Annotated in this window: 48 protein-coding genes (2 of these 48 running past the window's edge); 26 read left to right on the plus strand and 22 right to left on the minus strand. The window is 40.1% G+C overall.

From position 1 onward, the window contains the following. The 14 genes from ACQ96U_RS16315 to ACQ96U_RS16380 all read left to right on the plus strand — a co-directional run. On the plus strand, positions 1–380 hold the 3' portion of the coding sequence (locus ACQ96U_RS16315) for a SapC family protein (protein ID WP_431722319.1). It extends 325 nt beyond the left edge of the window; only the last 380 of its 705 coding nucleotides appear in the window; its start codon lies beyond the left edge, outside the window; the stop codon is at positions 378–380. Then, positions 373–2043, plus strand: coding sequence for a type VI secretion system protein TssA (gene tssA / locus ACQ96U_RS16320; RefSeq protein ID WP_431722320.1), 1671 nt, complete (start codon positions 373–375; stop codon positions 2041–2043). The genes ACQ96U_RS16315 and tssA overlap by 8 nt, the downstream gene beginning before the upstream one ends. A gap of 25 nt (positions 2044–2068) precedes the next feature. Further along, entirely contained in the window at positions 2069–2569 is a 501-nt protein-coding gene (gene tssB, locus ACQ96U_RS16325) for a type VI secretion system contractile sheath small subunit (protein ID WP_431722321.1), read from the plus strand. A 29-nt stretch (positions 2570–2598) separates the two neighbouring features. Further along, complete coding sequence (gene tssC / locus ACQ96U_RS16330; protein ID WP_431722322.1) at positions 2599–4083, plus strand: type VI secretion system contractile sheath large subunit; 1485 nt, start codon at positions 2599–2601, stop codon at positions 4081–4083. Positions 4084–4290: 207 nt separating this feature from the next. Beyond that, a complete protein-coding gene (tssE, locus tag ACQ96U_RS16335) occupies positions 4291–4707 on the plus strand; it encodes a type VI secretion system baseplate subunit TssE (RefSeq protein ID WP_431722323.1) in 417 nt (138 codons plus the stop codon). A 16-nt stretch (positions 4708–4723) separates the two neighbouring features. Next, entirely contained in the window at positions 4724–6508 is a 1785-nt protein-coding gene (gene tssF / locus ACQ96U_RS16340; RefSeq protein WP_431722324.1) for a type VI secretion system baseplate subunit TssF, read from the plus strand. Continuing rightward, positions 6472–7530 (plus strand): type VI secretion system baseplate subunit TssG, encoded by a 1059-nt coding sequence (gene tssG, locus ACQ96U_RS16345; RefSeq protein ID WP_431722325.1) that lies wholly within the window; start codon positions 6472–6474, stop codon positions 7528–7530. The genes tssF and tssG overlap by 37 nt, the downstream gene beginning before the upstream one ends. Further along, positions 7520–10231 carry a type VI secretion system ATPase TssH gene (tssH, locus tag ACQ96U_RS16350; RefSeq protein ID WP_431722326.1) on the plus strand — a complete coding sequence of 904 codons (2712 nt, stop codon included), beginning with the start codon at positions 7520–7522 and terminating at the stop codon, positions 10229–10231. The genes tssG and tssH overlap by 11 nt, the downstream gene beginning before the upstream one ends. A 10-nt stretch (positions 10232–10241) precedes the next feature. Next, complete coding sequence (locus ACQ96U_RS16355; RefSeq protein ID WP_431722327.1) at positions 10242–11852, plus strand: sigma-54-dependent Fis family transcriptional regulator; 1611 nt, start codon at positions 10242–10244, stop codon at positions 11850–11852. A gap of 322 nt (positions 11853–12174) precedes the next feature. After that, positions 12175–13863: an Hsp70 family protein gene (locus tag ACQ96U_RS16360; protein ID WP_431722328.1), complete on the plus strand. Its 1689-nt coding sequence runs from the start codon at positions 12175–12177 to the stop codon at positions 13861–13863. Between the two features lie 26 nt (positions 13864–13889). Next, positions 13890–16262 (plus strand): CDC27 family protein, encoded by a 2373-nt coding sequence (locus ACQ96U_RS16365; protein ID WP_431722329.1) that lies wholly within the window; start codon positions 13890–13892, stop codon positions 16260–16262. Between the two features lie 13 nt (positions 16263–16275). Continuing rightward, positions 16276–16956 carry a DUF1266 domain-containing protein gene (locus tag ACQ96U_RS16370; protein ID WP_431722330.1) on the plus strand — a complete coding sequence of 227 codons (681 nt, stop codon included), beginning with the start codon at positions 16276–16278 and terminating at the stop codon, positions 16954–16956. 436 nt (positions 16957–17392) lie between these two features. Continuing rightward, positions 17393–17875 carry a hypothetical protein gene (locus tag ACQ96U_RS16375; RefSeq protein ID WP_431722331.1) on the plus strand — a complete coding sequence of 161 codons (483 nt, stop codon included), beginning with the start codon at positions 17393–17395 and terminating at the stop codon, positions 17873–17875. A 273-nt stretch (positions 17876–18148) separates the two neighbouring features. Further along, positions 18149–19303, plus strand: coding sequence for a Card1-like endonuclease domain-containing protein (locus ACQ96U_RS16380; RefSeq protein WP_431722332.1), 1155 nt, complete (start codon positions 18149–18151; stop codon positions 19301–19303). A 38-nt stretch (positions 19304–19341) separates the two neighbouring features. Here the strand turns inward: ACQ96U_RS16380 and ACQ96U_RS16385 are convergent, their stop codons facing one another. From ACQ96U_RS16385 to rpsU, 13 genes are all read right to left on the minus strand, one after another. Next, a complete protein-coding gene (locus ACQ96U_RS16385) occupies positions 19342–20016 on the minus strand; it encodes a class I SAM-dependent methyltransferase (protein ID WP_431722333.1) in 675 nt (224 codons plus the stop codon). Between the two features lie 167 nt (positions 20017–20183). Beyond that, positions 20184–20426, minus strand: coding sequence for a hypothetical protein (locus ACQ96U_RS16390; protein WP_431722334.1), 243 nt, complete (start codon positions 20424–20426; stop codon positions 20184–20186). Positions 20427–20431: 5 nt separating this feature from the next. Next, positions 20432–21013 (minus strand): rhomboid family intramembrane serine protease, encoded by a 582-nt coding sequence (locus tag ACQ96U_RS16395; protein ID WP_431722335.1) that lies wholly within the window; start codon positions 21011–21013, stop codon positions 20432–20434. Positions 21014–21024: 11 nt separating this feature from the next. Then, positions 21025–26391, minus strand: a complete 5367-nt coding sequence (locus ACQ96U_RS16400) for a DNA repair ATPase (protein ID WP_431722336.1) — start codon at positions 26389–26391, stop codon at positions 21025–21027. A gap of 339 nt (positions 26392–26730) precedes the next feature. Then, entirely contained in the window at positions 26731–28842 is a 2112-nt protein-coding gene (locus ACQ96U_RS16405; RefSeq protein ID WP_431722337.1) for a hypothetical protein, read from the minus strand. 623 nt (positions 28843–29465) lie between these two features. Beyond that, on the minus strand, positions 29466–30095 hold the full coding sequence (locus tag ACQ96U_RS16410; RefSeq protein ID WP_431722338.1) for a hypothetical protein: 630 nt from the start codon (positions 30093–30095) through the stop codon (positions 29466–29468). Then, positions 30095–30445, minus strand: a complete 351-nt coding sequence (locus ACQ96U_RS16415; protein WP_431722339.1) for a hypothetical protein — start codon at positions 30443–30445, stop codon at positions 30095–30097. The genes ACQ96U_RS16410 and ACQ96U_RS16415 overlap by 1 nt, the downstream gene beginning before the upstream one ends. A 45-nt stretch (positions 30446–30490) precedes the next feature. Next, a complete protein-coding gene (locus ACQ96U_RS16420) occupies positions 30491–31183 on the minus strand; it encodes a PspA/IM30 family protein (protein WP_431722340.1) in 693 nt (230 codons plus the stop codon). A gap of 18 nt (positions 31184–31201) precedes the next feature. Further along, positions 31202–31609, minus strand: a complete 408-nt coding sequence (locus ACQ96U_RS16425) for a YjfI family protein (protein WP_431722341.1) — start codon at positions 31607–31609, stop codon at positions 31202–31204. A gap of 172 nt (positions 31610–31781) precedes the next feature. Next, a complete protein-coding gene (rpoD, locus tag ACQ96U_RS16430; protein WP_431722342.1) occupies positions 31782–33629 on the minus strand; it encodes an RNA polymerase sigma factor RpoD in 1848 nt (615 codons plus the stop codon). A 207-nt stretch (positions 33630–33836) separates the two neighbouring features. Then, positions 33837–35666 carry a DNA primase gene (gene dnaG, locus ACQ96U_RS16435; protein WP_431722343.1) on the minus strand — a complete coding sequence of 610 codons (1830 nt, stop codon included), beginning with the start codon at positions 35664–35666 and terminating at the stop codon, positions 33837–33839. A 93-nt stretch (positions 35667–35759) separates the two neighbouring features. Next, the gene (locus ACQ96U_RS16440; RefSeq protein WP_431722344.1) at positions 35760–36206 is read right to left on the minus strand and encodes a GatB/YqeY domain-containing protein; all 447 of its coding nucleotides are present in this window, start codon (positions 36204–36206) and stop codon (positions 35760–35762) included. Positions 36207–36266: 60 nt separating this feature from the next. After that, positions 36267–36482 (minus strand): 30S ribosomal protein S21, encoded by a 216-nt coding sequence (gene rpsU / locus ACQ96U_RS16445; RefSeq protein WP_027708362.1) that lies wholly within the window; start codon positions 36480–36482, stop codon positions 36267–36269. A gap of 286 nt (positions 36483–36768) precedes the next feature. Here rpsU and tsaD point away from each other — a divergent pair, with 286 nt between their 5' ends. From tsaD to ACQ96U_RS16460, 3 genes are all read left to right on the plus strand, one after another. Further along, entirely contained in the window at positions 36769–37794 is a 1026-nt protein-coding gene (tsaD, locus tag ACQ96U_RS16450; protein WP_431722386.1) for a tRNA (adenosine(37)-N6)-threonylcarbamoyltransferase complex transferase subunit TsaD, read from the plus strand. A gap of 126 nt (positions 37795–37920) precedes the next feature. Beyond that, positions 37921–38283 (plus strand): dihydroneopterin aldolase, encoded by a 363-nt coding sequence (gene folB / locus ACQ96U_RS16455; RefSeq protein ID WP_431722345.1) that lies wholly within the window; start codon positions 37921–37923, stop codon positions 38281–38283. 21 nt (positions 38284–38304) lie between these two features. Further along, positions 38305–38931 carry a 2-amino-4-hydroxy-6-hydroxymethyldihydropteridine diphosphokinase gene (locus ACQ96U_RS16460; RefSeq protein WP_431722346.1) on the plus strand — a complete coding sequence of 209 codons (627 nt, stop codon included), beginning with the start codon at positions 38305–38307 and terminating at the stop codon, positions 38929–38931. On the opposite strand, the gene ACQ96U_RS16465 is transcribed toward ACQ96U_RS16460, so the two are convergent. The 8 genes from ACQ96U_RS16465 to ACQ96U_RS16500 form a co-directional block, all read right to left on the minus strand. Further along, positions 38928–40115 carry a hypothetical protein gene (locus ACQ96U_RS16465; RefSeq protein ID WP_431722347.1) on the minus strand — a complete coding sequence of 396 codons (1188 nt, stop codon included), beginning with the start codon at positions 40113–40115 and terminating at the stop codon, positions 38928–38930. The two genes, ACQ96U_RS16460 and ACQ96U_RS16465, sit on opposite strands and share 4 nt — an antisense overlap. Positions 40116–40152: 37 nt before the next feature. Next, positions 40153–40470 (minus strand): thiosulfate sulfurtransferase GlpE, encoded by a 318-nt coding sequence (gene glpE / locus ACQ96U_RS16470; RefSeq protein ID WP_431722348.1) that lies wholly within the window; start codon positions 40468–40470, stop codon positions 40153–40155. Further along, entirely contained in the window at positions 40460–41290 is an 831-nt protein-coding gene (locus ACQ96U_RS16475; RefSeq protein ID WP_431722349.1) for a symmetrical bis(5'-nucleosyl)-tetraphosphatase, read from the minus strand. Before ACQ96U_RS16475 ends, glpE begins: the two co-directional genes overlap by 11 nt. 17 nt (positions 41291–41307) lie before the next feature. After that, positions 41308–41697 carry a Co2+/Mg2+ efflux protein ApaG gene (apaG, locus tag ACQ96U_RS16480; protein WP_431722350.1) on the minus strand — a complete coding sequence of 130 codons (390 nt, stop codon included), beginning with the start codon at positions 41695–41697 and terminating at the stop codon, positions 41308–41310. A 125-nt stretch (positions 41698–41822) separates the two neighbouring features. After that, the gene (gene rsmA / locus ACQ96U_RS16485) at positions 41823–42620 is read right to left on the minus strand and encodes a 16S rRNA (adenine(1518)-N(6)/adenine(1519)-N(6))-dimethyltransferase RsmA (RefSeq protein WP_431722351.1); all 798 of its coding nucleotides are present in this window, start codon (positions 42618–42620) and stop codon (positions 41823–41825) included. 98 nt (positions 42621–42718) lie between these two features. After that, entirely contained in the window at positions 42719–43708 is a 990-nt protein-coding gene (pdxA, locus tag ACQ96U_RS16490; protein WP_431722352.1) for a 4-hydroxythreonine-4-phosphate dehydrogenase PdxA, read from the minus strand. 2 nt (positions 43709–43710) lie between these two features. After that, the gene (locus tag ACQ96U_RS16495) at positions 43711–44994 is read right to left on the minus strand and encodes a peptidylprolyl isomerase (RefSeq protein WP_431722353.1); all 1284 of its coding nucleotides are present in this window, start codon (positions 44992–44994) and stop codon (positions 43711–43713) included. 3 nt (positions 44995–44997) lie between these two features. Beyond that, a complete protein-coding gene (locus ACQ96U_RS16500) occupies positions 44998–47808 on the minus strand; it encodes an LPS-assembly protein LptD (RefSeq protein ID WP_431722354.1) in 2811 nt (936 codons plus the stop codon). A 290-nt stretch (positions 47809–48098) separates the two neighbouring features. On the opposite strand from ACQ96U_RS16500, the gene ACQ96U_RS16505 reads away from it, so the two are divergent. The 3 genes from ACQ96U_RS16505 to djlA are packed head-to-tail and all read left to right on the plus strand — an operon-like array spanning position 48099 to position 50685. Then, positions 48099–49136 (plus strand): aminoglycoside phosphotransferase family protein, encoded by a 1038-nt coding sequence (locus ACQ96U_RS16505; protein WP_431722355.1) that lies wholly within the window; start codon positions 48099–48101, stop codon positions 49134–49136. Next, complete coding sequence (gene murU / locus ACQ96U_RS16510; RefSeq protein ID WP_431722356.1) at positions 49136–49843, plus strand: N-acetylmuramate alpha-1-phosphate uridylyltransferase MurU; 708 nt, start codon at positions 49136–49138, stop codon at positions 49841–49843. Before ACQ96U_RS16505 ends, murU begins: the two co-directional genes overlap by 1 nt. Continuing rightward, positions 49843–50685 (plus strand): co-chaperone DjlA, encoded by an 843-nt coding sequence (djlA, locus tag ACQ96U_RS16515; protein ID WP_431722357.1) that lies wholly within the window; start codon positions 49843–49845, stop codon positions 50683–50685. The genes murU and djlA overlap by 1 nt, the downstream gene beginning before the upstream one ends. Positions 50686–50778: 93 nt before the next feature. Here the strand turns inward: djlA and ACQ96U_RS16520 are convergent, their stop codons facing one another. Next, positions 50779–52017 carry a DUF3530 family protein gene (locus ACQ96U_RS16520; protein WP_431722358.1) on the minus strand — a complete coding sequence of 413 codons (1239 nt, stop codon included), beginning with the start codon at positions 52015–52017 and terminating at the stop codon, positions 50779–50781. Positions 52018–52164: 147 nt separating this feature from the next. On the opposite strand from ACQ96U_RS16520, the gene rpe reads away from it, so the two are divergent. From rpe to trpC, 6 genes are all read left to right on the plus strand, one after another. Beyond that, positions 52165–52836, plus strand: coding sequence for a ribulose-phosphate 3-epimerase (gene rpe, locus ACQ96U_RS16525; protein WP_431722359.1), 672 nt, complete (start codon positions 52165–52167; stop codon positions 52834–52836). Beyond that, positions 52836–53516 (plus strand): phosphoglycolate phosphatase, encoded by a 681-nt coding sequence (locus ACQ96U_RS16530; protein WP_431722360.1) that lies wholly within the window; start codon positions 52836–52838, stop codon positions 53514–53516. Before rpe ends, ACQ96U_RS16530 begins: the two co-directional genes overlap by 1 nt. Positions 53517–53890: 374 nt before the next feature. After that, entirely contained in the window at positions 53891–55372 is a 1482-nt protein-coding gene (gene trpE, locus ACQ96U_RS16535) for an anthranilate synthase component I (RefSeq protein WP_431722361.1), read from the plus strand. Between the two features lie 123 nt (positions 55373–55495). Beyond that, entirely contained in the window at positions 55496–56080 is a 585-nt protein-coding gene (locus ACQ96U_RS16540) for an aminodeoxychorismate/anthranilate synthase component II (protein ID WP_431722362.1), read from the plus strand. 15 nt (positions 56081–56095) lie between these two features. Continuing rightward, positions 56096–57139, plus strand: a complete 1044-nt coding sequence (gene trpD / locus ACQ96U_RS16545) for an anthranilate phosphoribosyltransferase (protein ID WP_431722363.1) — start codon at positions 56096–56098, stop codon at positions 57137–57139. 23 nt (positions 57140–57162) lie between these two features. Next, positions 57163–57671: the 5' portion of an indole-3-glycerol phosphate synthase TrpC gene (gene trpC / locus ACQ96U_RS16550; protein ID WP_431722364.1), read on the plus strand. Its footprint extends 295 nt past the window's final position; the window shows 509 of its 804 coding nt (coding positions 1–509); the start codon lies at positions 57163–57165; its stop codon lies off the right edge, out of view.

Below are 57671 nucleotides of genomic sequence, written 5' to 3' on the forward strand. Positions count from 1 at the left end.
ATAAAGCACAAGGCATTGATCTGTTTCATTTAGGCAGTGTGAGCGAGTATACAAAAAATAAAATTAATTTTTTAAAGACTTTTCAACAAGCAAGTGAGGACACAAATACCTTTTGTAAGCATATAAAAGCGCTTAATTTATTGGAGCCTATGAATGCTCAAATAAAAATGAATAAAGGAGATGATTTATCCGTCACAGGTTTTATGGTGATTAGTAAGGCACAATTGCAAAAACTAACAGAAAAACAGTTGAAGGAACTTATTACAAACGATTATATGATGCACCTTTATGAACACCTATCGTCATTAACTAATTTTTCGGTACTTGTGGATAAAATCGCAGCACAAAGGATTATCGAGGGGCAAAGCAATCATGAGTGAATTGGATGTCAGTTATTTTCAGCAAGTTGCGACAGCTCAATTACCTGAAGATGCTCCATCTGGGTCTGATGCTCGCTATGCTTCCACGTATGAAACGCTAGAAGCTGAATTTGCCAAGCTTACAGCGCTTACTGACCAAGGCTCTGTCACCTGGAAAAAGGTTGTTGCTCAAGCAGAGGAGCACTTACAGCAGCAGTCAAAAGATATTTTAGTCGCTTGTTATCTCTGTCGTGCACTCTATGAAATGTTTGGCTTTGAAGGGTTGTATGCAGGCTTTCAAATGTTAAACAGCTTTGTTGAGCATTGTTGGGATATTATTTTTCCACCAAAAAAACGGATAAGAGCGCGAGCAAGCGCTTTGGAATGGTTGCTTGAAGACCTCCACGAAATGGTTGGAAACTATAAGCCTGTGCAGGAAGACCTTGTAATGTTATCTAAGGCGACTGAGGCAGTAAAAGCTTTGGAGCAGCAAGTTAATGACATTATGGGGAATCATGCCCCCGCACTAGGTCCTTTCCGTCGCTTGCTGGTAGGCTTTATTGAAGATATAGAACTATCAATGCCTCCTCCTGCTGAGCCTGCAAATCAACAACCTGAAAGTAGCAAGCCACAAGAATCAGAGGCTTCACAAAGTAGGTCATCAACAGAACAAGTAAAAGCACAAGAAGAGAAAAGAACAACTAGCATAGAGCCACAAGCACAAAAAACAGAAACTAAAGCTGTTTCGAGTTCGATTAAAACAGACATTAAACCTTTAGAAGGTGATCTAACAGATGACCGAGAGTGCAACAAGGCTTTGCGAACCTGTCAGGATTATTTGAGACAAATTGCTGCTTATAAACGTGAGCAGCAATTAAATGATGCATTTGCCTATGAAATTAATCGATATGCGACATGGTTAAATGTTTTTCAGCTACCTCGTCATCAACAAGGTAAAACAGATTTAAGACCGATTCCAAAAGACAAGCGATTAGCCTATGAAAATCTTATGGCTAATGGTCAATATCAGCAGCTTGTTGATGAGGTTGAAAATAGTATTTCAAAAGCCCCTTTTTGGTTAGATGGCCATCGTTTAGTGGCTGAAGCATTACTCCAGTTGGGTTTACAAGAAGCCTATGAGGCTGTAATTACACAGACAGCTGGTTTTTTACGAAAGTTTCCAGAGTTACTCGAACTGACATTTTTTGACCAGTCACCTTTTGCTGATGAGGAAACAAAAGACTGGGTTAAGTCTACTGTGTTAGCAAGCAGCAATCAGTCATCTTCAAGTCACTTACAAGATGTGAACCAACCATGGGTAGAAGTATGTAAAGAGGCAAAAGCATTAGCGAGCAAAAAACAATTACAGGAAGCGCTGTGCCTTTTTAGACAAGGATTACGATCAGCATCGTTAAGAGAATCTATGTACTGGAAATTACAACAAGCACAGTTTTGCTTTGATGTAAAAAAGTATGAGTTGGCTTGTCCTATTCTGGAAGAAATGGATCGCTATTTGGTAGCACATCATTTAGATCAGTGGGAACCTGAATTATGTATTCAGGTGCTATCACTTTTATTACGAAGTTATAAACGACTACCCAATAAAAAAGTGGCACCTGAAACTATAGAAAGTTTGCATGCAAGGCTATGTTGTTTTGATGTTGCCGCAGCACTTGAGTTATAACGTTTATTGAACAGAGGGATAGAAAATGGCAAAAGAAGGTTCTGTAGCGCCTAAAGAACGTATCAATATTTCTTATAAGCCTGAAACAGGTGGTGCACAGGAAGATGTTGAATTACCACTTAAAATGTTAGTGGTCAGTGACTTTACCTTAAGGGAAGATGACCGTTTAATTGAAGAGCGTAAAACAATTAGCGTTGATAAAGACAACTTCAATGAAGTGCTGAAAAAGCAAAGCCTTGCCATTGATATTGCTGTGCCCAATACGCTGTCTAAAAATGAAGATGACGATATGGGGTTATCGTTAAAATTTGAAAATATTCGTGACTTTGAACCTGAAAGTATTGTTAAACAGGTACCTGAACTGAATCAGTTACTGGAATTAAGAAATGCTTTGGTAGCACTTAAAGGCCCATTGGGTAACGCTCCTGCGTTTAGAAAAGCCATTCAAAATGTATTGAATGATGCTGAATCAAGAGAGAAGCTACTGCAAGAACTAGGGTTAGATAAAGAAAATTCTGGCGAATAATCCTTAAAGTATTTAAGTAGGAGAGCGTTATGTCTGATTCACCAGAAATGAATCAACAACCAAATGAGCAGGCTACTGAAAGCAGTTCACTCTTAGATGAAATCGTTCAGCAAACAAAAATAGCACCTCAGGAAGAGGGTTATGATGTTGCGAAAAAGGGCGTAACGGCTTTTATTGCTGAATTACTGAAGCCTCAGAATCAAGAAGAGCGTATCAATAAAAGCCTTGTTGACAAAATGATTGCTGAAATTGATGGGCGTATTAGTAAACAAGTTGACCAGGTTTTACATAACAAAACATTTCAGCAGCTGGAATCAACTTGGCGTGGTTTAAAAGTACTTGTTGATCGGACAGACTTTCGGGAAAATGTTAAAATCGAAATTTTAAATGCATCAAAGCAAGATCTATATGAAGATTTTGAAGATGCTCCTGAAATAACCAAGTCCGGCCTTTATAAAACAGTATATACCGCAGAATACGGTCAGTTTGGTGGACAGCCTTTTGGTGCCATTATTGGCGATTATGACTTCTCTCCAGCTGCAGCTGATGTGAAATTATTACAGAATGTTGCTAGTGTTTCTGCAATGTCCCATGCTCCATTTATAAGCTCAGCAGGGCCAAAATTCTTTGGCTTAGACTCATTCGAAGGGTTACCAAACCTAAAAGACCTGAAAGCGATTTTTGAAGGCCCTCAGTATGCGAAGTGGCATAGTTTCCGACAATCAGAAGACTCTCGCTACGTTGGTTTAACCATGCCTCGTTTCTTGCTGCGTCAGCCTTATGACCCAGAAGAAAATCCGGTTCGTGCATTTGAATATCGAGAAGATGTGTCTTCCAGCCATGAAGATTATTTATGGGGAAATACAGCGTTTACATTTGCTACTCGATTGACAGACAGCTTCGCAAAATACCGCTGGTGTCCAAATATTATTGGACCACAAAGCGGTGGTGCGGTAGAAGATCTTCCTGTTCATTTATTTGACTCGATGGGTGATGTGGAAATGAAAATTCCCACAGAAATCCTTGTTTCTGACCGGAGAGAATATGAGTTATCAGATGAAGGCTTCATTCCATTAACAATGCGTAAAGGAAGTGATAATGCAGCCTTTTTCTCTGCAAACTCAGTTCAAAAACCGAAGAAATTTTCTAATAATCCTGAAGGTAAAGCGGCTGAAGTAAATTATAAGCTAGGCACACAACTGCCTTATATGTTTATTATTAACCGACTAGCGCATTATTTAAAAGTTCTCCAGCGTGAGCATATTGGTAGCTGGAAAGAACGCTCAGACCTTGAGCGGGAACTCAATACGTGGATCAGACAGTATATTGCTGACCAGGAAAATCCTTCTCCAGAGGTTCGTAGCCGTCGTCCACTACGAGCAGCAAAAGTTATTGTCTCTGATGTAGAGGGTGAACCAGGCTGGTATCGCGTCAACTTATCTGTACGTCCTCATTTTAAATATATGGGGGCTGATTTTACGTTATCACTCGTAGGTAAGCTTGATAAATCGTAAGGTTCAGTGAGTTTGCTCAATTAAGTTTTTCGGTGTTGTTTTGTGCTGTGTTCATAGGAAGGGTTGATACCCTTCGCTATGAGCGTAGTAATACTAACAAGTTAACCCTCTTTTATGAGTCTATCACTAACCCGTAATATCCTTTTTTTTAAAAGTTAGATTACTTATCAAAAGGTTTAACTCCAATTGGTTTAATAAAGAGAACGCATGATTGCAGAGCGTTGTTTATTTGAAAGAATCATCAATGCAGAAACGGTTAATCAAAGAACACTCGCATTTGATGAACATAAACTTCAAAAATCGATTCTTTCCCACGTACAAGATATGTTAAATGTGCGTCAGGGAAGTGTGATGGCTTTACCTGATTATGGCATGCCAGACTTTAATGATTTAGTGTCACAATTTCCTGATGCCATTATTCAAATAAAACAAGCTATTAAAGAATACCTGAGTTTATATGAGCCTAGGTTATCTACGATACGTGTTGAGCATTATGAAGATGCAGAAAATCCATTAGTGCTTAAGTTTGGTATTACTGCAGAAGTTGTAACAGAAAATCAACGTTCACGCATTTCATTTGAAACTGAGTTAGCAGGTTCTGGTCAAGCACGGGTAAAAGGTTGATAAGGGGATAAGTGCGGTGTCTTTCAATAAGTATTTTCAGGATGAACTTAATGCCGTTCGTGAATTGGGTAAAGAGTTTGCAGAAAAAAACCCAAGACTAGCGCCTTATTTATCAGTTCAGGAACAAGATCCTGATGTTGAGCGTCTAGTTGAAGGTTTTTCATTTCTTACTGGACGACTACGACAAAAACTAGAAGATGAACTACCAGAATTATCTCATTCGGTAATGAGTCTGCTCTGGCCAAACTATTTAAAACCTGTGCCTTCGATGAGTATTTTGGAGTTTACCATACAAGGTGGCTTGTCAGAAAAGCAAACGATTGAACGTGGTGTTGAAGTTCAATCATTGCCTGTAGATGGCACGCGTTGTAAGTTTCATACATGTTACGATGTGGATATTTATCCTATTACTTTAGATGATCTTGAGTATACCTTACAAGCAACAGGTAGTAGCTTACGATTACACTTTTCTTTACTAAACTTTACAACTTTACAAGATATATCACTGCAAAATCTTCGGCTTTTTTTACATGGCCAATTTAATATTTCACAAACGCTTTATTATTTTTTGAACCGGCATGTTAAAAAAATAATGGTGACTACTTCTGTTGAAGGGGAGTCAATTGATTTATATAGGTTAACACCTAATAATGTTAAGCCAGTTGGCTTTGCTGAGAATGAAAGCTTGCTACCCTATTCTGATAATACTTTTATGGGGTATCGCTATATTCAGGAGTACTTTGCGCTAGCCGAAAAATATTTGTTTGTTGATATTGAAGGTCTGGATAAAATTTATCAAAAAGAAACAATTAAAGATGTTTTGCAAACTGCAGGTGAGTTTAACTTAGTTATTGAGTTTGATCGCCCCATTGAGCGCCAAGATATCCCTAAATTAGAAAATGTTCGTTTGTTTTGCACACCTGTTGTTAATTTATTTGAACATGAAGCCACACCCATTCGAATGGATCAACGCCGTACTGAATATCGGGTTTTACCTGCAGGTGAAAGTCCTTCACACTATGAAATTTACAGTATTGATAATGTAGTAGGGTGGGGTCATGGTGATCAGCTAAAAAGAGCGTATAAACCCTTCGAGTCGTTTGATCACGCAATTTCAATTGGTGGCAGCCAAAAAAATATTTATTACCGTACACGTTTAAAAGACTCTGTTGTTCAACAAGGTGTAGATACTTATTTATCTTTTGTTTCATTTAATGATGAAGATTTAGCACCGCAAGCAGAAACTATTTCTGTTGAGTTAACCTGTAGTAATCGTAATTTGCCGAGTAAGTTATCAATAGGTGATATTAATGTTGAAACAGGGGATACCCCTGAGTATGTGGATTTTAAAAATATAACGAAGGTAACGCAATCATTCACGCCGCCATTAGATAAAGGTTTTCATTGGCGTGTTATATCCAATATGTCGTTGAATTATGTGTCATTAGTCAATACTGAAGCACTAAGAATTATTTTATCAACCTATGATTATCGTAGTTATTATGATCGTCAATATGCCAGAATAAGCAAAAATAGGCTTGAAGGTATTGAAAAAATTGAACATGAAAACATTGATCGTTTATATAAAGGCTTGCCAATACGGGGCATCAAAACACGATTACAGGTAAGAATAAGCAAGTTTGCGAATGAAGGCGAGATGTTCTTATTTGCCTCAGTATTAAATGAGTTTTTTGCTTTATATGTATCACTAAACTCATTCCATATCCTTGAAGTGGTTGGTATTGAAAATGGGGAGATTTATAAGTGGGAGCCTCGCATAGGTCAGCAGCCAGTGCTTTAATGTATGATTTGCTGGTCAACAGCAGGCAATATAGCTTTTATCAAGCAGTTCATTTACTCACATCATACTATATTCCTGTATCGGCTAAGTTTGATGACCAGCCAATTAACATGCGTTATCGGGCAAATGCCTCGCTTGCATTTCCTCCGAGCGACATTGCTTCGCTTGAAATAAGGCAGTTAGAAGCAAGGCAAGATTACTTGCTGACAGTTAATTTTATGGGACTGTATGGACCTGCGTCTCCATTACCTGCTTTTTATACGGAACGAATTGTACAAAATGATCCAGAAAATCACCCAATCCGTGATTTTATGGATGTATTTAACCACCGTTATATCGAGTTACTGTATCACGGTTGGAAAAAATATCGATACTACCTTAACTATCAAGAAGAAGCGTTAGATGAATTCTCTCAGCACATGTTTTCGCTGATAGGGTTGGGTGAACTTAATCTTAGAAAAAGTACTCACTTACATTGGCATCGGCTGCTGCCTTATTTAGGCTTGTTAAGTATGCGTATTCATTCTGCTGGAGTATTGGCAGGAATTATGCGGCATTATTTTCAACATAAAGCCATTTCAATTCAGCAATGTATGTTGCGTGTGGTACCGATCCCAGAGGAACAGCGAAACCGACTTGGGGCGGCAAACTGTGAAATGGGCATTAATTTGGTATTAGGTGCTTCTGTAAGAGATCGTTCTGGTAAGTTTAGAGTTGTTATTGATGACTTGGATTTTTCACGCTTTGAACGGTTCCTTCCTACTGGAGATGATTATCGTCCGTTACATGAGTTAATTAAATTTATTCAACGTGATCAACTTGAATATGACATCAAGTTGGGTCTTAGGCCTTATGAAGCCCCTAAACTGGAGTTGAAGCAAACTAGTCGTTGCCAGTTAGGTTGGACAACATGGCTGGGTGAACACCAGTCCTTAAAAAATCATCATGAAGTGGTATTGCCAAGTTATCACTGGTTTTCTGCGGATCAACAGCAACAGGATATCGTGACACATGAAGCTTGATCTTAATATACTTATTTCCCATCTAAACCCAGAAAGCCGAACAGCACTAGAATCTGCTGCCAGTCGTTGTGTAGCGAGGCAAGGCTTTGAAATAACAGTAGAAGATGTTTTATTAGAACTTCTAGCTGTTGAAGAGGGTGAAGTTCAAAAAGTGTTGAAGCACTATGAAATTGAGAGTAGTCGGCTAGAAAAAGCATTGCAGCATGAGCAGGATATGCGAGGAGGGCATAATGGCCGACCAGTATTTTCTCAGTTTTTACAGGACTGGTTGCAGGAAGCATTTTTATTAGCAACTGTTGAGTTAAAAATGGATTTTATCTCTCCAGGCATTTTGTTATGTACGGTCCTTGATAATGAGTTACGCTTTTCACGATTGGCTTATTATAAAGTGCTCAATACGATTCCAACGGATGAGTTAAAGCAGTTATTACAAGGTGCAGATGAAGAAAATAAATCGCCTGTTACCAAGCCTTTATCGTCAGCAGACGATCAGCAATCTTTTTTAGAAAAATACACAATTAATTTTACAGAGCTTGCTAAGCAGGGAAAAATTGATCCGGTTTTCTGTCGAGAAAACGAAATACGACAGATGGTTGATGTGTTATCTCGCCGGAGAAAAAATAATCCCATCACTGTCGGTGAACCAGGTGTTGGTAAATCTGCCGTAGTTGAAGGACTGGCATTAAAAATAGTGGAAGGGGATGTTCCCACTATTTTAAAAGATGTCACGTTGTTAGGTCTGGATATGGGCTTACTGCAAGCAGGGGCCAGCGTAAAGGGAGAGTTTGAAAAACGTTTAAAAGGCGTTATTGAAGCTATCCAAGCATCAGTAAAACCCATTATTTTGTTTATAGATGAAGCGCATACATTAATTGGTGCGGGTAATCAAGCAGGTGGAGGTGATGCAGCCAATTTATTGAAACCTGCGTTGGCACGAGGTGAGTTGCGCACGATCGCAGCAACAACCTGGTCAGAATATAAAAAGTATTTTGAAAAAGACCCTGCTTTAGCTCGACGCTTTCAATTAGTGAAGCTGGATGAGCCTAATGCGGATCAAGCAGCAATTATTTTACGTGGTTTAAAAGGGATTTATGAGAAAAATCATGGTGTTTATATCCGTGATGATGCGGTAGTTGCTGCGGCACAATTATCCGAGCGTTATATTTCGGGTCGCCAACTGCCTGATAAAGCGATTGATGTGATCGATACAGCCTGTGCTCGGGTAAAAGTGAGTATGGCTGCAAAACCTGCTCAGGTAGAGGATCTGCTATTTAAACAAGCCTGCTTACAACGTGAATTTGCAGGTTTAGAGCGAGATAAAAAGCTTGGTGTTAAATATGACTGTGAGCGTCATCAAGAGCTACAAGCGTTATTGGAGGAAGTTGCTGAGTCGTTGACTGTTGTTGAGCAACAATGGCAGGAACAACAACAACAGGTTACAGAGATTCTTGAATTAAGGCAAAAGCTACGGGAAATTCAGCATCATCCTGAAGGCTTGCCAATAGAAGATCAAGCATTACAAGCGAGTCAAAGTGAGATTAGCAATGAAGATGGCGATGAAGAAGATGTGCCATTAACAATAGAAGACGCAGTAGCAGAGCCGAGTGAAGATGTTAGCCAACTGTTATTGGCGCTTGAAGAGGCCGAGCAAAAGTTGGAGGTTATGCAGGAAGAGCATGTTTTAGTCAGCTTTGAGGTAGATCCTGAAGTTATCGCACAAGTAATTTCTGCTTGGACAGGTATTCCTGCCTCTAAAATGTTGGCGACAGCCGTTCAGGGAGGGGTTGATTTCGTCTCTGAAATGACAACTCGGGTTAAAGGTCAGGATCATGCTATTGCTGAGATTGATAAAGCACTTAAAGCGGCTAAGGTTGGCTTGAATAACCCTGATACGCCAATGGGAGTATTTTTATTGGCTGGTCCTAGTGGGGTTGGTAAAACAGAAACAGCACTTAATGTGGCTGACCTTTGTTTTGGTGGTGAACGTTTCATGACAACCATCAATATGTCTGAGTTTCAAGAAAAACATACCGTATCGCGTTTGGTCGGTTCACCTCCTGGGTATGTGGGATATGGTGAAGGAGGTGTACTTACAGAAGCCGTTCGTCAGCGACCTTACTCTGTTGTGTTATTAGACGAAGTGGAAAAAGCTGATTTGGAAGTGATGAATTTATTTTATCAGGTGTTTGATAAAGGCACGCTATCTGATGGTGAAGGACGGGAAATCGACTTTAAAAATACCTTGGTATTTATGACGAGTAATTTAGCATCAGATATTATTTGTGACCTATGTCAGGATGGAAAATACCCTACTCAGGATGAATTAGCTAAAGCAATACGCCCAGTGCTGAGTGCTCATTTTAAACCCGCATTACTTGCCAGAATGAAAATAGTGCCTTTCTTTCCAATTGCAAGTGATGTAATGGCTGAATTAGTTGAGTTGAAATTAAATAAACTTAATAAACGCTTAGTACAACAGCAAAAACTGGCCTTAAGTTATGATCCTGAGTTATTAGCGCAAATGGCCGCAAGATGTACTGAAGTTGAAGCAGGAGCACGAAACATTGATCAGTTGATTAATGGTGGGTTATTGCCAAAAATATCTGATTGTATTTTACGTCTTGGTTCTGATCAGCATGCTTACACTAAATTGCATGTGAGTTTGGATCAGGAACTTGCTTTTGTGGTAACACCTGCGTAGTAGGAAAAGGATGTCAGCCATTTCAGTTGAAGAGCTTTTGGCAACCAGTGTTGCCTTAGCTTCTGAGCGAGATATTGATCGCCTGGCTCAGCAAATTGTTTCGCTGGGTTGTAAGCTTTGTATGGCTGATGGAGGGGCGTTATATACGCTGGACATCACCAAGTCTCGTCTGGAACCCAAAGCCGCTATTTGGCGAGGAACGCCAGCTGCTTTTGATTACGCAACAGATGTTCCTTTGCGTGCACACGGACAGTTTAATACACAGAACATATATAGTTATGTCGCTTTTACTGGCCTGCAGACTTATATTGATAGTGCCTATCAGTTTGCTGGGTTTGAGTTGACAGAAATATATCAACGTGACCAGGTTTTAAAATGTAAGACTGAAACACTATTGGTGATGCCACTTCGAGATTGTAACCAGCAAACGTTAGGGGTGCTGGAGCTATTTAAAGTACAAAATGGGCATATTTCTGCCTCCTTTCGGTCGGTTGAAAAAATTGCCCAAGCCTTTTCTCTACAAGCAGCAGTAGCTTTGGATAATGCGATGTTGATGGCAATGAATCGACATTTGATTCAAGTACTTGATGCCTCAAATCGTCAACTTGAAGCAGAAAATAAACAGCTTCGGTTACAACGGAAGTCATCACAGAATTACCAAATTATTGGTGAAAGTGAACCAATGCAGCAAGTTTATGCACTGATGGATAAAGTGCTTAGTTCAAATGTTACTGTGTTATTGCGTGGAGAGACAGGGACCGGTAAGGAAGTTTTTGCGCGAACAATTCATCAGCATAGTGACCGTAATGATAAGCCCTTTGTCACACAAAACTGTGCTGCAGTCCCGGAACAACTGCTGGAAAGTGAGTTATTTGGCTATAAAAAAGGTAGTTTTACAGGTGCTACCAGTGATCGAAAAGGGCTGCTTGATGAAGCTCATCGTGGCACGTTGTTTTTGGATGAAATTGGTGATATGCCACTGAACTTACAAACCAAGCTGCTACGGGTGCTTCAGGAAGGAGAAGTGAAGCCAATAGGTGAAAATAAGGCACATAAAGTCGATGTAAGAATCATAGCGGCTACCCACTGTAATCTGGAAGATAAAATTACCAAAGGAGAGTTTAGAGAGGATTTATACTATCGGTTGAGTGTGTTTCCAATCGTTTTACCCCCTTTGCGTGAACGTAAGGAAGATATTCCAGCACTGATTAATCATTTTATTAAAGGGTATTGCCAAAGCTATGGTCGCAGGGAAATTCAGGTTTCACCTGCCGTAATGGATATACTGATGCGATATGATTTTCCTGGTAATGTGCGACAGCTACAAAATATTATTGAGCGAGCTGTACTGCTTTGTGATAGGGAAACAGTCCTATTACCACAGCATATGCCAGAGCAAATTCTCTTAGAGAATGGTGCTTCCTCAGAAATGCCCGACGAATTAATTGTTTATCCTCAAAATGGGTTGCCTTTGAAAGAGATGGTGCAACATTATGAGAAAAAACTACTCGAATCACATTTAAGAGCAAATAATTGGAACCAGACCCAAACTGCAAAAGTACTGAAAATGCCGAGGCGCACGTTAGTAGAAAAAATACAACGTTATGGAATTAACAATTAAATCTGAAAAAGACTGCCATCCCATTCACTACAAATGTGTGACGCGTATTGCTTCTATTCTATGAAGATATGCTTGAAATATAGTAAGCCGACAAATGGTATTGAGTCGCTTGGGGTATTTCGCACTTTGCTTTACATTTTGTCTTTATAATTCTTATCAAATTAAATTACCTGGTAACAAACTCAATTGTTAACTGGGTCTTCTTTTAATGTAATTTCAGTTCGCAAAATACTTAGTTTGTACAAAGTAATGAATAAAACAAATTAACACTTTGTTTTTGCTGAGCTTGAGTTTACTAATAATTATCTGCAATGGAGTTGCCATGAGTATTGTCGGCATTGATCTTGGCACTACACATTCGCTTATCGCTATTTGGCAAAATGGTAAGACAGATGTTATCCCCAATGCTTTAGGTGAAAAGCTTACACCCTCGGTCGTAGGCCTTGATGATAACGGTGATATAGTCGTTGGTCGTGTGGCGCAAGAGCGTTTGTTTACCCATCCTCTTCATACATTTGAAGTATTTAAGCGATATATGGGAAGCCAACGTGAAATTTGTCTAGGTTCGCAGCAATTCTTGCCTCATGAACTTGCCTCATTTGTCTTACGGGCCTTGAAAGAAGATGCAGAAAACTACACAGGCCAGCATATTTCAGAAGCAGTAATTAGTGTACCCGCTTATTTCAGTGAGCATCAGCGCAGAATGACACGTTTGGCAGGTGAAATAGCAGGGTTGAAGGTTACTCGTTTGGTTAATGAGCCAACTGCAGCGGCACTTGCTTATGGTATTCAGGAACAGTGTGAGCAACGGGTGATTGTACTCGACTTAGGAGGTGGGACTTTCGATGTATCACTACTCGAACTGTTTGAGGGGGTTATAGAAGTTAATGCCAGTGCAGGTGACAATCATTTAGGGGGAGAGGACTTTTTAGGACAGCTAGTACGTTTTTGTTGTGCAAAACAGGCGATTATTTTGGAGTCATTAACGCAAACAGAGCGTACGACACTACGGCAAGCAGTGAAACGTGTGTTACATGAATTAAGTACAAAACAGAAGTCTACTTTGAAAGCTGTGTTAGCATCAGCCTCTATAGAAATGGATATTAAACGATCTGAGTTTGAGCAAGTAGCTGCAAACTTATTGGAACGTTTACGTAAGCCTGTAGAACGGGTACTAAAAGACACAGGTTTCCAGCCAACAGATATTGATCAGTTAATATTAGTTGGTGGGGCTACGCGCATGCCGATGATCAAAATGATGGCGACCAAAATATTTTCACGATTTCCTGTTACTGGTATAGATCCGGATCAGGTTATTGCAATGGGGGCGGCAATACAGGCTGGACTGCTTGTACAAGATAAAGCACTTGAAGAAGTGGTAATGACAGATGTTTGCCCTTACTCATTAGGCGTTGAAGTAGCCGCATCACGTGGTAAATACACAGAGACAGGACTTTATCAGCCAATATTAGAACGAAATTGTATTATTCCAATTTCTCGTGTGGAACGTTTTTATACAACAGCAGACCGACAGTCAAAAGTATGTATTCAGATTTATCAAGGCGAGAGTCGGCGGGTTAAGAATAATATAAAGCTGGGAGAAATTTCTGTTAATGTGCCTACGGCACAAGCAGGTCAAGAAGCAGTTGATGTTCGTTTTACCTATGATGTGAATGGATTGCTTGAAGTTGAAGTGACTGTGCTATCAACAGCAGAAACGTTTTCAACCATTATTGAAAAAAATCCTGGGCAATTTTCACCTGAAGAAATTACGAAGCGACTACAAGCATTAAACCGTTTGAAGATTCATCCTCGCGAACATTTGCCAAATCGTTTTTTACTGGCAAGAGGAGAGCGCCTATTTGAACAGGCTTTAGGTGAAAAGAGAGTATTAATAGGGCAGCTCATTATCGACTTTGAAACGGCTTTAGCGCGTCAGGATCAGCACTATATTGCTGAAGCTTATCATGAAGTAAGTGCATTGTTAGACCACCTGGAAGCAGAAATGTAGTTTTAAGTTAACTAAAAGTGATCGCTATGGACTGTTGGGAACAATTAAGGATTACGCCTACAAGTGATGTGAAGGCTATTAAGAAAGCTTATGCTAAGCAGTTAAAAGCATTTGGTAATTTAGATGACGTGTCTGCATTTCAGGGTTTAAGGGACGCTTATGAACAAGCTTTGTTAAGTGCTAAGCATAATAAGCTAGATGTTGGTGGTTGCCTGCTTCATAAGCATAACGTTGGGATGACTGAAGTAGATCAGGCTCTATACGCAGTTGAAATGATTTATTCTGACTTTTCACAAAGAGTACAGTGTGTCATTTGGGATAACTGGTTATTAAGTATAAAAGGTCTGAACAAAGAAGAGAAAGAAGAGCTTTCTGTACAATTATTACAGTTTTTTTTACATCACCCTTTTGTCCCGCCCTCTATTTTAAAACGCTTAAGTTGTCACTTTGACTGGATAGCGAATCAATGGATTTTTTATCACCAATATCCTGAAAGTTTGGTTGATCGTTTTTTTGGGAGTTTTAAAGATGGTCCTGGATTTTTAACTTATGAAGGATTAAAAGGACTTCCATCAATAAATGCTGATGAGTATTTACAACGTAGGCTTGAGGGGCGTCATGCTTTGATTTGCAATGATATTCGATCAGCAATAGAGCATTTGATGTCTGCATATGCAATCTATGATGAAGATCCTGTACTCTTGAGGTTGCTTGGAAATTCATTTGAGTTAGCTAATTTATTGGAACGTGCTAAAGACTGTTTTTATGCTGGTTATCAGTTAGATAATAATCTTGATTTTTTATTAAGAATTGCAACTATAGAAGTAAAACAAAAAAATTGGAATCAATCTTTAAATATTTACACTTTGATTTTTAATATTGATTCTCAGAATCATGAGGCTATTCAAGGGCTTTATATATCACTTTTAAACTCAAACCAAACACCTTCTGATGAGATCGAAGGTGCACTAATGAAGCTGCTTGAGGTACCTATTAATGAGAAGATGCTAATATTGCTTGCTGAAATTGATTTACAAGAGTCTGAGAATCGTGTGCTTGAAGTTGTAACTGCATTACTTAAGGTAAAGGTATCCTTAGCTTTAGGAAAAGCGAATGAAGTTTTAAATGCTTTAAATCAGTTACCAGCTATTCAGGATTATCGGCTTGTTGTATGGAGTATTTTATTCAGAATTAAGGCTTGTATTAACTTAAACAGACATGCTGATACAAAACGTTATATTACATACATACAGCAGTGTGAGGGTTTATGTGCTGAAGCCCGAAATGAATTAGTGGTCTGTTATTTAGAGTTAGGTTATTACCAGTATGCACTGGATTTGATTAATGTTGATATCAATGATGATAATCGTATTTATTTATCATTTCGTGCCCGCTGTAATTTTGAGTTGGCAAATTATAGTAGGGCGATTAAGGATTACCAATCAGTATTAACACACCTTGATATATCAGCGAATGATTGGTTTCGATTAGGGCAATGCTACTATTTAGTAAAAGATTACCAGCAAGCGTTAACAAGTTTCAGAAAATGTATCCATTTAGATAATACAAATCAAAATGCAAAAGTGGAGATTGCTGCCTGCTTATTAGCTTTAAATGAATATCAACAGGTAGTGAGCTATATTAATAAATACGATTTATATCGCGTGAGTTTTTCACTACGAATTTTATGGCTATTAACTGAGGCAAACTTTGGGCTGAATCACACAAAAGATGCTGTAAATTATGCTGTACAGGGTTGGGAATTATTTACCTGTCAAAGTTTAGTTCGACGGTGTATTTATTTATGTATAACCCATAAAAAATTTGATCAACTGGTTGATTTATTTGAGATTCTTGATAAGTCTGTATCAGTGAATACTTGGTGGCTTTGGCATAAACTTATTATTCTGTTTTTGCAAAAACAATACCTGTCTGCCTTTGACTTATTAAAAAATATTGAATCTAGAGGCCAATTTCCATCAGTTTTGGCAGTAAGTATTCACAGTTTTTTTTCAAGTTTACTGTGTATTTGGGAAAGTAATCCAAGTAAAGCCACTGGGATAATGATTATAAAGGAAGAGCAATCTGTGGCTAGTCAAGCTTTATTAGGATTAGCTGAATTTAATATGCAAAATTTTGTTGCTGCAATGCGTCACTGGGTTGAAGCCAAAAGGTTACTTAATGCGTTTAGTGAAGACTATGAGCAATGGCTTTTATTGATTAATCACTGGATTGTGCTGGCGTCTGAATCAACAAATATGCAAAACATGAAGTGTGTTGATGAAAAAGAGCATCAAAAAATATCCATCAATATATGTTCACTTTTGGATGTAATTAATTGGGCTGAGTTTGCTTTAATGTCTGATGAAGAGCCAAGTAGCTTAAATGTTTACCCATAAGGTCAAAGACTAGATGATGAAGTTTAATTATCCTTCCCAACATACATCTCAACAGATGAGAGCCATCGGTCTAGCCTGTTTTCATGATGCTTTTCTGGAAGACGCTAACCAAACACTATTTGGTTGTGATGATAGTGAAGAATATAAAAACCATTGGCGAACACAGTTGCAAAGAGATTGGAAGGTGACTTGTGGAAACTCACTCATTGAGCTAAAAAACTGGCTTACTGAGCAGGGAGGATATAATGCTGCTTTTAGTGCAAGAGCAAGGTTTTTGAATACAATCGATAGTAAAAGGCAATCATTGTATATTGAGACCTATAGACAGGAGCAAGAAGAGTACCAGATTCTCCTGTTTGTAAAACGTAGTCTTCCTGAATTAACTCATATGGGAATTAAAGCATGGGACATTGCAACATGTATTCATTTGTTCAGGCGAGGTGCTTTAGTAGGTTATATCAGTGAGGAAAAAGCCTGGGAAAATATATTCGAAGCTGCTGATTTAGCTTTTTCTTGTTTTTCAAGTTGGCGAGAATTTGCCTTGAGTTTTCTTTATGGTAGACAGTTTTGGAAAAAGGAGTTTACTTTAGAGAGCGCATTGGAAGTTTATTGTTGTTGGAGAACATTATTAACTGCTCAGCATAGCCCAGTAAACACATTTTACTGGCACAATAAATTGAAGGTGATAGGGTAGGTAAAGAGAGTAAGTGCGCTTTAGTCTTTTATAAACTACTTGGGAACGTTCAGTTCTACTGGGTCAGTATTTATTCCCTGTAAGGTTTTAAGGTGCTCTATCGTTGTGCTTTTAAGAATATGGAATTAATTATATCTTTGATATGAGTAAAGTATTTCTCTATTAGAATATTTTTGCACATAATGTGTAAACAGAGTATAGTTACGCTTAGTTAGTTAATTACTAAGTTATTACGACAGAAGTCGTAAGTGTCTGACAAGACTAATAAGTTCACCTTGAAACTTATTTATCCAGCGATTTATTCTAAATCGCTATAAGAAAATAATAGAAAAGAATATTAAGTCTTCTTGCTTAACACTGTGATGTAGTGCACGGCAGTAATGTAGTGGTTGTCGTAGGCTTGCTAAAATGAATTCAAGATAGCGGAAGAACATATATGGAAATTCCTTTTATGATGGCTGACGTAGGGTTAAGTCAGCAGCTCTCAACTCGTTTGCGGCAAGCAATGATTGATATAGAAATCGATGTAGATGAGCTTGCAACACGCTCTGGTGTTGAGGTCTCTGTTATTGAGCAGTTGCTTGTGGAAGGTATACCTACTAGTGAATCAGTCAGTCGGTATAGTGATATACTTCGCAAATTAACCCATGTATTGTTAGTTCCGATGGATTATCTACTGGGGGTTGAAGAGTCTCCAGGCACGCTTATGCCTGATGAAAGACACTTTCTTTCAGTTTTTACCTGCCTTCCTAAAGAAATGAGGGATCAGGCAAGACAACTTATTAAACTATTAACTGATGCACCTGACCATATAGTGGAAGAGTGCACGGAGCGGATGCAAAGCCAAAAGTATTCTCTCTCGCAGTTAGTAGAATGGCTTGAGAATGCAGTAGAGTTACATAAGCTTGGTTGTCACTAGATATATACTCTTTCAATAAAAAACCACCATTAGGTGGTTTTTTTATTTCGCTATTTATCCTTTTGAATAAAATTGTACGGGTCTGTATCAGGCTCTGTCATTGTGTTATCTAAATCCTATTCAGTCACCCATTTCTAATTTACTTTTTAAGTGTAATATTTGAGTTTTTGTAATTATTTTATTGGTCGTGTTTTGCAAAATGTTACAGTACGTATGGTATTTTACATTTGGCAATGAAAAGATAAGGCTTCCACTTACTTGACGAGTACTGTAATGGCAAAGAAAAAAGTACAAATTATTTTATTTAGTGAATCTGTAAGTGCAAATGTAACCCCTATTCTTGATTCTAGAATGCAACCAAGTGAAGTTGTTTTTATTGCTATAACAAGTTTACAGCAAGCTGTTAATAGTACATCGGCCTTAATAGAAGAAAAAGGAATTACTACTAGAACAGTTTTTATAGATGATGCTTGGAACTTCAATGAGCTTTTAATGACAGTTAGTGCATTATTACAGAATCCAGATAAAGTTGACTATGAGTTAAATATATCTGGAGGAAATAAAGTTTTAGCGATTGCGGCTTATGAGATTTTCAAGCAGGCAAATTTGGGTATTTTTCAGGTCAACCAAACAAGTGATGCAGTTGTTTGGTTAAATAACCCTGAAAAGAAAGAGACTATTAACCTGGAAGATCACCTCTCAATTGAGCGTTACTTTCAGCTACAGGGAGTTGCGGTCACACACCAGCAAACGAGTAAGATTTCTCAAGAAGCTCAACGTTTAGGTGAACGATGGGTTAAACGTGCCAGGTATTTGACCAAAGGGCTAGCACTACTAAATCATTTAGCTTCAACAGCGAATAACCTGAAGTTATATTCAAGACGGCTATCTAGCCAGGAGTATTACAATGCTCAGCTTCAAGAGCTTGTGGGATCTTTGGAGTACTACTGCTTGGTTAAGTTAGAGAAGAAGCGTTTAGTTTTTTCCAGTGAAGAGTCTAGGGCATTCTGTAATGGCTTTTGGTTAGAGGAATATGTTTTTTCTGAGCTAGATAAGATAGCGACAGAGTGTGATTTTATTCAAGATGTTGCCAGAGGGGTTGAAGTCGTATGGGACTACGGAAATAGTACCGTTAGAAATGAGCTAGATGTTGTGTTTTTAGCAAACAATCGGTTGTTTATTATTGAGTGTAAAGCTAGAAATTTTTTGGCGCAAAGAAAGAGTGGAATTAATACAATATACAAAATGGAAGCATTATTACATCGATTGGGGGGTAAAAATACCTGTGGCATTATAGCATCATTTGGAAACTTTAATATACATAATAAAGAGCGGGCCAGGTTGATGGGGCTTTGTATTTTGGAAGCGGAAAAGTTACTGGACCTAAAAAAACATATATTTCGTATTATGCAAGATGTTGAAAAATAGTTAGTTTACTTGATTGATGAAACTGGAGGGATAAAAGCTCAGGTTTTTTGGCATATAAATATGATGGAGAGTGGAGGATGGGTTTCCTGAGGCTTTGGTTCTTTGATGTTTTTTACTAAAAAGTGACAATTAGCTAAAAGGTTTACCCATGAAGCAAGAGTTCTAAAGTACCATGGAGCTGGGTCAGAAAAACCATTACCACAGCCACACCAAGATCCTTCCTGCCAGCCATCTTGGTATACTTTATTGTTATGCTCAAAGTGTGGGTGAAGTGTCTGTAAAATAAAATATCCATTGTCATTCAACAGGCTGGGTATTTTTTTTAGCAGATTATTCACTGAGTGTTTACCAAAGAGTGAAAAGTTGCACACAGCAATATCAAATTTATCCTGAATTGTAGTAGGGCTAATATTATCATATGGCATCAGGCTGAATTTCCCCTGACCGAGACGTTGAGCATAGGCTATGAGTTCAGGTACAGCATCAATACCATAAGCATTAATGTGAAGGCTTGTTAATGTTCGTGTTAACCAACCCTCACCACAGCCAATGTCAAGAACAGTCTTAGGTGAATAGGTGAGAATAGCATCAATAATGGCCTGATTAGTAATGTGTTCTCGACTCGCAATTTGCTTATTTTTAATTGCTTCAGTCCATGGCTTGGCATTTTTACGCCAAGACTCGATAATTTTTTGTTCCTGTAATTTTGTCATGATAACCTACTGAATGCAGGTAAGTTTGAGATTAACAAAATTAATCTCATGGTGATATTGCTATACTTATTGCCAATAAGTATAGCAATATTTCTTGTCTGAACCATTTTTTATATAGATTGATATAAAATGATTCGTAAATGATATATTAAAAAACGACGTTAGTTTTAGAAATTGTACTTTTCTCTCACTTGAGTAATTTTAACTTGTAAGTCATTCGAAATTTCTTCTACTCTTACTTTATTTAGAATGTTTGTTAACACTCTTTTTTCATCATCATCAACAATACCATCACGCAGAGCAATAGTCATTAACTGATCAAACTCGTGTGCATTTAGCTTACCATCACTCGCAAAAATATTTACAGCGTAGGTTGCCAGTTTGATATAGTCATGTGTTGTTGTACTCATAGTTTTTACTCCTGTAATTGCTTCTTAGTAGGTTTTTGTTTGCACAAAAGCCATGCCATAAGACTACCACTTATTAACCCTGCTAAATGGCCTTCCCATGAAATCTGTTGTGTATTTGGAAATATGCCAAAAATTAAACCGTTATAGGTGATAACGACAATAAGTGCAATGATAAGTGAAAGAGGTTGTCGATCAAACCAAGCTTGACTTATCAGAAAACCAAAATAACCATAAATTAATACACTGGCACCAATGTGAATGGCTGTTCTACCAAACAGCCATACGACGATACCTGATGTAATACTAATAAACAGTGTTGTTAAAAAGAAGTAGTAGCTCCCACGTACAGCGACCAATAGTCCTAAGATAGTGAAAGGGATACTGTTGGTAAGTAGGTGGTCGATACTGCCATGCAAAAAGCTCCAATAAAATATTGCAGTAAAATGGCTTGTGGTACGAGGTACTAGCCCAAATTGATTAAGCTGATAACCTAGCAAAAGGTTTGCTAGGTGTATCAGCCACATGATACCTAACAGACCTAATACACTTTTCCAGCGGGAAAGATTAGTAATGTTTGAATTAACCATAGTGAATTAGTTTATTGACGGTCCGAAAACGCTTTAAGTTGATCTGAGAGTTCATTAACCTTACGCAGTATGTTTTGATCAAGTCCTATTTTATGGTTCATAGTTGTCACTACTGGCATTAGAGATGACTCTACCGTATTCGCAAGTGCACTCAGTGACTGTTCTAATACAGGGCTTGGCTGGTTAACAACATTGATCGAGAAATCAATAGTTTCAAGACTTTTCTGGATTTGCTGGCAGGCATCACTTAACGCTGTAATGTGTTGTAAACCATGACTACTTTCTGCCAGGTTTTCACCAATCATTGTCATTGCCTTATTGATATTACCCAATTGATGTTGGAGCATTTGACTTGCTGCAAGGGATTGCTTTTGTTGTTGTCCCAGTGTCTGGTGTACCGTTTGCTGAAAATGAGTAAGATGGTCCGACCAGGTTTGTGTGGATGTTGACTGACTTAAGCTTTTTTGAATACCAGTTAAACCTTGGTTCAAGCTGGCAATTTGATAAGCTATTTTTGCTAGAGTATCTTGTTCATCACCACCAAGGGCAATCCGTTTTGTAAATTCATCTTTGATTTTTTGCCAGCGAACTGATTCTTCTTCAGTTAAAAACTGCATTAACTCTTTAAGTTTAAGAAGGTTTTCTTCTGCCCCAAATGTTAATGTTTGAGCTTCTCCAACATAGTGGTCAAGTATCAAGTTGTTTAACTCTTGATCATTCATAATGGCAACTACTTTTTCTGCCATTTTATTCATATTTCGGTAACTTCCTTGTAGCTTAAAGGGCGGTTCCGTTCGGTAGGCATCTGCTGTTGCTGCGGATTTTATGTAAGCCTGGTTAACTTTAAGAACAAATTCTTGAATAAACAAAAGTTTTCGTATAACACTCAGTATCTCTTCAAGTTCAGCACTTGAATAGTCGTATTCTAACTGTCCATTCGTTGATTGCTTGCCTTTTGCCATATCGATTAGATGATACACATCCGTTAAGTTGCGAGCTGCTAATGGTGCCAATACAGAGTTTGAGGTTAAACTATTTTCAATATAACTTAATTCGAATGTTTCCTCTGATCCGCTAAGTATATCTCCAAGGTTATAGATGTCGGCTCGGTTCGCTAACATATCAGGAATCTTAAAAACTTCTCCTGATTCCGTATAAGGGTTTCCAGCCATTGCAATACAAAACTTTTTACCTCTTAAATCATAGGTTTTAGTTTCACCATCCCAAACGCCTTCAACGCGTCGTGTACCATCACATAAAGAAATAAATTTTTGTAAAAACTCAGGGTGCGTATGTTGTATATCATCCAAGTACAACATGACGTTATTACCCATTTCAAAGCTTAGATTTAATTTTATAAGTTCTTGTCTTGCCGTTGCGTTAGGAGCTTCTTCTGGATCAAGAGAGATGACTCGGTGGCCAAGTGAGGGGCAGTTTACTTTGACAAAGATAAGACCCAGTCGATTGGCGATATACTCCATTAATGTGGTTTTACCATAGCCGGGAGGTGAAATAAGCAGTAATAATCCCATTAAGTCTGAGCGTTTTTGATTACCAGCGGCTCCCATTTGTTTTGCAAGGTTATCACCAATGATTTTAAAGTATACATCATTGATTAGTTTGTTTCGGACAAAAGACGTTAGCGGTTTTGGGGTGAAATCATCAAGGCGTAGCCGTTTACGCTCTTTTTCAAGTAACTTTTGTTTGATGTTGATGAGTTTTTCAAAGTTAACTGTATCAATATGGATAAAGTGTTGTAAACGATGATTGAATTCAGCTAGAGAGAAGGTTAATTCACTTTGTTGAATTCGAGGATGGTCTCCTAACAGACTTGGGATGCTATTACTATCTGGAAGTGAAAGCGCTTTAAGGGAAAGTTTTTTATTGGTTAAAATGACAGTAATCGCATCAGCAATAACGGTATTAAGTATATTTTCAGGTAGATCTTTTGCCAGTGCAGTTAGCCAATGATGTAGTAACTCCCATTGTGATTGAAAATTGTTGCTTAACTCCCTGAGCATTTTTTCGAATACGTTGTAATAATTTAAGTTGTGAAGGGTTTTTTCAAATTGTTCTGCTAATTGTTGCCCCTGAACACTAACCATAAACTGGGTGGGAGATACTGCTAGTACATCAATTAAATACTTAGCAGTACTGGTAAAGTCTATAGTTAAATTGGGTGCTTTTTCGTGATAAAACGCTTTTAGATAATCTTCCAACTCATGAGTAAGCGCATTTAATGCTTTGCTTTCACCCATTTGGTCCGCAAGTAAAAAGGCACCTTGTGCTTTTCCTGATAGCACATTTATCTGGGATGAATTACTTTGGCTTGATATCCAAAAGTATGCAGCACAACATCTTGAAAGGCCTGTATATTTTAATAAACCCTGTGTTTCCAGAGACGTTAAGTAAGCTGTTAGTATTTTAGCACAATCATGGTCGTGAATACCTTTTTGGTAACCTTCTTGATAACGCGGTGTCATATATTCACGAATAGCTTTAATTAGCTTTTTATCATCATATTTGAGTTCTTGAAGTTTTGCTACTGACCAACCTTGTTGAAGATTCTCGGCTGTTTTAATAATCTGGTACGCTAAGTACTCCGCACGGTAAACATATTGATTTTCCGATATAATTGTTTGGTTCCAATATTCGTTTAAATGTGCTAGCTCTTCGTTATCTATAGATTGGTAGAAATTTGTGCCATTCAAATGCACATAAAGCTGGTTATCTTTATGTATTAACCCCGTATCCAGTTGTTGGGTATTGACATTAAATAGGTGTTTTCCAAGCTTTAATGTCTTACCTTGATCAGAGTATATTTCTGATTTATCACGCAGTGACTTGATAGCCTGATCTTTTATACCTTTTAATTGTGATTGAATATCGTCAGCTTTAACGCTTTCAGACAGAGCAATCAGTTGGTCTGAAAATGATTGAATTTTCAGAACCATTGCATCTGATGCAAAATAGGTATTAAGGTCATCAATGATGGTAAAGCTTTGACTGCGTCGTTCGATGCTTTTTAATACTCGTATTGCTGAATCATATAGATGCTGTGCTCGACGTTGCCTTTCATCAAGCAGTGTTTGCTTGAGATTTTGAAACGTGTCATATAGTTCTTCTCGTTTATTGAGAATCTCACCGAGATATTGCTCATTATCTGCAAATTGACTTTCAATTTCTTCAAGCTGCACGGTTAGCTTAGTGAGTTCTTCATCACAGCGTTCAGGGGTATCACAAACACTGACTGCATTGGTAATACTGAGTGAGAACAGCTTAAATTGAGCACCAAACTCAGCAACGGATTCTGTTGCTTTAATTGATTTTAGTTTATTTCGTGATTTGGCTTTTACTTGGTTTATTTGTGCATATATCTCTGCAACCTTTTCGAGAATGAGCGTTCTCTCTGGAGCATCTTCAACATCAAGTGTAGAAAGGATCGTCGTAAGTAAATCAAGGCCCTCTGCTGTTTGTTCAATATCATCTTGAATTACTTTTAATGACTTTGAATCCTCTGCTGTTGTAATGGATTCTTCAAACGCTTCAAGTCTTTGTTGGTAAGGGATAAGCGCTTCATCTCTACTAATAAAAGCAATTGTTGCTTGGCTAATTTTATCAATAGTTTCATCAACTTTTTTGTTGAGTTCAGCTAAGCTCTCTTCGTTAATATAGCGTGTGTCTTGTAAGGTAAGAAGATGACCTTTTTGTTTTTTAAAGTTATTTAGTGCATTAACAAATTGTTCAGGGTTATCCCAGCGTTCAGGCGTCAGTTTACTTAACAGCTCTTTCTGTTGTTGTTCTGCTTTGTTTAATGCTTCTTCTGCACGACTCTGTAAATGTTGTACTTTTTCAAATTCATCAAGTACTAATTCAGCGTTTTTGACAATCTCTTTAACAAAGGGGGCTAATTCACCCGCTTCATGTTCATCTAGCCAATAATAACTATCAAATAATGTCTTGCATTGATTGATGAGAGATGTATAAACCTGAGTGCTTGGCTGTAACTGTAAAATTGCTTTACTAATGCTGTATAAGTCTGAAATTGCCCGGACGAGCTCTGCATTACCTAATGTTGCGAATAAGCCTGTAGCCGTTTCCTTCGCACTAGCAAATTCGTCGCTGACGAAAGGCGTTTGCCAGATTTGCATAGGGTGAATATGTGTTGGTTCCTCTCCACTATCAGAGAAGATGATCATTTTCCCATCAGGATACAGTGCATAACCATGGCCCTCGATAGGGTTATTTAATGTTTTGGTAATGAGGTTATAAGCACATAAGACAAAACGGCCTGCAATGGGTTCATAATACACATAAAGTATATCTTCGCCATTGGGGGATTTGATTGTTCGTTTATAGACCAGATTTTCTGTGTTAATTGTTGAAAATGTTTTGTGTTCACCTGTAGTGAGGTAATAACCTCCAGGATAAATGATTCCGTGGTTTTCGGGCAACTGTTGACATGATGAGCCTAACTCATCGATACGTGTGACTGTATTGAGAAGCGTATTAAAAATTAAATAGCGATAAGATTCTTCGCGGTAAGGTTTTACTTTGAGCAAAATCAGATCAATAAGATCAGCATAGTAGACTTCTGCGTCATCAAGTGATTGGTGTAAATCATCCACAGGTTCACTATAAATACCTTGACCGTCAGCAGTATTATTTTCAATCTTAATGGTGAGGTCGCCATTAATTGTCTCAATAAACACCTTATCGAGTACATTAATATGTGAATGTTCACCTAAAACATGATTGTCTCTTGAAGTGGGAATCCACTCGAAATCATGCGTTGCAGGTAAGCTGATATCTCGTTCGCCACGATTATCAATATAGCTGGGAGTTGCATTGTCTAGCGACCAACGAAAGACACGAATGTCACCTACTTTTTGACCGATTTGAAATGCTGCAAGGAGTTTATTATTAGTGACCCTGAGTTGAACTAATTTGGCATGTTTATAATAAGTATAAAGTTCTTTGAAATCATCTAGAAATTTTTGTTCATAAAGAAAACTGGTTTTGAGTTCAATAGGTGTAATCTGTAATTCATTGGAACTTTCTTCTGAAAGTTGGTAGAGCGCAAAAACATCACTAATAGAGTGTTCTTTCTTTAGCCCCATGAAAACATTAAAACCAAACAGCAGTTGGTTGCCTATTCTGACAATATCGCGAGCAACACAATTATTTTCTGTTCTTGCTCGAACGCGGTTAATAATTGAAATTTCTGTTTTACCAAAGGCTGTAATACGTTGTTCATTTAACTGAGCGATTTTTTCATTTAAGGCTGATGCCTGCTGTTGGAGGCGTTTCCTTAAAACTTCGTAGGTTCCCTCTTGATGGACAGCTTGTTCCAATACTTGTTCTGTATTATTAGACACGGCTACAACCTCTTACTGAAACAGCTAAAGAAATCATCAATTTAATACCGCTTTGTAGTAGAAATAAAAAGGTCATTTTTGTTGTACAAAAGTGATGAATAGGGTAATGATCGCTAGCTGAATTGGGTAATCTGTTAATGTGAGGAATGGTTGAACTCATTAATTTTTGTCTTCGTAACGATGAAATCTTTGGTATGTGTCCAGCTTCATCTTGAACCATGACTTTCCTAAGCCTGTAGTACATGAAGACGTTAATGCTGACTGCAATACAGTCAGCATTAGTCTAAGCAGCTTTATGCTTTTTTAGTTTATATACCCTTGACTATGGGCAGATAGTCATCAAGCTTTTTCTTCTTTAGAGGAAACTTGATCTATGGTATTCACCGATGCTTCACCATTAGATTTGCCCATGAACTGGCTAAGCATGGTTGCAATAGATTGCAGCGTAACAGATTTATCAACAGCACCATCTATAGCTTTGCCAACAGAAAGTGCATTGGCAAATCGATCAAAGTACTGCCCATCTCCACTGACAATATCGATATTGGCTTGTTTTAATGCTTCTGCCAGTACTTTGGCTTGCTCGTGGGCAATTTCTTTATTAGCGGCAATTGAGGACATGTTTTCTGCATGTTTAGTATCCAGTTTCATACGGAATTCTTCATGCTCTCTAGCCACATCACTGATTTCACCCATTGCAGCAAATTTTTCACGTAAGCCATCGGCTTCAGCTTTGAATTTCTCTTTGATTGCTTCAGCTTCGGCAAGCCCTTGTTTTTCAATTGCTTCAGCTTCGGCAATTTTGACTTTGATATCAACCAGTGCTTGTTTTTCTTGACTGTTAGCATCAGCTTCTTTGACACGGACTTCTGCCATACCCAGTTGTTCTTTACCTTGCGCTTCAGCTTGCATTTTTTCAGCTGATGCCTTGGCTTCTGCCGCACCTTTTTGTTCAATACCCAAGGCTTCAGCACGCATTTTTTCTTGCATGACTTTCGCTTGCGCTAATCCTTGTTTTTCATAGCTGATAGCTTGAGCTTCATCTACCTCTGCTTTTGCTAAGCCAGGCGCAGCTTGTTCAGCTTTTACACCTTCCGCTAAGCGAATTTTAGCAGCAGATTCTTTTTCGGATACTTCGAGTTCTGCTTGAGCAATGGTAAGCATTTCTTTGGCAGCAAATACGGCTTTTTGTTCAGCTGCTTCAGCTGCTTTAAGTTCTTTAACCAGGGATTCCTGTGCTTCAGCTTCTGCTTCCATAACACGTACATCTTTAGCACGCTCAGCTTCAGACAGTACACGCACTCTTTTAATGTTTTCTTCTTCTTCCGCCACAGTGCGGTCAACAGCAACCCGTTCGCGAGTCACATCGGCTATTGCTTTTCGTTCTTCTTCTAATGCTTTTTCTTTAGCAATACGTTGTAGCTCAACCTCTTTTTCTTTGGCGATAATTTCAAGCTGGCGAACACGATCAACTTTTTCTGTTTCGATAGCTACAGCACGTTCACGATTCTTTTCTGCAACTTCAATTTCACGCTGTTTATTTTGTTGAAGTACCTCAATCTCTTGATCTGCCTGAATTCTTGCTTGTTCTGCTTTGAGGTTTTCTTCTGTGGCAACGCGGTCAGACTCCGCTGTTTCTCGTGCTTGAATATTGGCGATTTCACGTTGTTGGCGGGCCTCTGCATCAGCTTCCTGACGCTCAAGCTCCAGAATCATTTCCCGTGATTCGACATTTTTCTTTTTGATTTGAAGTTCTTCTTCGCGTTTTAAGTTATTGGTATTCACATTCTGAGCTGCAGTGAGTTCAGTTATTTTACGAATACCTTGGGCATCAAGAATATTATCGTTATCGAGTAAACCTATAGGTGTTTGCTCTAGATAGTCAATGGCAACATCGGTTAGTTTATAACCATCCAGATCATTTGAGCTACTATCAATTTGCTCCTGTATTTTGTCCCGGAATAAAGCTCGCTCACGGTATAGATCTTCAAAATCCAGTTGCTTACCTACAGTTTTTAATGCTTCAGAAAATTTTGCAGTGAATAATTCTTCCAGAGTTTCTTTAGTGGAGGCGCGCTCACACCCAATGCGAGATGCAACCTGTAAGACATCTTCGGCAGTCTTATTTATACGCACAAAAAAGGCAACATCAATATCAGCACGAATATTGTCTCTACAAATAAGTCCTTCTTTACCTTTTCGGTTGATCTCAATCTTTTTTTGAGAAATATCCATAATTTCTTTTTTATGGATAACGGGTAGTACTAATTTACCGGTAAAGCTTACTATGGGGTCTTTTTTTAAGGTATTAACGATAAGGGCTTTACCTTGATCAACCTTGACATAAAATTTATTGACTAAGAGAGCAAATACAAGAATTATAAATAATATAATGCCTATACCTATAATAAAAGGCATTAGAATAGATAGTATGTCGGCTTCACCGTGCATAAAATACTCCTTGGGATGAATACTTGTTTAAGTGTTGAAATTATACTTGTCACATATATTTTTTATGGTTTACTTGTCACGTTTAGCCATCGTTAATTATTAACTTTGTAAAATATATCCTTAACAAAGGATATTGCTTTAAATAGTTTGCTCATATTTTTGTAATTTGCGAGTAAAATATAATCTGCAATAGTCATCGGTTTAAGTTTAATTGATTTGGCTATACTCTTCGCAGATCATTGTCCATTACACTTTTTTTAAAGTTGTACATTTTAAATCTGCGATGTTATTCGAGTTTGTTTATACCCTTTACGAATCATTTTTACGTGTGTGCTATCCATAGTGCTTACCCTAACGGGGCAGTGAGGTTGTTCTAATGTGTCAGGAACACATTAGTAGGGCTTGTTGTCAGCGCTCTTATTATTAATTAAAGAGGCTACCGCAAGTTTTACACAGTAGTAAATATACCCTGGGGCTGCATCTCTTGATGGGATGGTCGCCCCCTTGTGCTCTTGGGGTATAAAAAAACTTCGTTATGGGTATACTATTTTTAAACTTATCTTTCATTAAGTGCTGGAATTTGAAATACCTGCATGTAATGGATATAAGATTATATTTAACGTTTAATCAATACTGGCAACGTTATATATATTTCTCTCTGTATCGCAGTCAATGATGAGCACATTATCTCCTTTACGAATTGAGTTTGGTTCGCTTGAGCGAATATGAATGATAATCACATCATTGTCTTTTTTTATTTCTGCTCGCCCAAAGTGCTCATCCACTTTACTGCTAGTGACGATGCAGGTGGTGCCTACAATAGAGCCTAAGCGGCTGTCATGGGTTTGGAACAAAGGTCTTAAGGGTTGAATGATATGTGCTGTAATGGGTACGGAAATAAGGAAGCTAATAACAATACAAGCAAGTCCTAGAAGATGGTGAATCCAGTTTGGTTCAAGCAACTGCAATAGAAAGAAATCTGTAAAGTAGGTGATAATCCAGCTGAGTAACACAAGTAGGCTAATGACAATCGTTAGAGGTACACCTGTGAGACCACAAGAGATTAATAGACCACTGATTGAGCCTGTCAATCCTGTAAACTCGACATCACCGTCAATATCAATGTCTAAGTCTAGGATATCAATATCCAGTAAGCCAATTAAAGATAGTAGCCAATAAGCTAAAATAAAAGCTAACAGTACAGAGTATACGATAGTTGGAAAAGAAGTAATGATGTTTAGAAACGCTACCATTATTCATCTGTCCGTTGTTGGGGTTTACCTAAAGCATATTCAACTAGTGCTTCGGCTGCTTTATGTTTAATCTGTACTTTATCATCTGGTGCCAGATCAAACTTTTCAGCAAGAAAAATAAAGTCGTCAGGTGACAATGAAATAGACAAGCGTGGCCGTTGAGGCTTTTTGTTAATAGGCAGTCCAAGAATCTCTCTGATAAGATCCGATGGATTTAAGTGTTTATCTACTGCTTCTCGGCGAATAGATAAATGAATTTCTTCACCTAAGTCAAACGCGACTTGGACTGCTTTAAGTGCTTTTTTTTCCTGTTGCCACTTTTCAGGCAATATAGCCTTTTTCTTAGCCATATCCAGTTACAATTATTAAGTTAATGTAAAGTTAAATAACTAAAATTAGTCATTTTGTTGACTTTGTTTTATTTTTTCTAAAATGTCTTCTGCTCGGTTGTTTTTTATGATTCCTGCTGCAGTTAACTTTTTTTCTAACTGCTGATCTGCTGATTCATCAGCAAGTTGATCAGCCGCTTGTTGTTTGTATTTTTCTTCCTCTTGTTGTTTGGCTATACGGTCAAGCGTTTCTTTTGCTGTTACCAGTTTTGAGTTACTTGCTGAAAAATTAGCGGAAATAGTCGATGTAGTTTGTTGTACTTTTTCGGTTGTTTTTACCATAGCCAGTTGGCGTTGATAGTCACGTAACTGTCGTTCTGTTTTTTGGATTAATGTTTTTAACTGTTTAGTATTGCTTTGGTAGTCAGTTACCGTTTGTTTTACTTGAGTATACTCATTTTCAAGGGCTGCAATTTTTTCTGCAATTTCTAATGCTAATGATTCATTTTTGTTATTTAATGCTTCTTTTACATAATGCTCGTGCTTTTTAATTTCAAGTTGAACTTTTTTCAGCTCATCTTCAGACTGTAACTGTTTGGCAAGTAGTGAAGTCAGTTCTTGCTTAGCTTCTTGAAGATGATGCTCTGCCTCCGAAATTTCCTGTTCAAAGATACGCGTGCTGTTAGCATCAATAATAGCATCACCAAGCTCACGGGCACTGCTGCGTAAGGCAGTAAGTAATTTTTGCATGACATTCATAGTAATTACTCCTGAAACCTACTTTAAGAACGGTTGTAGTGCTTTGGTCGCTTCTAGTGCATTTTCATGTAATGTGATTATTTCATGGATAATGTCATCAAAAGAGGAGTGGATTGATAATGCGCCAAAAATTAAATATTTATCACCGGTTTTGGAGAATGATGAAAGAGGCATGGGTACATTGAGTTCTAACAGTGCTTCTAATAATGATAAGCGATGCTCCTCAAGTATTTGCTCTTCTGTCCATAAATAGGCAATACAAAGGATTTGTTGCTCTGTGATGGTTACAAAAATGGGTAATGGATCTAAATTGGTTGCCGTTATTTGGAGTACGTCAGGACAGCCAGGTATTGGCTGACAGTCAAACTCATAGCCTTCATGTTGAAGTAGATTATTAAAGCGCAGAGCAAGATCTTGAATGTGCATATTACCTCCGCGATGCAATGATAGTTGCATAGTGGCAAAAATGACATATTATGTCAAATGCGGCTGATAAGAGGCGCTTGTCTGTATTAACAATAGAGAATGGAGAAGTATTGTGAAGGGGGATGAGGGAAAATGGTGAAAGTGAATGTTTCACTTTCACCACTCAATAGAATTATTCGTCTAAGAAGCTGCGTAAATGATCTGAACGGGTAGGATGACGTAATTTACGTAAGGCTTTGGCTTCAATTTGCCGGATACGCTCACGGGTCACATCAAACTGCTTACCAACTTCTTCTAATGTATGGTCTGTATTCATATCAATACCAAAACGCATACGTAGAACCTTTGCCTCCCGTGCAGTTAGTCCAGAAAGCACTTCACGGGTTGCTTCGCGGAGACCCTCGATCGTAGCTGAGTCTACAGGAGACTGTATGGTAATATCTTCAATAAAGTCACCTAAATGGGAGTCTTCATCATCACCAATCGGGGTTTCCATGGATATGGGCTCTTTTGCAATCTTGAGCACTTTTCGAATTTTATCTTCAGGCATATCCATACGCTCAGCCAGCTCTTCTGGTGTTGCTTCGCGTCCCATTTCCTGCAGCATTTGACGAGATATACGGTTGAGCTTATTAATAGTCTCAATCATATGGACAGGGATACGAATTGTTCTGGCTTGGTCAGCAATAGAGCGGGTGATTGCTTGTCGAATCCACCAAGTAGCATACGTCGAAAATTTGTAACCACGACGATACTCAAACTTATCGACTGCTTTCATCAAGCCAATGTTGCCTTCCTGGATGAGATCAAGGAATTGCAGGCCGCGATTGGTGTATTTCTTTGCAATAGAAATAACCAAGCGCAAGTTGGCTTCAACCATTTCTTTTTTCGCTCGACGTGCACGTGCTTCACCGATTGACATCCGTCGATTAATTTCTTTGATCTCTTGAATGCTTAACAGGAAGTTTTCTGCAATAGCAGCCAGTTTTCGTTGAGCGCGTTGGATATCTTCAAGGTGCTCAGCGAGTGCTGGTGAATATTTTTCGTTTCGAGCAATAAGTTCTGGTGCCCAGTCTTGATTAGTCTCGTTGCCTGGAAATTCTTTCAAGAAAACCTTTCTAGGCATTTTGGCTAACCGAACGCAGTTTTGCATAATCGCGCGTTCATTCTGGCGAATACTTTCTAGTGCATGACGAACTCGAAAAACGAGTAAATCAAATTGTCTAGGCACAAGCTTAAGAGGCATGAAGTATTCGGCAACAGCCGCAAGAGCTTGCCCAGCTTCTTTCGTGTGGCGACCATCTGCTTCAACGATTTTTAATGCTTCACGAAAGCGCTCATATAGCGCAGTAAAACGAATTCTTGCTTCTTCTGGATCCGGTCCAGTATCTTTTTCGTCATCGTCGTCGTCAGATGATTCTTCGTCTTCGTCGTCAAGATCCATGAGAATTTCTTCATCATTCTCAGGGTTGAATTCTTCACTATTAATCGCTGTAGGCTCATTGCTGTCTGGATCAATATAACCGCTGATCAAGTCGCTTAAGCGGCCTTCTTCAGTAACAATTCGGTCATACTCAGATAGCACGATTTCAACGGATCCAGGAAAGTATGAGAGGGCAGACATTACTTCCCGAATACCTTCTTCAATCCGTTTGGCAATAGAAATTTCACCCTCACGAGTGAGAAGCTCTACTGTACCCATTTCTCGCATATACATACGGACAGGATCAGTGGTACGCCCAGCTTCTTGCTCTACTGCAGCTAATGCAGCAGCAGCTTCTTCAGCAGCGGCTTCATCAGTATCAGCTTCATTGAGAAGTAAGGTGTCGACATCAGGAGCTGCTTCATAAACTGCAATTCCCATGTCATTAATCATGCGGATAATATCTTCAACCTGATCCGGATCTGAGATATCCTCTGGTAAATGATCATTTACCTCGGCATAAGTAAGGTAGCCTTGCTCCTTACCTTTAGAAATAAGCTCTTTCAAGCGAGACTGTTGCTGCGAATTTCCGGACATAGTAACCCTTTAACAACGAACTCAGACGTGCCGACGAAATGGTAAGCCGCCCATTATAGCCTAAACCCCCGATTTTCTTCTAGATATTCTTCTGCAGAACTTTACAGTTATGTAGATGGGGTACGCCTCATTAGATATCAACCCTACTTTAAACTTATCTACCAAAGAGTTTAGTTTTGGTGGATAGGTAAGTGGAGTACATTACATTTAACGCTTACTCTGACGCAGCTGTTCAAAAGCGCGCATGAATGCTTCTTTTTTGGATGCATCCATAGACTTTAAATTTTTGAACTGACTTAATTCCTGATAAGTGTCCTCTAAGTTTAGCTGCTGTTGCAGTCTTGTTAAGGCTTCAAGAAAAACTTCTTTGCTTGCTTGGCCAGTTTGAGGTGGAGGACGGTTTAGAACAGCTGCGTAAATATTACCAAGTGGTGTATTGTATAGCTCGCCGATTAAGTGTCCCACAGAAGCTTGAGGATTGTCCTTTAATAGCTTTAGCATCACTGCGAGTAAACGCGTATGCTCACTTTGATCATTAGCAAGCCGGTCAGAATGTTCAACTTGCTCAGCAAATTCAGGATATTTAGATAGTAAATATACAGCTACTTGAGCGGGCGTTAAGGATACACTTAATTTACTTGCACTGACAAAATTTTTAGCTGAATGCCTGGTGATTTTTTTTTCTAAATATTGAGCTGTTGGCTTTGTAGCAGACTCAGCACTTGTTTTGCTTGTCGGTTGAGCTGGTACTTGTGATAACTCACTGAGTGCTTGTTCGCTAAGGCCGGTAAGTTCAGCTAAATGTCCCAGCATTAATTGATAGAAAACACCTTGGGGGAGTTGCTCAATAAAAGGCTTCGCCAGAGCGGCAAGTCTTGCTTTGCCATCCATATGTTGAATATCAACTTGCTCACAAAGTGTCTGAAAGAAATAGTCAGCAATACTTTGGCTATTGCGCTTTAAGCGTGTTAGAAAAGCTTTTTGACCTTCTTTGCGAACCAGGCTATCTGGATCTTCTCCTTCCGGTAAAAATAAAAATTTAGCTTGGTAGCCATCCTGCATGAAAGGAAGGGTGGTTTCTAATGCTCGCCAGGCAGCTTTTCGTCCTGCCTCATCACCATCAAAACAGTAAAAAACTTCTTTTACGGTTTTAAAGAGACGAGTGACATGTTCTTGACTGACAGCTGTTCCTAAAGTTGCAACCACATTTGGAATGCCATTTTGAGCTAAAGCAACCACATCCATGTAGCCTTCAACAACAAGCAAAAAGTCCAATTGACGCTGTTGTTGTCGAGCCTCGAATAACCCGTATAACTCTTGCCGTTTCTGGAATATGGGTGTTTCAGGCGAGTTTAGGTATTTGGGCTTATCATTTGGGTTGAGTACTCTTCCACCAAAGCCAATAAATCGACCTCTAATATCACGTATTGGAAATATTAAGCGATGGCGGAATCGGTCATAAATCGATTGCTTTTCAGGATTCTCAATAACGAGCCCAGTTGTGAGCAAGTGTTGAGTATTTTCAGGTGACTGACCTATGTGTTCAAGCAGGTTTTGCCATCCAGCTGGGGCGTAGCCAATAGCATATTGCTTCAATACCGCAGCAGATAGTCCTCGCTGTTGAATATAGTGTTGTGCTGATTGACCTGAGGGCTTAAACAGTTGTTGTTGAAAGTATGTGGCAGACTGTTTGGTTATTTCAAATAAGGCTTCAAAACGATGAGCTTGCCGTTGATATTGTTGTGCTTCCCTAGGTACATCAAGGCCAAGTGATTGAGCTAATTGTTCGACAGCTTGAGGAAAATCGAGTTGGTCAAACTCCATGATAAAACGCAGTGCGTTTCCTGCAGCACCACAACCAAAGCAATAGTAAAACTGTTTGTCTGGACTAACGGTAAATGACGGCGTTTTTTCCTGATGGAAAGGGCAGCATGCAGCGAGGTTTTTACCCGTTTTTTTAAGCTGAACGCGACCCCCAATAACGTCAACGATATCGGTTCTAGCCAATAAGTCATCAATAAAAGTTTGGGGAATCAAGCCGCTCATAACAAGAGTATAAATGGCCTTAGCTGTGATATATAGGCGCTCTCTGAAAAGCTCGCTATCACAGCTAGCAGAAGTAAGATGTTGTTAGGTCAGTTTACTTTTTATGAGTTTACTAACCTCAGCCATATCAGCCCGCCCGAGTACTTTGGGCTTCAGATTTTCGACGACCACTCTCATATCTTTCATTGATTGAGCAGACGTTTGAGCTATGGCTTCAGTCACTAGAGACTCTAGCTCTGAGGTGGTTAAGGCGGCTGGGAGGAAGCTCTGTATAACTTCGATTTCGGCGCGTTCTCTTTCTGCCAAGTCATCGCGGCCGGCGCTGTCAAATTGCTTAAGTGATTCACGACGCTGCTTAACCATTTTGTCCAAAATGGTTATACATCTTGAGTCGTCGAGTTCCACTCGCTCATCAATCTCAACTCGCTTCAGCTCCGAAAGAGCCATACGAAGTGTAGATAGCTTGAGCTTTTCTTTGGCGCGCAGGGCATCCTTTACCGCCTCATTTAGGCGTTCTTTAATTGTTGCCATTGGGAATTTCTACGTAAGTTGAGAGCGAAAAGTCAGATCTACGTAGCGCTGGCAATAAAATTAATAGAGACGTTCGCGACGACGTTGCTCACGTTGAAGCTTTTTAGCTAGACGTTTAACAGCCGCTGCTGCTTTACGCTTACGAACAGATGTAGGCTTTTCGTAATGCTCACGACGGCGAACTTCAGCCAATACACCGGCTTTTTCACAAGAGCGTTTGAAACGACGTAGTGCAACGTCAAATGGTTCGTTATCTTTAACTTTTACCGCTGGCATGCAGACCTTACCTTCTTCCTCTTTTGGTTAATGATTAAGCAAACTATGCTTTGCAATTTTAGACCATTTCAAGGGCAGCGAATATTAAAGCGTTCTGACAATAAATGCAAAGGTATAAGTGAAAAAATGTCGTTTTTTTGTGCAAAACAATAATTAAAAGAAGAAGACTCCGTAGAAAGCTACTCTTGGCCTTTCTTGTGCTAAAACAATCAATGGGTGCATTGTTGGACGCGGAAGATTATCATGTGCGCCTTATTGCATTTCTATGAGCGTGATTCAAGTTGTTATGAAGGTGTTGGGAATCGAAACGTCCTGTGACGAAACGGGTATTGCAGTTTATGACAGTGATGCAGGTCTCCGGGCTCATGCATTGTTTAGCCAAGTAGATATTCACGCTGAGTATGGCGGTGTGGTGCCAGAACTCGCTTCTAGAGATCACGTTCGGCGTATTTTGCCTCTTATAGATCGAGTGTTGAAAGATGCTGGTCTAGCAAAAAATGAGATTGATGCGATTGCATATACGCGAGGTCCAGGCTTGATTGGTGCGTTAATGGTGGGGGCTGCTGTGGCACAAGCACTGGCTTTTGTTTGGCAGGTTCCAACGATTGGTGTTCATCACATGGAAGGACACTTGTTAGCCCCCATGCTTGAAGACGATCCTCCTGCCTTTCCATTTGTTGCGTTGCTCGTGTCTGGTGGGCATACGCAGTTGGTAGCAGTAAAAAGTATTGGCGACTATGAGTTATTAGGTGAGTCTGTTGATGATGCGGCGGGAGAAGCATTTGATAAAGCGGCTAAAATGCTGGGACTTGGCTATCCTGGTGGTCCTGTCATTGCTAAATTAGCCACTCAGGGTTCTGCTGGTCGTTATCGTTTCCCACGGCCAATGACGGATCGACCAGGTTTAGATTTTAGTTTTAGTGGTTTAAAAACCTACACACTTAATACTGTAATGAGCGCAAAGGATAAAGATACCTTTGATCTCCAGACACAAGCTGATATTGCGTATGCTTTTCAAGAGGCTGTTGTAGAAACATTAGCGATAAAGTGTCGTCGAGCCTTGAAGCAAGCAAATATGGATACATTGGTGATAGCGGGTGGTGTTAGTGCCAACATAGCGCTCCGTAAACGGCTAGAAGCAATGGTTGCTAAGTTAGGAGCACAGGTATTCTATGCAAGAACAGAGTTTTGTACAGATAATGGCGCAATGATTGCCTATGCTGGGTGCCAACGCTTGTTAGCAGGACAGTCCGATAAATTGGGTATTAAACCAAAACCACGTTGGCCAATGTCAGAACTTTCAAGGATCTAGCAATTAAGGATTTAACAGTACAGCAGTTAAATTCAGCAATAGCTTTTGTCCAAACGAATTCAAAGTTATTGTAGCTAGCCATAGTACGGCTTAGTCGACCTTAACTTTTTAAAACTGGGAGAGGGTGTGGATAAGGTTATCATTGAACAGCTTGATGTGAGTGCTTTAATTGGTGTGTATGATTGGGAGCGAGATCAGCCACAACCCCTCTCTATTGACTTGGTTTTGTATTATGATTTATCGCCAGCAATGCGCTCAGATAGTTTGGACGATTCCCTTGACTATGCAGCTATTGCAGATGCTGTAACGGCTTTTTGTGCATCGAGTAAATATCAAATGCTCGAAGCACTGGCGGGTGGATTATTGAAGCACTTATTTGCAACCTTTTCCGTAGAACACATTCGACTGAAAATCCGTAAGCCTAAAGCATTAAGAGATGCCATGGCTGCCATAGAATGCGAACGTTCTCGTGCGGCATTGATGAGTTGAATTAAGGTTATGTAGATTGTAATGAAGCAGCAGGCATTTCTGGTTGGTATAGGCTGCAATACTCACTACCAGGTAAATATCTCTTTTATTTTGCAGCAATTGTTAAATCGCTTTGGTGTTGTAGCGATGAGTCAGCTGATTAGGACTGCTCCTGTAGGTATTAAAAATGCGGCTGACTTTTATAATATGGTGGTTTACTTCTTCACTGAAGATCAGCCCCAACACTTAAAAGCATGGTTTAACCAGCTAGAAACAACACTTGGTCGTGACCGCCGTATTCCTGGGGCTGCCTTAACAGTACAGCCTGGTGACTTGGATATTTTGCACTATTCACCTCCCAGAAGCCTAATTAATGCTCATCAGATTATTCTCGATAGCTACTATTTAACCATTGCAGAGGAGTTGCTTTCATATATTGGCCTTGCAGGCTCTGGTAAGAGTATTTGTCCTCAGAATAATGAACGTCTTGATACCGTGTCGATTTCTGTATGTGGTGAGCACATTGGTCAGCAACCAAAGGCATTGGCCATGTCATTACCCCTTAATACAGCAGGAAGTAAAGTATCTATCTTGACTCAAACTGAAGTATTTCAGTGGCTAACAGACGAGTCACATACACCTGTGTATAACATTGAAGGTGCTGATTAGTCTTGTGTACTTTCTGTAACTCCACCAAAACTCTGAATAGCCTTTAGGCGTGCTTCATGGATAGCTGTCCCTAAGGCTTTGCCAGTTATGCCTTGATTCAAAAAAGGGCCAGGCTTAATGGTTAATGCTGTCTGCCATTGTTGATAAATAGTGTTGATGTGCTTACTCACCTGTTGCTGGGTTAAGTAAGGGACATTGACGGCTATACATTGAATACCCTGTAATAACATCATAAACCTCTCACTTCTTCTCCAGGCATCTGCTCGGTCGAAAATATCTAATAAGTCACTTGCTGAGAGGTCAAGCCGCATAAGCCCAGTCCAAAACTGATTAACTAATAGACTAAGTTGTCGTATGTTATTGGGAGCTTTTAAGCTTTCCATCAGCTGCTTTGTTTGGTTTTGAGCTGATTTTACTTCTGTAGAAGTGTAAGGCTTATCAGGTTGTATTTGGAGAAGGAATGCACAGGAAAGCAGCACTTCGTCACTCACTAATTGTTGCTTGGCTACTTTAAGCGTTTGTTGTGGCAGATTGGATATTCGCCAGACTCTTGCAAGGTCCGGAAGGATTCTTTCCAAGGCTCCAACCTGTTGAAGTGTTGTAAAGAAAACCCAAGGGCTTTGAGTTTGTATAGCTTTGACGATTTCTTGCCAAATCCGTTCTGATACTAAATGGTCTACTTCTCCTGAATTTACCATTGAACGCATTAAGTCTACTGTTTCTTCGGCAATATAAAAGCCTAAATGATGATAGCGTGCAGCAAAACGTGCAACCCGAAGGACACGAAGAGGATCTTCAGCAAAAGCGGGTGATACATGACGTAAGCATTTTTGAGCAAGATCCTCTGCACCATTAAACGGGTCAATAAGCTCACCTTGGTTATCTTGGGCAATTGCATTAATGGTTAAATCACGGCGTTGTAGGTCTTCTTTTAGTGTAACATCGGGTGCAGCATAGCAAGTAAATCCATGATAGCCATGACCTGATTTTCGTTCTGTTCGGGCAAGGGCATACTCTTCACGAGTGGTAGGATGTAAAAAAACAGGAAAGTCTTTACCTACAGGTTGATAACCTTGAGCTATCATTTGTTCGGCTGTGGCACCAACAACAACCCAGTCTCGGTCCTGATTTTTAATGCCCAGTAGTTGGTCTCTTACTGCTCCGCCAACCAAGTAGATTTTCACAACAACTCCAGTTTTTTAATTTTGAAGTTTAGAATCTTTATTGATCCACTGCTTCAGGGTAGTACTCTTGCCAAAGGGTAAAACCACCATCAAGGCTCATGACGTTGTTAAATCCCTTCTGTTTTAAGTAAAGAGCTGCGCTAACACTGCTATGTCCATGAAAACAATAAACCACTATAGGTTTTTCAACATCAGTATCTTCAATAAAATCAAGAATTGTTTGATTATCTAAGTGTTGAGCAGTGGGAATATGCCCATGTTGGAAGCTATCCAAGTCTCGAATATCTACAAAGCAAGCATTGCCCGCTTGAAGGTAATGGAGAGCCTCTTCAGGCTTGATTCTGTCAATCTCCACTTTTTTTGTATCCTTCGCAAGGTAGTGAGTGTAGTGTTTTGGCTTCTATATTCATGATAGTAAGTGAGTTTCCCCAAATACAGCCAGTATCAAGGGCGTACACATTTTCATGCTCAGCTTTACCTTCTAATGCTGCCCAATGCCCAAAAATAATTAAATCATCATGAGTTTTTCGGTTTGTATGGTTATACCAGGGCTGAAAGCCGGCCGGAGCTTGATTAGAGCCGGACTTATGGGTTAGCTCTAGTTGACCATCGCTGCTGCAAAACCGCATCCGGGTAAAATAATTAGTGATAATACGTAAGCGATCCCAACCTTTAAGCTTTTTATTCCAGTCATTAGGTTGGTTTCCATACATATTCATCAAAAAATCAGCAAAGTTATCACTTTGTAGTACGGCTTCTACCTCTTTGGCACGGCGTAGCGCCTTTTTAAGGGACCAGTGTGGTGGAATACCCGCATGAACCATGGTGACCTGTAACTGCTCATCATAATAAATTAAAGGACGAAACCTGAGCCAGGTTAATAGTTCTTCTCGATCGGGCGCTTCAAGAATGCTATCGAGTGTATCGCCTTTTCTTGGTGGCTGCTTACCATAAGCAATGGCCAATAAATGTAAATCATGATTACCCAGTACGGCTTTGCAGGTGTCTCCTAAAGAATACAAATAGCGTAGTGTTTCCAGTGATTTGGGGCCTCGATTGACGATATCTCCAACGACCCATAGCTGGTCGCGTAAGGGGTCAAACTCAACCTGGGTAAGCAGTTGTTGTAGTTCATCGAAACAACCTTGAATATCACCAACGGCAAATGTCGTCATAAGCAAGCCTTTTAATGCTAATGAAGTACATTGGGGATTGCCAAAGTAAACCTGGGGATTGGTACTTGAAATGCCTCACCTGTTGTCGTCACCATATGGTAACTACCAGACATACTACCTATGGGAGTATTGAGTACACAGTGGCTACTATAGGAGTAAGTAGCATTAGTACCAATCACAGGTTTTTCGCCAATAACACCTTCGCCGTGAATTTCTTCTTGCTGTGCATCAGCATTAGTAATAACCCAGTGTCTGGCGAGCAGCTGAATTGGCCAGTTGCTCGCATTGTGAATAGAGATGGTATAGCGAAATGCAAAGCACTGTTTCTCAGGCTCTGACTGTTCATCAAGATACTCTGTTTTAACCTTTATTGTTATTTGGTTTGGGTCGACAGTGGACTCAGACATAATGAAATTCTATTAGACATGAAATGACATTGTTTTGGTGGGAGGCTGATTTAAAGCACTCCTTGCATGTTACATCGTTATTGATTGTTGCTTGGATAATCAATACTTTCCTTTGTTTCTATGATTTATTGTGATGATATTGCGTTTGCTATAGCGACAAACTCAACCAGTGCTAGCTTTTCTGCTCTGATGCTTGGCTCAATACCTAAAGCGGTTAGTGTTTCAGCAGAAATCATACCTTTAAGTGCGTTACGAAGTGTTTTACGTCGCATACTAAATGCGCTTCGAACGACGTGTTCAAACATATGTAAATCTTGTGCGGGGTAAGGCAACGACTGGTGTGGTATAAGTCTTACAATCGCCGAATCAACTTTGGGGGCAGGTTTAAAAGCTCCTGGTTTAACAATAAACAAGTTATCAACCTGGCAAAAGTATTGAGCCATAACGCTTAATCGGCCATAAGCATTTTCTCCTGGATTAGCCGCGAGTCGTTCAACAACTTCCTTCTGTAGCATAAAGTACATATCACTTATTAAATGCCGAAAACTAAATAAGTGAAACAAAAGTGGGGTGGAAATGTTATAGGGAAGATTTCCAACTACACGTAAAGGCTGTTCTTTCTTAAGCTGACTAAAGTCCAGTTTAAGGGCATCACCTTGATGAATTGAAAAATGAGGGTGTTTACTAAACATGGCTTGAAGCAGTGGAACCAGGTCTCGATCAAGCTCAATGACATCAAGTTGCGCACACTGTGTTACTAAATACTGAGTCAGTGCACCTTGTCCTGGACCAATTTCAACCAAGTGGTCATTTGGATTAGGGTTAATAGCACGGACAATGCGCTGAATTATTTGGTTGTCATGTAAAAAATTCTGCCCAAAGCGTTTACGAGGCTTATGAACATAGTCAGGCGTTTTGGCCATATAGTCTGCTTATTGGTAATAAATGATTCGTGTTGAATATACGACTTGCATTGATAAGTAGTCCTTTGATGAAGGACTAGGATGTAGCTACCTATTATTTACTGCTTGTGTTGAGCCATATAAATAGCATATTTGATTGCAGTCATTAAGCTTCCAGAATTGGCTTTACCTGAGCCTGCTAAGTCCAGAGCTGTGCCATGATCAACAGATGTTCGAATAATAGGTAGACCCAAGGTGATGTTAGCAGCTTTACCAAAGCCATGAAACTTTAACACAGGAAGTCCTTGATCATGATACATGGCTAATACGACATCTGCTGTTTGTAAGTGCTTGGGGGTGAATAGTGTGTCAGCTGGCAATGGCCCAACTAATGTCAGCCCTTCCTTTTTCAGTTTATTTAGTGTGGGGTTGATAATATCTAACTCTTCTCGACCTAGATACCCATTTTCACCTGCATGAGGGTTTAATCCACAGACTAAGATAGTAGGCTTTTTTAAGCCGAAATAGCGTATTAAATCTCTGTTTAATGTTTTGATAACGCGCTCTAACAGAGAAGGTGTTATGAGGTTGGCTACTTGGCGTAGAGGATGGTGGGTTGTCGCTAAAGCAACTTTCATATCCTTGGTCGCGAGCATCATGACGACTTGTTGTGACTGGGTTTGTTGAGCCAAGTACTCGGTGTGACCACTAAAAGAAATGCCCGCTTCATTAATAATGCTTTTATTGATAGGGGCAGTCACCATGCCACTAAAAATACCCTGCTGACAACCTGATATAGCCGTATTTAGTTGTTCCAAAATATAAGAAGCATTATCTGGTGTTGGTTGTCCTGGAATGACAGGGTGAGGCGTTTTTAGAGGGAGTATCTTTAAAGAACCTGGAGTAGGTGGTTCATTAATAGCAACATTGGTAATAAGTTTACTGACGGAACGATTGAGTTGAGTTGCTCGCTCGAAAAAAAGGTCAGGGTCGATCGCTATTACAAGTTCAGCAGGGAAAGCGTGGTTGGCCAGGGAGATGCAGAGATCAGGACCAATCCCTGCAGGTTCTCCAGAAGTAATAATAAGTCGAGGTGTTCTAGCACTCATGATTACTTAACTTGTACAAACGCTTCATCTCTAATTTTTCGCAGCCAAGCTTGTAACTCTTCTTCATATTTTTGTTTGCGAATAGTGTTACGAATAACATTCTTCTGAATATCACTGCTCACGTCTTTTTTGCGGATATCTAAAACTTGCATGACATGCCAACCATACTTGGTTGCAAATGGAGGTGTTATTGTGCCTTTAGCTGTTGCGGTTACTTTATTGCGGAACTCTGGAACCATATCATCTGGGTTTATCCAGTTAAGACTGCCACCATTAAGAGCACTTCCAGTATCATCAGAGTTTGCTTTAGCAAGTTTGGCAAAATCTTCGCCACTTTTTAAACGAGTATAAATACGTTCAGCAATTGCTTTGGCCTGTTGCTCTGAACGTATTTGTGAAGGTTTAATAAGTATGTGACGAACTTTATACTGGGTCATTAAGTGGTTTTGCTCTCCCTTTTTGGCAAGCAGTTTGATGATATGAAAACCACTATTTGACCGAATTGGTTTGGCTATGTTACCTACGGACATTTTGGGGACAACAGAGGCAAACATTGAAGGGAGTTGATCTGCTTTACGCCAGCCCAAATCACCTGCTTTTACTCCTTGGTATTCATGAGTATATGCACCTGCTACTTGAGCAAAGTCTTTGCCTTTTTGTAGCGTTCGGTAAATATCTTCTGCAAGCTCTTTGGAGATGGCTACACGTTCTTTGTTAGCCTGTGGTGGAATGGGCACAAGGATATGGGCAACTCTGTAATCAGTTGATAACTGGTATTTACCCTGAGCTGAGTGTAGGTAGTTTTTGATTTCCTGGTCAGTCACTCGGATTCGGTCTGCAACGTGACGTTTGCGAACGCGGCTTATGGTAAGTTCTCGCTGGATTTGCTCACGTGCTTTGCTGTAAGAAATACCATCAGCCTCTAGGACACGCTTGAACTCTAAAAGAGAAAGGTTATTACGGGAGGCTATCTTTGCCATTGCATCATTCAACGTTTTTTCGTCGATTTTTATCCCTGCGCGTTCTGCCATTTGCATTTGAATGCTTTCAACAATGAGACGCTCAGTAACCTGTTCTCTTAGTTTGTGTTCTGGAGGTACTTTACTTCCTTTTTGCCTTAATTGAAGCCGGACCATTGCCAAGCGTTCATCAAGTTGTGACTGCATAATCACATCTTTATCAACCACTGCAACAATTTTATCTAGCGGCTGAACTTCTGCACTCACATTAAAAATGGCTGCCGTACTTAAACAGGCAGCCAACAGCAAACGTTGCATTAATTTCATGAATTAAAAGTCTTCTCTGTCTTCGCGTTCACGGTAACCATCAATGCCGCCAAGAAAATTATCAACCTTGCTACCAAAGAGGTTGCCTAATCCCTTCATGACAAACTGAACGAAGATACCGCGATCAGCTTCTGCATTATCAATATCGTCATCACCATCTATCCAATAGCGGTTAACGAAGCGAATTTTGTAGCAGCAGCTATCATACTCGGCTCCGAACATAGCTTCCAGGCTTCTGCTGTTAGTAATGTCATAATTCCAGCGGCCTAGAGCACTCCAGTTGCTGACTACTGGCCAGATAAAGGACATATCAGTTTGTTCTATATCGCCATCAGCAAATTGTCCAGGGATGACATTACCTAGCTCATTTTTACGGGTCCGGTCAACCTGATCTAGGTAGCGGTAGCTAACATTGAAAACTCGATCATAATCAGGGCTATATCGCATGGAAACCGAGTATTCCTGATTATGGTTCTCATTGGTATTCCAAATCCAGTCTTGACGTAAAGATAGGGCTTCTGTGGCATTCCACACCAATTCAGTGGCAATCGGTGAGGTAGAGGCTTTTTGGCTGTCCAGATAGCGTTGAGTGCTTTCAGGAAGGTTAACATCAGGATCAGAAGTTCCACCAAGAAGATCGGAGTAATAGGGATCAAGCTGTACTTTACGGTCTTCGAAGTAGAAAATTTGACCTATACCAGCCCGGAAGCGTTCAAAACCATTTTTCTCAAGAAAGCGCGTGGTTAAACCAACAGAAAGTTGGTTCATGTCTGCCAGTCGATCATAGCCACTGAAGCGGTTGTCACGCCAAAGCTGAGCATAATTGAAAGAGTTATTACCTGTATCGAAGACAGGGTTTTCAAGTTGATCTTTTTCTTCAGGCGAGTATAGATACAGCATTCTTGGCTCAAGGGTTTGGGTATACTCAGTACTACCAAAGAGGTTAGTTTTGCGGTCAAAGTAGAGGCCCGCATCCAATGAGTAGATAGGTACAGTCGTACTTGGACTGGTGTTGTACTGAGGATCGTTTGGCCCATAGTCCTCTCGATCTAAGTTACTTAGATGATACTGTACATGTTTGAGTTTTAAGCCTGGTGTTATGAATGCATAAGGCCATTCAAACTTGTATTTGGCACCTGTTTCAGCATAAGTCCGGTTACCATGGGCATTGGAGATTTCCGTTGCACCTTCACCATAGACAGGCCGATCTATCTCATGCTCTTTATCAAACTCCCCTTCACGCACTTTGGTTTTGTAGTTCCAGCGTTTATCGCGGGTAAAATAGGTATTGTCTGCCAAATAACTGACTTCAAACCCATTATTTTGGGCAAACCAGTTACCCTTTAACTCAATTTGTGGTGCTTTTTCGTAGGGGTCATTACCATCGGATGTCATATTCTGGTACTTCTGAACGGCACCTTTTAACGTCCAGAAATGATTGTCACTACCACCATTGTAAGTGGTCACGAAGCTTTGATTTAAGTTATCGATAGCTGTGACATCCAGAGAAGTACCAAAGTCTCTTAGATAATCTCGATCGCTGGCTTTATTGTAGTCAACATCAGCAGTCCAGCGTGGCTGAAGTGCTTGGTGATGGGTCCAGTCAAAGAGCCAGCGGTCTTCATTGTAGTTTCGGTTGCCATCCTTTTGCTTGTCATCGTTAAGGAATGAGCCACCTAATTCACCATTACTATTTTCTGTTAGGTAGCGGAACTGACCTTCAAGCAGCAAACCTCGCTCAGACATAATTCTGGGGTAAAGTGTGGCGTCATAATTCGGTGCCAAGTTGAAGTAGTAAGGGGTCGTAATATCTACGCCGTTGTCATTTGAGTACCCCAAAGTAGGTGGAAGAAAACCAGACTGACGCCGGTCATCAATGGGGAAGTAGATATAAGGAGTATAAAAAACAGGTATTCCTTTAACCCTGATAGTGGCATTAGTGGCTGTACCAAAGCCAGTAAACTTGTTTAAGGTGACGTTATTACCCGTTACTGTCCAAGTATCTTCTGTAGGTGGACATGTTGTATAAGTAGCATCATGCAGGACAACAAGCTCATCCTCACGTCGTGTAATTTGGTTAGCATCACCACGTGCATGTTGATTATGGAAAACATATCGCACATTGCTGGCATCAAAGCGACCAGATTGCATATTGACACTGGCTTGATCACCAACTAGTAAAAGGTTGGGCTCTCTAAAGACAACATTACCTTCAAACTCTGCTGTTTCAGTATCACGATATAAGAAGGCAAGATCACTTTGTAGTTGTCGATAGCCTTGTCTGACCAGTACATTACCTGTGAATGTTGCTGTACCACCTTCAACAGAGCGATAGGTGTCTGCTGTAGCAAAAATAGGCGCTAACGACATATCGCCTGAGAAGTTTTTGCCCTCACGACCTGGCTCAATATAAGCACCTGTACAGTGCGCTGGCACAGCCGCTAGTTGGCTGGGATCCAGTTGGTATCTTGGCACCCAATCGAGATTACTGACACCTTGAGGTGGGGTTGAAGATGTTGTTGTGGCTACCTGCTGAACATCTTCTTCCGTAATGGGTTGGGTGTCAGAGGTTGACGCTACAGTGTCTTGTTCTTGAGTTGTCGCTCGTGCAGGGCGGGGTGCTCGTTTAATTGGAGCTGGAGCTCGGTTATTTACATTGCAGTCCCAGCCCTGCCCTGAAGCATTGGGAACACATTGCCACTGTTCATCGGCGCTAGTAGGGTTAGCGGCCCAAGTGGGGATTAATGGCTGGATGGTAAGAATACCAATGATCCAGGGAATATTAATTCTGCGGGGAAACTTGTTTACTGCCATCGCGGTTTAATCCAGGCTTCCTGTCGGGTAATCTAATTTGTATGCTGAAGCGTTTTCTTGCTTAGAGTGATGAATCAGCGCTCGTGCAACCAGATACTGCTAAACGTTGCATAATAATCTATTCCAATCATGTTCAGCTACCCCATTTCAATTTTATTCCTCTTTTGAGACATTTTTGGGGAAAAAAATGCATTAAATGTTGTTGTATTAAGCTCTAATAACGTAAGCAAACATTAGTGAATACAAGTTAACCATTAATTACAGCGATTACGCTGTCGAGCACACATAAAATGGATGAACGCTATTTAAAGTTATGCCAGTGGTTACACGATAAATATGTTGACCAAAGGGTTTTATCTAATACACAACATGAGCTTTCAAAACAACTTACACCACTACAAGGTGATGCCAGTCAGCGGCGATATTTTCGCTGGGATATAACTCCTCAGCGCTCTGTTATTGCCGTTGACGCGCCACCTGAAGTGGAAAATACGACTGCTTTTGTTGCGATTGCAAGGCAATGGCAGTTGCAGGGTATTCCCGTTCCTGAGATTTTTTTTGCTGACAGTCAGCAGGGTTTTTTATTGATCGAAGATTTAGGAGATCAACAATTACTTCCTTTACTCAATCAAGATAATGCTCAGTACTACTATGGACAAGCGTTCAACATTTTACAGCAAATACAACAGTCTACTTCTTTCACAGGTTACTCTTTACCAGCGTATGATCAAACTTTTTTACAAAGGGAGCTTGATTTGTTTCATGAATGGTTTGTGGTTGAATTCTTAAAAATTGAATTAAACGCGATCCAGAAAAAAATGCTGCAAGGAATGTTTGAACAAATCATCGATTGTGCATTACAACAACCGCAAGTTGTTGTGCACCGAGACTTCCATGCCCGTAATTTAATGATTACTAATAACGCAATACGGGTGATTGATTTTCAAGGTGCAGTGCAAGGGCCTGCAACATATGATGCAGTGTCTCTGCTCAAAGATTGTTATATTTGCTGGCCAATTGATCAAGTGAAGCAGTGGTGGTTTGATTGGTCGAATAGCTTAATGGCTCTAAAAGGATTTTCATCAGAGCAAACCTGGCAGTGGTTTCAGTGGATGGGCCTTCAGCGTCACCTAAAAGTGTTGGGATTATTTGTACGTTTATTTATACGTGAAAATAAAGCACGATATTTGCAGGACTTACCATTAGTGGTGAACTATGTGGAACAGGTCATTCTGTCAGAGCCTGACTTTGCGGATATAGCCGATTGGTGGCAGGATGAGCTGCAGCCCCGCTGGTTAAGTTATTACCATTCTAAAAAGGATTCATAATGAAAGCGATGTTGCTCGCTGCAGGAGAAGGTCAACGTATGCGGCCTTTGACCCTGATAACTCCAAAACCATTGCTTCCTGTAAATGGGCAACCGCTAGTGACTTATAGTCTACAACGCTTGGCACAGTCAGGTATCACCGATGTGATTATGAATACCTCGCACCTGGCGGAGAAGGTTGAGCAAACATTAGGTGATGGCCAGCAGTTTGGGGTACACATTCAGTACTCAAGGGAACAGCAAAAACTGGAAACCGGAGGAGGGATTTTCAAAGCATTACCATTACTAGGGCAAGATCCCTTTCTTGTCGTTAATGGTGATGTTTGGTGCAATTACCCCTTTGCAGTACTAGAAAAGCAAAAACAGCAGCTTCAGGATGAACACAAACTAGCCCATTTAGTTTTAGTGCCCAATTCACCCCATCACCCAGAAGGTGATTTTTATTTGGTAGATGAAGGGCATATTGCGTTATCAGGTAGTGCTGAACAACGTTTTACATATAGTGGTATTAGTGTTCTCCATCCAGATATATTTGCTGGTTGTAAACCGGGAGTGTTTTCCTTAACGCCATTGTTGCGAGATGCTATTCGTCAGGGCAAAGTAACAGGAGAACTTTATCTGGGGGAGTGGCTTGATATTGGCACTCCTGACCGGTTACAGCAGTTGTGTTGTCATCTTCAGGCGAGTGAGTCACTAGGTGCAAAATAATGAAGTATGGAACGCTAATTGGTGCATTGCTTGGTTTGCTTGTTGGTGGTCCTTTAGGGGCTCTCATTTTAGGGGTAGCAGGGTTTTGGCTAGTAGATCGTCGGCCTGTATGGCAGTTACTTGCAGGAAGCGGATTACAAAGTCGATTATTTACAGTTAATCATGAGCAGGTTCAGTCTGCTTTTTTCACAGCCACATTTACAGTGATGGGGCGTGTTGCAAAAGCAGATGGTCGTGTTTCTGAGCAGGAGATCAAGACAGCCTCAGAAATTATGAAGTCAATGAGACTTTCTCCAGGTCAGCGTAAAGCGGCGATTAATCTTTTTAATGAAGGTAAAGAATTATCCCGGGATTTAGTTCCTGTACTCAGTTCTTTTCACCAGGTTGCACGTCATCGCCATAGTTTGATGAATATGTTTTTAGAGCTACAGCTTCAGGCTGCTTATGCTGATGGTGTTATTAGTCGACAGGCTGAAAATGTTTTACGTGAGGTGTGTTCGGCTTTAGGTATCAGTCAGTATCGCTTACAAGTCATTCAGCAACGATATCTAGCGCAACGGGCCTTTTTTAACCAATATCAGGAACAAACCAGGCAAAGACATCAAGCTAATCTGGCGAGTCGTAATCAATTAAGTAATGCTTATGCTGTGTTAGGTGTCCCTGTTGGGTGTGATGATCAGCGAGTGAAAAAAGCGTATCGTCGATTGATGAGTCAACACCATCCAGATAAGTTAGTTGCCAAGGGGTTGCCAGAAGAAATGGTGTCTGTGGCAAAGCAGAAAACTCAGGAAATTCAGGCTGCTTATGATTTAATTAAAAAATATCAAGCTCGCAAAAGGTAGTCGCTCAATGACCATCCCTTATTAGTTATTTTGATAAACTTTGCTGTTGGCATGTTTGATTTAAAAAGCTTTTAGAATAGATGTTTTGGTAAGTTATTTAGAGATTTTGCGAGGGCGACCTGTATTTTGTTGCTGTAACTTAGCGGCTTCTTCTGCTGCTTTTTCTGCACGTTTTATTGCATCTAAAACAGCATCTACCCATTGGCTAACATACTTTAAAATACGTTTATCCAGCGTGCTGTCATAACTCATGCTAATGAGTAATCGCTGTCGGTAGCTGGGGTTTTCGGCCTTAATACTGGCCGCCTTACGGAGTTGTGACCATCTGGAATATTGGGAAGTTTTATTCACTTCCAGATCTAGTACAGGAATTTTAAGTTTATCTAATGGCTCAACAGATGTTGATGCTGGGGACCAATTATTCGGTTTGCAGTCAATGAGTATGATTCCAGTGTAGTCATCTGGATGCTTTTTAAGGTGGGATAATAAAAAGGAACAGCTGTTACCAATCGCTAGCAAGAACACTTTATCTGTTGTTTTTTCTTGCCCATACTGATGTGCACTTTTCATTAATTCATTTACGTTACTTGCGTATTTTTCTTGTAGTTTGGACGTCACTTTAAAAATTGGTAAACGTTTTTCACTTTCTGTTTCTTGTTTTTTCGGTCCAGTACCTTCTTTTATATCAGTCTTTGGCTGATTATTGTTAGCTGAGTTTTGCTGTTTTTCATTATCCGTTTTATTAGGGGTAGGATTGGTGCTTGTTTTATTGTCTGATGGTTTGTTTTCCTGTTTGGCATCAGCATCAATAGCGTTTGCTTTATCTGAATCTGGAGAGGATGTTTTTCGGGCTTTCATTATAACGGGTGAGGGCGATGGGGGACTTATAGCTAGCGTACTCCAGCCTTTTAGTGGTAATTGTTGTCGGAGTTTGTGCATATATTTTGGCCAGTCGGCATGATTGCCTTGTTCTGCGAGAAGTATTACAGCCCCCTTTAATAAACCTAAACGTTCATCTTGCCATAGTCCGTATGTTTTGCCCTTTGGCAGGTTAATAGTTATGAGTTGGTCTGATGCATAGACTTGTCGTAGCGCTTGTTGACTCCGGTTTATAAAATCATTAGCAAGTGCTCTATCTTGCTGTGATGTAGCTGTATTTTCTTGCGGTGTCGCTTTGGAATTGGTTGAGGAGGGTGCTTGCTGGCCAGCGCTGGAAGGTTGAGTAGGCGCTGTTGGCCTATTGGTTGAATTGTCTTCTTGATCAGCCCATAGAGGCATGCCGTTAAAAAGCAGAATAATTATACAGGTGATAAGTGAATCAATGTGACGCATGGTGCGTTATGTCCTGATCCTGAGTTTTAACGGCGTTACGTATATGCAATTAGGAGAACAATGCTTAGCTTTTATTGAGCTAGTCCTACTGAAAGCATAGATAAGTTCAGATAAAATGCGCCCAACCTGAATGAAGAGGTGGTGATAATGAGAAACTACTTGATAGCACCTAGTATTTTATCTGCAGATTTTGCACGTCTGGGTGAAGAAGTGGATGCTGTGTTAGCGGCGGGTGCTGATATTGTTCACTTTGATGTGATGGATAATCACTTTGTACCGAATTTAACTGTAGGTCCAATGGTATGTAAGGCATTACGTAATTATGGCATTACGGCTGATATTGATGTCCACCTGATGGTGAAACCGGTTGATCGTATCATTGGTGATTTTATTGAAGCAGGGGCAACTTACATTACGTTTCATCCTGAAGCATCAGAGCATATTGACCGTTCGCTCCAGCTCATTAAATCAAGTGGTGCTAAGTCAGGGTTGGTATTTAACCCCGCAACACCTTTAGATGTTTTGGAATACGTCCTAGATAAAGTGGATATGGTGTTAATCATGTCTGTAAATCCAGGGTTTGGTGGCCAAAAATTCATTCCTCAAGCCCTTAAGAAAATTCAGCGCGCTAGAAACATCATTGATGAAAGTGGTTTGCCAATTCGTTTGGAAGTTGATGGTGGTGTTACTGTCGAGAATATTGCTCAGATAGCTGCTGCGGGTGCTGATACCTTTGTTGCTGGATCAGCCATTTTTAGTAAGGATGATTACCAAGCTGTCATTGAACAAATGCGCACTAACTTGGCGGAGGTTAAGTAATGGCTGTTATTGCTTTCCCAGTATTACCAGATCCTGAGTTGGTGTTGTTTGATTTGGATGGGACGCTGGTTGATAGTATTCCAGACTTAACGAGTGCTGTTGATGCTATGCTTGTAGCGCTAGGTTTTGAGCCTGCAGGACAAGAGCCAGTTAGCCATTGGGTAGGTAATGGTGCACCAAAGCTTGTTGAGCGAGCATTGCGTGCCAAGTCAGCTGAGGCGCTAACAGATGGGCTATTAGCAAAGGCTAATCAACTATTTAATACTCACTATGAACACCACAATGGTGAGCAGGCTTGTGTTTATAAAGGTGTTTTAGCATTTTTGCAGAGCTTGCATCAGCAAAATATCAGCATGGGGATTGTAACCAATAAACCTAGCCAGTTTACTGAGCAACTACTGGAAAGGCTAAACTTAACGCATTTTTTTAACCTGGTGCTAAGTGGTGATAGCCTTCCAGAGAAGAAGCCAAGTCCTGCACCTTTACTTCATGCTATGGATTTCTTTGCGAAACGGCCTCAAGAAACATTAATGGTTGGTGATTCCATTAATGATGTCAAAGCTGCCAGATCAGCTAACGTTTCTGTAGTCGCGGTTAGCTATGGTTATAATCATGGTGAGCAGATCGATACTGCAAACCCTGATATAGTGGTAGACTCCCTGGCAGAACTCTTATGCTGAAACCTTTAGGCCAGCTCAGGTAGTATTAGTAAAATCTGTTGTAATTAATATAACCATTGGTTGCTCCATCCATAGTTATTCAATGAAGGTAATGTGAAACTGATGGTTATTATTTGAGTTTCAGTGATTTATTATTTAGCATCATTAACTCAGCATTAGAAATATAAGTGAGTAACTATAAAGGCTTTATAACAATAAGCCTGTTATCTAGAAAAACAGTAGGGGAATAAACTGTGAGAATGTTAGCTTTTACAGAGCAATATATGAGTTTCTTACAACGACCTTTAATGGCTGGTTGGCGATGGTGGCGTTGGTCTTGGTGATAGTAAAACAAAGGATATTTGTAATGACTCAATATTGTTTAGGTAAAACGCATGACACACGAGCAGTTTTTACAGCTAGCCGAACAAGGCTACAATCGTATTCCAGTTACCCGTGAGCTTTTAGCTGATCTCGACACTCCACTTAGCACCTACCTTAAACTGGCAGACCTGCCTTATACCTACCTTTTAGAATCTGTTCATGGTGGCGAAAAATGGGGACGTTACTCCATTATTGGACTACCCTGTTGTACTGTCCTTAAAGTTTTTGGTCATCAGATTATCATTGAAGAGCAGGGCACTGTTTTAGAAACCCGAACAGTTGATGACCCGTTGGCATTTATAGAGACATACTTTAACCGCTTTAAAGTTTATGAGCCTGATGATTTACCACGCTTTAATGGTGGGTTGGTAGGTTATTTCAGTTATGACACTATTCGTTATGTAGAATCTAAACTAGCAAACTCCTCTCCCAAAGATGAATTAAATACTCCAGATATCCTGCTCATGGTATCTGATGAAGTTGTGGTTTTTGACAATTTATCTGGAAAAATCTTGCTGGTTACCCATATTGACCCTAATGAAGCAGATGCTTATCAAAAGTCTCAAGTAAAACTGGGGCAATTGGTTGCAAGAATGCGAAGAGCTACAGTTGATGCCCCATACGCGGCTGGTAGTGCACCGCTGTCTGAAACTGACTTTGTATCATCATTTGGACAGGATGCCTTTAAAGAAGGTGTTGATAAGATAAAAGACTACATAATGGCGGGAGATGCCATGCAAGTCGTTTTATCTCAGCAAATGCAAGCTCCCTTCTCTGATCCACCTATCAATTTATATCGTGCGCTACGATGTTTAAACCCTTCTCCTTATATGTACTACTTTAACCTGAAGGATTTTTATGTTGTGGGCTCTTCACCAGAAATTCTGGCGCGTGTTGAAGATGGTGAAGTCGTGGTGCGTCCTATCGCAGGTACACGGCCACGAGGCAAAAATGTTGAAGAGGACTTAGCTTTAGAGAAAGATCTACTGGCTGATCCTAAAGAACTCGCAGAGCACTTAATGTTGATTGATTTGGGACGGAATGATATCGGTCGTGTAGCGAAAACAGGCACTGTCACTGTATCTGATCAGATGATTATCGAAAGATACTCCCATGTCATGCATATTGTTTCTAATGTTACAGCACAGCTCAAAGATAACCTCACTGCAATGGATGTACTGAAAGCTACATTACCTGCGGGGACGCTCAGTGGTGCACCAAAGGTGAGGGCGATGGAAATTATTGATCAGCTAGAGCCGGTTAAGCGTGGAATTTATGGTGGGGCTGTGGGTTATATTTCCTGGAATGGCAATATGGATATGGCTATTGCTATTCGAACCGCAGTAATTAAACAAAATACGCTGTATATCCAGGCAGGTGCTGGTGTGGTGGCTGACTCACAGCCTGAAATGGAGTGGCAGGAAACACTTAACAAGGGACGAGCCGTCATGCGTGCAGCCATGCTTGCTCAAACAGAGTTAGATCTTCCTTAGCCATTAACATTACCACAGTCAGTATTTTGAGGAGCAAATACTTAGTGAGTCAGAAGTGAAGACTTAACGCTTTAGTTGTTCACTTCAATACATCTTGTTAAGTATTCTCCTCTGGAGATAGCCATGTTATTAATGATTGATAATTACGACTCATTTACCTACAACATTGTGCAATACTTGGCGGAACTAGATGCCAATGTTGAAGTGTATCGCAATGACGAAATTGATCTTGCAAAGATTAAAGCACTGTCACCTTCTCATATTGTTATTTCTCCTGGTCCTTGTACCCCAAATGAGGCAGGTATTTCACTGTCTGTAATAGAAGCATTTGCAGGGAAAATTCCAGTTTTAGGTGTCTGTCTTGGTCACCAAAGTATTGGGCAAGTTTTTGGTGGGCGAGTGATAAGAGCTAAGGAAGTTATGCATGGCAAGACTTCCCCCGTTAAGCATAATTCTCAGGGTGTTTTTTCTGGGCTGCAGAATCCGTTACAAGCAACACGCTATCATTCTCTTGTTTTGGAGCAGTCAACGCTTCCAGACTGCTTTGAGATTACAGCATGGACTGAGTTAGATGATGGAACTGTGGATGAAATAATGGGAATCCGTCATAAATCATTGGCTGTCGAGGGTGTGCAATTTCACCCAGAATCTATTTTAACAGCGCAGGGTCATGATTTGCTGGCTAACTTTTTGCGGCAGAGTTGCTAGGGGGAGGGCATGTAAATGAATATAAAACAAGCCATAGCACGTGTGGTTGATGGGCATGATTTAACGACCCAACAAATGCAGCAAGTTATGACAGAAGTAATGACGGGTCAGGCAACCGATGCGCAAATCGCAGGCTTGCTTGTTGGACTGAGAATGAAGGGGGAGAGTGTTGATGAACTGGTTGGCGCTGCAGAAGTTATGCGTTCACTGGCTCAACCTGTTCACCTAGAGTTACCAGATTTAATTGATACCTGTGGAACTGGGGGAGATGGTTCAAATATATTTAATGTTTCAACCGCTTCTGCATTTGTGGTAGCAGCGGTTGGAGGTCATGTGGCAAAGCATGGTAACCGTTCCGTTTCAAGCAAAACGGGTAGTGCTGATGTACTGGAAGCCGCTGGGATTAAATTGGATTTAGCCCCAGAGCAAGTTGCTCGTTCTATTGAGCATGTAGGCGTTGGTTTTATGTTTGCGCCCGCTCACCACAGTGCAATGAAGTATGCGGTTGGTCCAAGGAAAGAGCTTGGTGTAAGAACACTTTTTAATTTGGTAGGCCCCTTAGTTAATCCGGCAGCTGTTAAGCGGCAAGTGATGGGAGTGTTTGCTCGGCAATGGGTCAAGCCTATTGCGACTGTTTTGCAAAGACTGGGTTCAGAGCACGTCATGGTTGTTCATGCTGAAGATGGTTTGGATGAAATTAGTATTGCTGCAAACACATGGGTTGCTGAGTTGAAGGATGGTGTGATTCATGAGTATTCGTTAAGTCCAGAACAGTTTGCGATTGAAAGGCAACCATTGTCAGGGCTTAAAGTGGACTCAGCTGAAAACAGTATTGAATTAATTCGTGATGCACTTGGTAAACAAACAACAGAAAATTCAGCTAAAGCAGCTGATATGATTGCAATAAATGCCGGTGCTGCAATTTATGTTTCAGGTTTGGCAAGTAGTATTGGGCAAGGTGTTGCGATGGCTCAAGATGCGATTGCCAGTGGCTTAGCAAAAGAAAAAATTAGTGAGTTGGCGAGTTTCACGCGATATGCCACTCAAGTGGATGAATAACAACAGTTAAAGAAATTATCGTTATGAATACTCCAACAGTACTAAAGCGAATTTTGCAGCGGAAACAAGAAGAAGTCAGTTCACGAAAGCAAGCAGCTTCATTATCAACGTTGCAGGCAAAAGTAATTGATTTACCTGAAACAAGAGGGTTTTCTTCTGCTATTGCGTTGCAGCTTTGTAAGAGAAAAGCAGCGGTCATTGCTGAAATCAAGAAAGCCTCTCCAAGTAAGGGAGTGATTCGTGAGCACTTCCATCCAGCTGACCATGCTGCTGATTATCAGCAGCATGGTGCTACTTGTTTATCTGTGCTTACAGATAAAGATTTTTTTCAGGGGGATGATGTGTATTTGCAACAAGCCCGTGAGGCTTGTCAGCTCCCAGTGTTGCGCAAGGACTTTATTATTGATGCTTATCAGGTTGTAGAGTCCCGTTACATTGGCGCAGACTGTATTTTGTTGATAGCGGCTGCATTATCACGTCAACAGCTTGTTGATTTATCGCATGAAGCAAGTCAGCTAGGCTTAGATGTTCT

It is taken from the genome of Zooshikella sp. RANM57, from assembly GCF_050749885.1.
In the GTDB taxonomy this organism is placed as follows: Bacteria; Pseudomonadota; Gammaproteobacteria; order Pseudomonadales; family Zooshikellaceae; genus Zooshikella.

Bases quoted from the DNA above. Each gene is read 5' to 3' on its own strand.
- rpoD (WP_431722342.1), bottom strand. From the start codon at position 33,629: ATGTCCGGAAATTCGCAGCAACAGTCTCGCTTGAAAGAGCTTATTTCT.
- trpD (WP_431722363.1), top strand. From the start codon at position 56,096: ATGAATATAAAACAAGCCATAGCACGTGTGGTTGATGGGCATGATTTA.
- ACQ96U_RS16385 (WP_431722333.1), bottom strand. From the start codon at position 20,016: ATGACAAAATTACAGGAACAAAAAATTATCGAGTCTTGGCGTAAAAAT.
- ACQ96U_RS16395 (WP_431722335.1), bottom strand. From the start codon at position 21,013: ATGGTTAATTCAAACATTACTAATCTTTCCCGCTGGAAAAGTGTATTA.
- ACQ96U_RS16440 (WP_431722344.1), bottom strand. From the start codon at position 36,206: ATGGCAACAATTAAAGAACGCCTAAATGAGGCGGTAAAGGATGCCCTG.
- ACQ96U_RS16500 (WP_431722354.1), bottom strand. From the start codon at position 47,808: ATGGCAGTAAACAAGTTTCCCCGCAGAATTAATATTCCCTGGATCATT.
- tssA (WP_431722320.1), top strand. From the start codon at position 373: ATGAGTGAATTGGATGTCAGTTATTTTCAGCAAGTTGCGACAGCTCAA.
- ACQ96U_RS16540 (WP_431722362.1), top strand. From the start codon at position 55,496: ATGTTATTAATGATTGATAATTACGACTCATTTACCTACAACATTGTG.
- trpE (WP_431722361.1), top strand. From the start codon at position 53,891: ATGACACACGAGCAGTTTTTACAGCTAGCCGAACAAGGCTACAATCGT.
- rpe (WP_431722359.1), top strand. From the start codon at position 52,165: ATGAGAAACTACTTGATAGCACCTAGTATTTTATCTGCAGATTTTGCA.
- ACQ96U_RS16415 (WP_431722339.1), bottom strand. From the start codon at position 30,445: ATGGCTAAGAAAAAGGCTATATTGCCTGAAAAGTGGCAACAGGAAAAA.
- ACQ96U_RS16495 (WP_431722353.1), bottom strand. From the start codon at position 44,994: ATGAAATTAATGCAACGTTTGCTGTTGGCTGCCTGTTTAAGTACGGCA.
- tsaD (WP_431722386.1), top strand. From the start codon at position 36,769: ATGAAGGTGTTGGGAATCGAAACGTCCTGTGACGAAACGGGTATTGCA.
- ACQ96U_RS16425 (WP_431722341.1), bottom strand. From the start codon at position 31,609: ATGCACATTCAAGATCTTGCTCTGCGCTTTAATAATCTACTTCAACAT.
- ACQ96U_RS16355 (WP_431722327.1), top strand. From the start codon at position 10,242: ATGTCAGCCATTTCAGTTGAAGAGCTTTTGGCAACCAGTGTTGCCTTA.
- ACQ96U_RS16460 (WP_431722346.1), top strand. From the start codon at position 38,305: ATGAAGCAGCAGGCATTTCTGGTTGGTATAGGCTGCAATACTCACTAC.
- djlA (WP_431722357.1), top strand. From the start codon at position 49,843: ATGAAGTATGGAACGCTAATTGGTGCATTGCTTGGTTTGCTTGTTGGT.
- ACQ96U_RS16420 (WP_431722340.1), bottom strand. From the start codon at position 31,183: ATGAATGTCATGCAAAAATTACTTACTGCCTTACGCAGCAGTGCCCGT.
- pdxA (WP_431722352.1), bottom strand. From the start codon at position 43,708: ATGAGTGCTAGAACACCTCGACTTATTATTACTTCTGGAGAACCTGCA.
- ACQ96U_RS16390 (WP_431722334.1), bottom strand. From the start codon at position 20,426: ATGAGTACAACAACACATGACTATATCAAACTGGCAACCTACGCTGTA.
- rsmA (WP_431722351.1), bottom strand. From the start codon at position 42,620: ATGGCCAAAACGCCTGACTATGTTCATAAGCCTCGTAAACGCTTTGGG.
- tssB (WP_431722321.1), top strand. From the start codon at position 2,069: ATGGCAAAAGAAGGTTCTGTAGCGCCTAAAGAACGTATCAATATTTCT.
- murU (WP_431722356.1), top strand. From the start codon at position 49,136: ATGAAAGCGATGTTGCTCGCTGCAGGAGAAGGTCAACGTATGCGGCCT.
- ACQ96U_RS16475 (WP_431722349.1), bottom strand. From the start codon at position 41,290: ATGACGACATTTGCCGTTGGTGATATTCAAGGTTGTTTCGATGAACTA.
- ACQ96U_RS16365 (WP_431722329.1), top strand. From the start codon at position 13,890: ATGGACTGTTGGGAACAATTAAGGATTACGCCTACAAGTGATGTGAAG.
- ACQ96U_RS16370 (WP_431722330.1), top strand. From the start codon at position 16,276: ATGATGAAGTTTAATTATCCTTCCCAACATACATCTCAACAGATGAGA.
- ACQ96U_RS16520 (WP_431722358.1), bottom strand. From the start codon at position 52,017: ATGCGTCACATTGATTCACTTATCACCTGTATAATTATTCTGCTTTTT.
- ACQ96U_RS16530 (WP_431722360.1), top strand. From the start codon at position 52,836: ATGGCTGTTATTGCTTTCCCAGTATTACCAGATCCTGAGTTGGTGTTG.
- ACQ96U_RS16375 (WP_431722331.1), top strand. From the start codon at position 17,393: ATGGAAATTCCTTTTATGATGGCTGACGTAGGGTTAAGTCAGCAGCTC.
- tssH (WP_431722326.1), top strand. From the start codon at position 7,520: ATGAAGCTTGATCTTAATATACTTATTTCCCATCTAAACCCAGAAAGC.
- ACQ96U_RS16505 (WP_431722355.1), top strand. From the start codon at position 48,099: ATGGATGAACGCTATTTAAAGTTATGCCAGTGGTTACACGATAAATAT.
- tssE (WP_431722323.1), top strand. From the start codon at position 4,291: ATGATTGCAGAGCGTTGTTTATTTGAAAGAATCATCAATGCAGAAACG.
- ACQ96U_RS16380 (WP_431722332.1), top strand. From the start codon at position 18,149: ATGGCAAAGAAAAAAGTACAAATTATTTTATTTAGTGAATCTGTAAGT.
- tssC (WP_431722322.1), top strand. From the start codon at position 2,599: ATGTCTGATTCACCAGAAATGAATCAACAACCAAATGAGCAGGCTACT.
- rpsU (WP_027708362.1), bottom strand. From the start codon at position 36,482: ATGCCAGCGGTAAAAGTTAAAGATAACGAACCATTTGACGTTGCACTA.
- ACQ96U_RS16405 (WP_431722337.1), bottom strand. From the start codon at position 28,842: ATGCACGGTGAAGCCGACATACTATCTATTCTAATGCCTTTTATTATA.
- apaG (WP_431722350.1), bottom strand. From the start codon at position 41,697: ATGTCTGAGTCCACTGTCGACCCAAACCAAATAACAATAAAGGTTAAA.
- ACQ96U_RS16410 (WP_431722338.1), bottom strand. From the start codon at position 30,095: ATGGTAGCGTTTCTAAACATCATTACTTCTTTTCCAACTATCGTATAC.
- ACQ96U_RS16360 (WP_431722328.1), top strand. From the start codon at position 12,175: ATGAGTATTGTCGGCATTGATCTTGGCACTACACATTCGCTTATCGCT.